This is a genomic window from Streptomyces sp. NPDC104313, assembly GCF_055583985.1.
Map to the genome: position 1 here is coordinate 110,093 of NZ_JBVJMW010000015.1, position 56,586 is coordinate 166,678.

The 56,586-nt window shown below is 70.5% G+C and carries 51 protein-coding genes and 1 tRNA gene (2 of these 52 only partly in view); 31 read left to right on the forward strand and 21 right to left on the reverse strand.

Translation table 11 applies throughout. The features are described 5' to 3' along the window. The 9 genes from ACZ60Q_RS29190 to ACZ60Q_RS29230 all read left to right on the forward strand — a co-directional run. Nucleotides 1–375 carry the final stretch of a tetratricopeptide repeat protein gene (locus ACZ60Q_RS29190; RefSeq protein WP_469640454.1) on the forward strand. 2,037 nt of this gene lie to the left of the window's left edge, so 375 of the gene's 2,412 nt are visible here — the last part of the coding sequence; its start codon lies beyond the left edge, outside the window; the stop codon is at nt 373–375. A 229-nt stretch (nt 376–604) separates the two neighbouring features. Further along, a complete protein-coding gene (locus tag ACZ60Q_RS29195; RefSeq protein ID WP_469640456.1) occupies nt 605–1,867 on the forward strand; it encodes a hypothetical protein in 1,263 nt (420 codons plus the stop codon). A 70-nt stretch (nt 1,868–1,937) separates the two neighbouring features. Further along, nucleotides 1,938–3,203 (forward strand): DUF4145 domain-containing protein, encoded by a 1,266-nt coding sequence (locus ACZ60Q_RS29200; RefSeq protein ID WP_469640457.1) that lies wholly within the window; start codon nt 1,938–1,940, stop codon nt 3,201–3,203. 2 nt (nt 3,204–3,205) lie between these two features. Further along, nucleotides 3,206–4,063 carry a carbohydrate kinase family protein gene (locus tag ACZ60Q_RS29205; protein WP_469640459.1) on the forward strand — a complete coding sequence of 286 codons (858 nt, stop codon included), beginning with the start codon at nt 3,206–3,208 and terminating at the stop codon, nt 4,061–4,063. Next, the gene (locus ACZ60Q_RS29210) at nt 4,060–4,686 is read left to right on the forward strand and encodes a 2'-5' RNA ligase family protein (protein ID WP_469640461.1); all 627 of its coding nucleotides are present in this window, start codon (nt 4,060–4,062) and stop codon (nt 4,684–4,686) included. Before ACZ60Q_RS29205 ends, ACZ60Q_RS29210 begins: the two co-directional genes overlap by 4 nt. Then, nucleotides 4,683–5,471, forward strand: coding sequence for an inositol monophosphatase family protein (locus tag ACZ60Q_RS29215; protein ID WP_469640463.1), 789 nt, complete (start codon nt 4,683–4,685; stop codon nt 5,469–5,471). Before ACZ60Q_RS29210 ends, ACZ60Q_RS29215 begins: the two co-directional genes overlap by 4 nt. A 533-nt stretch (nt 5,472–6,004) precedes the next feature. Further along, nucleotides 6,005–6,508: a hypothetical protein gene (locus ACZ60Q_RS29220; protein WP_469640465.1), complete on the forward strand. Its 504-nt coding sequence runs from the start codon at nt 6,005–6,007 to the stop codon at nt 6,506–6,508. A gap of 130 nt (nt 6,509–6,638) precedes the next feature. Continuing rightward, nucleotides 6,639–7,328 carry an AAA family ATPase gene (locus ACZ60Q_RS29225; RefSeq protein WP_469640467.1) on the forward strand — a complete coding sequence of 230 codons (690 nt, stop codon included), beginning with the start codon at nt 6,639–6,641 and terminating at the stop codon, nt 7,326–7,328. Nucleotides 7,329–7,553: 225 nt separating this feature from the next. Then, nucleotides 7,554–8,669 carry an ADP-ribosylglycohydrolase family protein gene (locus ACZ60Q_RS29230; RefSeq protein ID WP_469640469.1) on the forward strand — a complete coding sequence of 372 codons (1,116 nt, stop codon included), beginning with the start codon at nt 7,554–7,556 and terminating at the stop codon, nt 8,667–8,669. 75 nt (nt 8,670–8,744) lie between these two features. On the opposite strand, the gene ACZ60Q_RS29235 is transcribed toward ACZ60Q_RS29230, so the two are convergent. Then, on the reverse strand, nt 8,745–9,527 hold the full coding sequence (locus tag ACZ60Q_RS29235) for an SDR family oxidoreductase (RefSeq protein WP_469640575.1): 783 nt from the start codon (nt 9,525–9,527) through the stop codon (nt 8,745–8,747). 89 nt (nt 9,528–9,616) lie between these two features. Here ACZ60Q_RS29235 and ACZ60Q_RS29240 point away from each other — a divergent pair, with 89 nt between their 5' ends. After that, on the forward strand, nt 9,617–10,495 hold the full coding sequence (locus tag ACZ60Q_RS29240; protein ID WP_469640471.1) for a hypothetical protein: 879 nt from the start codon (nt 9,617–9,619) through the stop codon (nt 10,493–10,495). 248 nt (nt 10,496–10,743) lie between these two features. On the opposite strand, the gene ACZ60Q_RS29245 is transcribed toward ACZ60Q_RS29240, so the two are convergent. The 3 genes from ACZ60Q_RS29245 to ACZ60Q_RS29255 all read right to left on the reverse strand — a co-directional run bounded on the left by ACZ60Q_RS29245 (nt 10,744) and on the right by ACZ60Q_RS29255 (nt 13,055). Next, complete coding sequence (locus tag ACZ60Q_RS29245) at nt 10,744–10,950, reverse strand: DUF397 domain-containing protein (RefSeq protein ID WP_469640472.1); 207 nt, start codon at nt 10,948–10,950, stop codon at nt 10,744–10,746. A gap of 272 nt (nt 10,951–11,222) precedes the next feature. Then, on the reverse strand, nt 11,223–12,080 hold the full coding sequence (locus tag ACZ60Q_RS29250; RefSeq protein WP_469640474.1) for a helix-turn-helix domain-containing protein: 858 nt from the start codon (nt 12,078–12,080) through the stop codon (nt 11,223–11,225). Between the two features lie 255 nt (nt 12,081–12,335). Then, nucleotides 12,336–13,055 carry a GOLPH3/VPS74 family protein gene (locus tag ACZ60Q_RS29255; RefSeq protein ID WP_003968450.1) on the reverse strand — a complete coding sequence of 240 codons (720 nt, stop codon included), beginning with the start codon at nt 13,053–13,055 and terminating at the stop codon, nt 12,336–12,338. A 144-nt stretch (nt 13,056–13,199) separates the two neighbouring features. Here ACZ60Q_RS29255 and ACZ60Q_RS29260 point away from each other — a divergent pair, with 144 nt between their 5' ends. Continuing rightward, nucleotides 13,200–15,620 (forward strand): serine hydrolase, encoded by a 2,421-nt coding sequence (locus tag ACZ60Q_RS29260; RefSeq protein ID WP_469640476.1) that lies wholly within the window; start codon nt 13,200–13,202, stop codon nt 15,618–15,620. 164 nt (nt 15,621–15,784) lie between these two features. After that, nucleotides 15,785–17,713 (forward strand): MFS transporter, encoded by a 1,929-nt coding sequence (locus ACZ60Q_RS29265; protein ID WP_469640478.1) that lies wholly within the window; start codon nt 15,785–15,787, stop codon nt 17,711–17,713. A gap of 173 nt (nt 17,714–17,886) precedes the next feature. Here ACZ60Q_RS29265 and ACZ60Q_RS29270 read toward each other — a convergent pair whose 3' ends face one another. Continuing rightward, entirely contained in the window at nt 17,887–18,774 is an 888-nt protein-coding gene (locus ACZ60Q_RS29270; RefSeq protein WP_469640480.1) for an ATP-grasp domain-containing protein, read from the reverse strand. A gap of 692 nt (nt 18,775–19,466) precedes the next feature. After that, entirely contained in the window at nt 19,467–20,099 is a 633-nt protein-coding gene (locus ACZ60Q_RS29275) for a hypothetical protein (protein ID WP_469640482.1), read from the reverse strand. A gap of 508 nt (nt 20,100–20,607) precedes the next feature. Between ACZ60Q_RS29275 and ACZ60Q_RS29280 the strand changes: the two genes are divergently transcribed. Further along, on the forward strand, nt 20,608–21,015 hold the full coding sequence (locus ACZ60Q_RS29280; RefSeq protein ID WP_469640484.1) for a hypothetical protein: 408 nt from the start codon (nt 20,608–20,610) through the stop codon (nt 21,013–21,015). After that, a complete protein-coding gene (locus ACZ60Q_RS29285) occupies nt 21,012–21,752 on the forward strand; it encodes a hypothetical protein (RefSeq protein ID WP_469640486.1) in 741 nt (246 codons plus the stop codon). The genes ACZ60Q_RS29280 and ACZ60Q_RS29285 overlap by 4 nt, the downstream gene beginning before the upstream one ends. Before the next feature lie 65 nt (nt 21,753–21,817). Here ACZ60Q_RS29285 and ACZ60Q_RS29290 read toward each other — a convergent pair whose 3' ends face one another. After that, nucleotides 21,818–22,387 carry a peptide deformylase gene (locus tag ACZ60Q_RS29290; RefSeq protein WP_469640488.1) on the reverse strand — a complete coding sequence of 190 codons (570 nt, stop codon included), beginning with the start codon at nt 22,385–22,387 and terminating at the stop codon, nt 21,818–21,820. Then, nucleotides 22,384–23,388, reverse strand: coding sequence for a helix-turn-helix domain-containing protein (locus tag ACZ60Q_RS29295; RefSeq protein ID WP_469640489.1), 1,005 nt, complete (start codon nt 23,386–23,388; stop codon nt 22,384–22,386). The genes ACZ60Q_RS29290 and ACZ60Q_RS29295 overlap by 4 nt, the downstream gene beginning before the upstream one ends. A 124-nt stretch (nt 23,389–23,512) precedes the next feature. Here ACZ60Q_RS29295 and ACZ60Q_RS29300 point away from each other — a divergent pair, with 124 nt between their 5' ends. Genes ACZ60Q_RS29300 through ACZ60Q_RS29320 form a run of 5 tightly spaced genes read left to right on the forward strand, consistent with a single transcriptional unit; the run spans nt 23,513 to nt 28,038 of the window. Continuing rightward, on the forward strand, nt 23,513–24,670 hold the full coding sequence (locus tag ACZ60Q_RS29300; RefSeq protein WP_469640491.1) for a glycosyltransferase: 1,158 nt from the start codon (nt 23,513–23,515) through the stop codon (nt 24,668–24,670). Next, nucleotides 24,667–25,368, forward strand: coding sequence for a hypothetical protein (locus ACZ60Q_RS29305; RefSeq protein WP_469640493.1), 702 nt, complete (start codon nt 24,667–24,669; stop codon nt 25,366–25,368). Before ACZ60Q_RS29300 ends, ACZ60Q_RS29305 begins: the two co-directional genes overlap by 4 nt. Further along, nucleotides 25,365–26,600, forward strand: coding sequence for a glycosyltransferase (locus ACZ60Q_RS29310; protein WP_469640495.1), 1,236 nt, complete (start codon nt 25,365–25,367; stop codon nt 26,598–26,600). Before ACZ60Q_RS29305 ends, ACZ60Q_RS29310 begins: the two co-directional genes overlap by 4 nt. Continuing rightward, nucleotides 26,594–27,469 carry a glycosyltransferase family 2 protein gene (locus tag ACZ60Q_RS29315; protein WP_469640496.1) on the forward strand — a complete coding sequence of 292 codons (876 nt, stop codon included), beginning with the start codon at nt 26,594–26,596 and terminating at the stop codon, nt 27,467–27,469. Before ACZ60Q_RS29310 ends, ACZ60Q_RS29315 begins: the two co-directional genes overlap by 7 nt. Before the next feature lie 38 nt (nt 27,470–27,507). Further along, a complete protein-coding gene (locus ACZ60Q_RS29320; protein WP_469640498.1) occupies nt 27,508–28,038 on the forward strand; it encodes a P-loop nucleotide/nucleoside kinase family protein in 531 nt (176 codons plus the stop codon). 969 nt (nt 28,039–29,007) lie between these two features. Here the strand turns inward: ACZ60Q_RS29320 and ACZ60Q_RS29325 are convergent. Both ACZ60Q_RS29325 and ACZ60Q_RS29330 read right to left on the reverse strand, forming a co-directional pair. Beyond that, complete coding sequence (locus ACZ60Q_RS29325) at nt 29,008–29,208, reverse strand: hypothetical protein (protein ID WP_469640500.1); 201 nt, start codon at nt 29,206–29,208, stop codon at nt 29,008–29,010. A 114-nt stretch (nt 29,209–29,322) separates the two neighbouring features. Next, nucleotides 29,323–29,395: transfer RNA gene (locus ACZ60Q_RS29330), tRNA-Arg, on the reverse strand. Between the two features lie 619 nt (nt 29,396–30,014). Between ACZ60Q_RS29330 and ACZ60Q_RS29335 the strand changes: the two genes are divergently transcribed. After that, nucleotides 30,015–31,790 carry a class I adenylate-forming enzyme family protein gene (locus ACZ60Q_RS29335; protein ID WP_469640502.1) on the forward strand — a complete coding sequence of 592 codons (1,776 nt, stop codon included), beginning with the start codon at nt 30,015–30,017 and terminating at the stop codon, nt 31,788–31,790. Here the strand turns inward: ACZ60Q_RS29335 and ACZ60Q_RS29340 are convergent. Beyond that, a complete protein-coding gene (locus ACZ60Q_RS29340; protein WP_469640504.1) occupies nt 31,777–33,054 on the reverse strand; it encodes a M6 family metalloprotease domain-containing protein in 1,278 nt (425 codons plus the stop codon). The two genes, ACZ60Q_RS29335 and ACZ60Q_RS29340, sit on opposite strands and share 14 nt — an antisense overlap. Before the next feature lie 309 nt (nt 33,055–33,363). Here ACZ60Q_RS29340 and ACZ60Q_RS29345 point away from each other — a divergent pair, with 309 nt between their 5' ends. Then, nucleotides 33,364–34,035 (forward strand): TetR/AcrR family transcriptional regulator, encoded by a 672-nt coding sequence (locus ACZ60Q_RS29345; protein WP_469640577.1) that lies wholly within the window; start codon nt 33,364–33,366, stop codon nt 34,033–34,035. Between the two features lie 291 nt (nt 34,036–34,326). Continuing rightward, nucleotides 34,327–35,850 carry an MFS transporter gene (locus ACZ60Q_RS29350; RefSeq protein WP_469640506.1) on the forward strand — a complete coding sequence of 508 codons (1,524 nt, stop codon included), beginning with the start codon at nt 34,327–34,329 and terminating at the stop codon, nt 35,848–35,850. Nucleotides 35,851–35,919: 69 nt separating this feature from the next. Here ACZ60Q_RS29350 and ACZ60Q_RS29355 read toward each other — a convergent pair whose 3' ends face one another. Further along, a complete protein-coding gene (locus ACZ60Q_RS29355; RefSeq protein ID WP_469640508.1) occupies nt 35,920–36,432 on the reverse strand; it encodes a MarR family winged helix-turn-helix transcriptional regulator in 513 nt (170 codons plus the stop codon). A 255-nt stretch (nt 36,433–36,687) separates the two neighbouring features. On the opposite strand from ACZ60Q_RS29355, the gene ACZ60Q_RS29360 reads away from it, so the two are divergent. Both ACZ60Q_RS29360 and ACZ60Q_RS29365 read left to right on the forward strand, forming a co-directional pair. Then, entirely contained in the window at nt 36,688–37,470 is a 783-nt protein-coding gene (locus tag ACZ60Q_RS29360) for a dioxygenase family protein (protein ID WP_469640510.1), read from the forward strand. Nucleotides 37,471–38,100: 630 nt separating this feature from the next. Beyond that, the gene (locus tag ACZ60Q_RS29365; RefSeq protein ID WP_469640511.1) at nt 38,101–39,102 is read left to right on the forward strand and encodes a sigma-70 family RNA polymerase sigma factor; all 1,002 of its coding nucleotides are present in this window, start codon (nt 38,101–38,103) and stop codon (nt 39,100–39,102) included. A 147-nt stretch (nt 39,103–39,249) separates the two neighbouring features. On the opposite strand, the gene ACZ60Q_RS29370 is transcribed toward ACZ60Q_RS29365, so the two are convergent. Further along, on the reverse strand, nt 39,250–40,257 hold the full coding sequence (locus ACZ60Q_RS29370) for a helix-turn-helix transcriptional regulator (protein WP_469640513.1): 1,008 nt from the start codon (nt 40,255–40,257) through the stop codon (nt 39,250–39,252). 265 nt (nt 40,258–40,522) lie between these two features. Here ACZ60Q_RS29370 and ACZ60Q_RS29375 point away from each other — a divergent pair, with 265 nt between their 5' ends. Continuing rightward, nucleotides 40,523–41,956 (forward strand): MFS transporter, encoded by a 1,434-nt coding sequence (locus ACZ60Q_RS29375; RefSeq protein WP_469640579.1) that lies wholly within the window; start codon nt 40,523–40,525, stop codon nt 41,954–41,956. Between the two features lie 191 nt (nt 41,957–42,147). Here the strand turns inward: ACZ60Q_RS29375 and ACZ60Q_RS29380 are convergent, their stop codons facing one another. Together ACZ60Q_RS29380 and ACZ60Q_RS29385 are read right to left on the reverse strand one after the other, a co-directional pair. Then, the gene (locus tag ACZ60Q_RS29380) at nt 42,148–42,903 is read right to left on the reverse strand and encodes a DUF6227 family protein (protein WP_469640515.1); all 756 of its coding nucleotides are present in this window, start codon (nt 42,901–42,903) and stop codon (nt 42,148–42,150) included. Between the two features lie 289 nt (nt 42,904–43,192). Then, nucleotides 43,193–44,293: a P1 family peptidase gene (locus tag ACZ60Q_RS29385; protein WP_469640517.1), complete on the reverse strand. Its 1,101-nt coding sequence runs from the start codon at nt 44,291–44,293 to the stop codon at nt 43,193–43,195. Between the two features lie 197 nt (nt 44,294–44,490). On the opposite strand from ACZ60Q_RS29385, the gene ACZ60Q_RS29390 reads away from it, so the two are divergent. The 6 genes from ACZ60Q_RS29390 (at nt 44,491) to ACZ60Q_RS29415 (ending at nt 50,020) form a co-directional block, all read left to right on the forward strand. Next, nucleotides 44,491–45,600 carry an MFS transporter gene (locus tag ACZ60Q_RS29390; RefSeq protein WP_469640519.1) on the forward strand — a complete coding sequence of 370 codons (1,110 nt, stop codon included), beginning with the start codon at nt 44,491–44,493 and terminating at the stop codon, nt 45,598–45,600. Continuing rightward, a complete protein-coding gene (locus ACZ60Q_RS29395; RefSeq protein ID WP_469640521.1) occupies nt 45,597–47,924 on the forward strand; it encodes a molybdopterin oxidoreductase family protein in 2,328 nt (775 codons plus the stop codon). The genes ACZ60Q_RS29390 and ACZ60Q_RS29395 overlap by 4 nt, the downstream gene beginning before the upstream one ends. 6 nt (nt 47,925–47,930) lie before the next feature. Then, nucleotides 47,931–48,533: a 4Fe-4S dicluster domain-containing protein gene (locus ACZ60Q_RS29400; RefSeq protein WP_003968479.1), complete on the forward strand. Its 603-nt coding sequence runs from the start codon at nt 47,931–47,933 to the stop codon at nt 48,531–48,533. Next, nucleotides 48,530–49,345 carry a Rieske (2Fe-2S) protein gene (locus tag ACZ60Q_RS29405; protein ID WP_469640523.1) on the forward strand — a complete coding sequence of 272 codons (816 nt, stop codon included), beginning with the start codon at nt 48,530–48,532 and terminating at the stop codon, nt 49,343–49,345. Before ACZ60Q_RS29400 ends, ACZ60Q_RS29405 begins: the two co-directional genes overlap by 4 nt. Then, nucleotides 49,342–49,737, forward strand: coding sequence for a hypothetical protein (locus ACZ60Q_RS29410; RefSeq protein WP_469640525.1), 396 nt, complete (start codon nt 49,342–49,344; stop codon nt 49,735–49,737). The genes ACZ60Q_RS29405 and ACZ60Q_RS29410 overlap by 4 nt, the downstream gene beginning before the upstream one ends. A 61-nt stretch (nt 49,738–49,798) precedes the next feature. Next, nucleotides 49,799–50,020: a hypothetical protein gene (locus ACZ60Q_RS29415; RefSeq protein ID WP_469640526.1), complete on the forward strand. Its 222-nt coding sequence runs from the start codon at nt 49,799–49,801 to the stop codon at nt 50,018–50,020. Between the two features lie 241 nt (nt 50,021–50,261). Here ACZ60Q_RS29415 and ACZ60Q_RS29420 read toward each other — a convergent pair whose 3' ends face one another. The 6 genes from ACZ60Q_RS29420 to ACZ60Q_RS29445 all read right to left on the reverse strand — a co-directional run. Further along, the gene (locus ACZ60Q_RS29420) at nt 50,262–50,600 is read right to left on the reverse strand and encodes a helix-turn-helix domain-containing protein (protein ID WP_469640528.1); all 339 of its coding nucleotides are present in this window, start codon (nt 50,598–50,600) and stop codon (nt 50,262–50,264) included. A gap of 1,071 nt (nt 50,601–51,671) precedes the next feature. After that, a complete protein-coding gene (locus ACZ60Q_RS29425; RefSeq protein WP_469640581.1) occupies nt 51,672–52,346 on the reverse strand; it encodes a hypothetical protein in 675 nt (224 codons plus the stop codon). A 254-nt stretch (nt 52,347–52,600) separates the two neighbouring features. Continuing rightward, on the reverse strand, nt 52,601–53,476 hold the full coding sequence (locus ACZ60Q_RS29430; RefSeq protein ID WP_469640530.1) for an S-methyl-5'-thioadenosine phosphorylase: 876 nt from the start codon (nt 53,474–53,476) through the stop codon (nt 52,601–52,603). Between the two features lie 101 nt (nt 53,477–53,577). After that, entirely contained in the window at nt 53,578–53,934 is a 357-nt protein-coding gene (locus ACZ60Q_RS29435) for an FmdB family zinc ribbon protein (protein ID WP_469640532.1), read from the reverse strand. 66 nt (nt 53,935–54,000) lie between these two features. Beyond that, nucleotides 54,001–55,281, reverse strand: coding sequence for an MFS transporter (locus ACZ60Q_RS29440; protein WP_469640534.1), 1,281 nt, complete (start codon nt 55,279–55,281; stop codon nt 54,001–54,003). A 400-nt stretch (nt 55,282–55,681) separates the two neighbouring features. Further along, on the reverse strand, nt 55,682–56,586 hold the 3' portion of the coding sequence (locus ACZ60Q_RS29445; protein WP_469640536.1) for a potassium/proton antiporter. The gene runs 703 nt beyond the window's last position; 905 of the gene's 1,608 nt are visible here — the last part of the coding sequence; its start codon lies off the right edge, out of view — the gene reads right to left on this strand; it ends in the stop codon at nt 55,682–55,684.

The following is a 56,586-nucleotide window of genomic DNA, read 5'->3' on the forward strand; positions in this document are numbered from 1 at the left end:
GCGCTGTGGCCGGAGTACGCCTGGGCGCTGGTGAGGCGGTCCCGGGTCCGCGCCGTCCTGGGCGACCCGGTGGGCGCCCTCGCCGACCTGGACCGGGCCGAGGAGCTGTCCCCCGGCCTGGCCGGGACCGAGGGGGAGCGGGGCGAGGTGTACCGGGCGACGGGCCGACCCGAGGAAGCCGTCGCCTGCTACGGCCGGGCCCTCGTCCTGGACCCCGACTACGCCTGGGCGCACGGCAGCAGGGCCCTCGCGCTGGAGGCGCTCGGCCGGATCCCGGAGGCGCTGGCCGACCTCGACCGGGCGCTGGAGCTGGACCCGGAGTACGGGTGGGCGCGGGCGCAGCGGGAGCGGCTGGGGGCGGTGGGCGGACCGTAGTGCCGGTCGCCCGTCGCCTGCCGCCCGGACAGCCGCCCGTCCGCTCCGGGCTCTTCGTAGTTACCGCGACGAGGGGACGTGGCGATGCCCAAGCGGCCACGGAACCCTTGGCGTGGGTGGAGCGGAACCCGGTAGCCTTTCCCTGCTTCGTACAGCGAACACTGAAGACGGGGGTGTCGGTGCGCGAATACCGTAGGCACGGAGGTCGCACGTACCGGGCAGGGCGCGGATGACCGCCGACGTGGGTTCCGGCGTCGGATTACGGCAGTCGGTCAGCCTCATCGTTCCGGTCCGGCTCCGCGCCGATCCCGAGGTGTGGGTCGAGGGGCCCATTCCCTTCGAGGTCGGCGGCCACCGGACGGATGTGGCCTCGCGCCAGACGTATTTCACGCCTGCTGCGGGGCGCGCGCTGTACGGGTCGCCGCAACGGCCGCGTCGCTGGCACCTGTTCGTCGACGTCGTCCACGGTCCCCTCCATCTGCACGGCCTGGAGATCCTGCGCACCCCGACGGAGCTGCACCCGCACCACGCACAGGCCGTCCTGCACCTCAGCGTCCCATCGGCGGAGTTGCTGCATGTGCTTCGCGCGCTGGGAGGTCGGGCGGGTGCCGGGCCCGAGCCGATGGATGGCCCGCTCGCTCCCGACGTCCTTCTCGCAGGCGTCGCCTCGCCGATGGATCTGGGTGCCGCCACGCACCCGTACACCGTTGCCTTCCTTACCCCTGGCCCCGCTGAAACCGCCGCTCTGCGCTCCGGCGGTGTGCTTCCGGAGACGGCCGACCGCTGGCTCTGGGCGCTGGCCTCCCGGTCCAACGAGGCGGACTTTCCCACCGCCCCGGAGCAACTGCCCGGCCAGGCCGAGCGTGCCGTGCGGATCTCGGCCGACTGGAGCGCTCTCGTCCTGCGCCACGGTGCCGCGTTCCTCGGCCACCGTCCCGACGAGGGCGACGGAGACTTCTACGATTTCGCCGCCCTGCATGTCCGTTCCGTCTACCTGGACGCCCTCCTTCTCGGTATCGCGCAGCGTGACCACATCGACGAGCTGACCGACGGGCTCTCCGGGGTCTTCGACGGCCCCGGGCTTGCCCGCCGCGTCACCGAACTCGAACGGAACATCGCGGGGTTCCGGAGTACCTACTGGCGTCAACACCTGACCGCCCACGGCCCGGCCAACGAATTGCTGCTCGCCTATCACGAGCAGTACCGGCTGCCTGCCCGGTTCGAGGAGATCCTCGCGGAGGCTGCCGACTACTCCCGGCTCGTCCAGACGCAGGACGGACAACAGATCGCCGGTGCCCTCGGTGTGCTGACGATCCTCGGCCTGCCGCTCGGCACCGCACTGAGCATCCTGCAAGTGATCGGTGACGAGGACCCCATCCACCTCCTGCTTGCCCTGGCCGTCGCTTTCGTCGCCACGGCCGCCGCCTTCACCACTCGGTACGGACGCCTCGTCCTCGCCTCGCTGCGCGGGAGCCGCACTTCCGACGATTGAGGACAACCGCATTGCCCAAAGGCCCAGTTGTTAGCATCAGGTACAAACTGCCGAACAGGACACGGTCGACGTGACGGTCAACGAGGGCGAGTCTCTCCGGCTCTACAAGAAGGCCCTGCGCTATGCCGAATCGGACCCAGAGGTGTTCCTCAGTACGGCACGGCGTGCGGCGGAGGCGATCCTTTTGGACCTTGCCATGAGGGACGCCATCGGATCCAAGCCGACGCTCGAGTCCCTGCTCACGGTCCTCACTGCCAAAGGGGTCGTACCGCCCAAGATGGTGCTTGCCATCCGCACGATTCAGAACTACGGCAATTTCGGCAGCCACGCACTCGACGGCTCGGGCGACGATATCTCCGCCGAGGACGTGCAGCCCTGTCTCAACGCTCTGACGCAGCTGGCGGCCTGGTACGGACGGACCAGTTCGTCGTTCGCCGAGAGCGAGGGGCGTGAGGCGCTGGCCGCCGTGCAGAACACGGCCGGGACGAGCCGCCTGGCCGACTCCACCCTGATCGTGGTGAAGGCGCTGATTCTGGGCTGTGGCTTCGACGAGGTACTGGCCCGACGTAACCACCGCCTGGTGTGTGTACAGCTTCCGTGGTCGGACCAGTTGGTCAGGGAGGTCGCGGAGGGGCGACTGGACCTGGCGATCTACAACGAGCAACGGCTCCTGAGCATGATCGAGGAGGATGGGGAGCTGGCGCACCAGGTGGCCTCCGTGGGCCGCCTCGGCCACTCGATGGGGGGCCGGAACTTCTATCTTCTCGCAGCGCGAGGTGGACGATGGGGCGGCGCGACGGCCGAGGAATTCCTTGCCGACCCGGCAGGCGCGGAAATCGCCGTACCCAGGTACAGCGACATGTTCGCCAACGTCCTCACCGCCTTCGATACGGACGAGGCCGGGCTACGGGAGAGGGGAGTACGGATTCTCGACGTGCCGCATCATCTCGGTCTCGAACTCTTTCATCTGAACCGGGACGTCCTGGCTGTCGGCGGACAGAACCTTCGGATGCATGCCCGGGACGAGGACGACTACTTCGAGCTGCTGAACTCCGACATGCTTCCGGCCCAGTCCCAGGCGCGTTTACGGTCGGCGGCTGCCAACGTGCTCATCGCGAACCGCACCTGGCTGTCGTCGATCGGTTTCCGGCCGAATGATCTCTTTCGTGAACTGATGCGCCGTTTCCACGACATGGGTGCCGACGTGGACCGTTTTGAGAGCACCATCGATGAGCTGATCGCACACGCCTCGTTCCCTCTCCAGAGCACCCGGGGCAGCCGGGAGCGGCTGGTGCGCCACGTCCTGTTCGAGAGCTACCGTCTGGGGGACCCGTGACCGTGACCGGCGAGAAACGCGTCCTGGTACTGGGCGGAACCAATTTCGACATCATCGTGCAGGCGGAGAGCTTCCCTCAGGAGCACGAGAAGGTCCGGGGCGAGGCCTGTGCGGCGCGTCCCGGCGGGTCGGCGGCGAACACGGCCCTGGGGCTGGCCCGTCAGGGCTGCGAGGTCAGGCTCGTGTCAGCGGTGGGGGACGATGCGCTGGGGCGCTTGTGCCTGGACGATCTGCGTGACGGAGGTGTGGACACGGCGCTGATGCGCGTGGACACCTCCTTGCGGACAAGTATGGCCATCGTGATCTCGTCCGGCACCGGTAAACGGATGATGACGTTCGCCGGTGCCGACCGCGATCAAGCGTTCCGGGCAGTGACGGAGTCGGACGTGGCGGCCGTGGACCATGTCCACGTCGTCGGAGTGCCCACGCCCGAGCTCGGCCGTGTCGTGGCTCTCGCACGCCGGACCGGCCGTACCGTCTCGGTCGAGTGGAACGGCCGGGACATGAGCGAGCTGGCGGAGGGACCGGGGCTGAACCTGATGAACACCGACGAGGCGGGCCGGCTTCCCCGCGCCCTGCCTGGGGACGCCGCCGGTACCGCCCTGCGCTACGCGGAGCGGCTGTCGGGAGAGGTGATTCTGACGCAAGGCGCCGAGGGCGCCCTCTGGGCCGCACCGTCCGGTGCGCTGGTGCGCGAACCGACGACCGCCGTGGAGCCCGTGGACCGTACCGGGGGTGGTGACGCCTTCAACGCCGGAGTCATCGCCGGCTGGCTGTTCGGCGAGCCGCCGTCCGGGTGCATGCGCAGAGGGCTTGATGCCGCGTTGCACGTGATCACGAAGATAGGAGCTCATCCATGACCAGGTGGCTTGGCGTCGCCCTGCTTCCCCGCGCGGACCACACGCGCGCCGCCATCCTGCTGCAAGAGAGTCTGGGCGGTGACCGCCCGCTGCAACCGCCACTCAGCGAGGACGGCAACCTGCCTCATCTGACCGTTTTCCAGGGGCCTTTCGAGGACGATCTCGACCCCGAGCGGGAACTGGAGAGGATCGGAGCGTCCGTGAGTCTGCCCCGGCAGCTGTCGCTGGCGTCCGTCGGCATCGTGTACCAGCCGACCGGCTGGCTGTTCATGTCCGTCGAACGGCCCGCACTGCTGGAGAAGGTCCAGGAAGTCGTCCTTGACGGCCTCGCCCCCCGCCTCGACCGGCAGGCGTTCGACACCTCGAAGGACACCTCAAGGTTCACGGAGTCCGAACGTGCCAGCTTCGCCCGATACGGCTACCGCTACACCGGCGACGCCTACGCACCTCACATCACGCTCGGGCGCACCGACGAGGCCACCGCACTCGAACTCGTTCGGACCGCACCCGAGCGCACCCGCGTCCCCGACGAGTGGACCTTCGACCGGTTCAGCTTCTACGTGATGGGGGAACACGGCGCCCACGCGGAGAAGTTGGCTGAGCGACCGGTCGCCGCCGTATGAGTCCCCGGCACACGCTGTACGACGCGCCCACCCTGCACCGGTTCGCCCGGGTTGCCGTGGACGCCGGGGTGGAGTGGCTGGCCGGGGAAGGGGCGGGCCGGCTCTGGACGCACAGGCGGTTCAAGCCTTCGGGGGAGGAAGTCACCGATGCCGACATCGAGGTGGAGCGGCGGATGACCCGTATTCTCGTGGATCGCACTCCGGATATCCCCGTCGTCGGGGAGGAATCGGCAGGCGCGGGTTTGGTACCCGATACGTGCTGGCTGCTGGACCCCATCGACGGCACGATGAACTTCACCCGTGGAGCCCCCGGGTACGCGGTCTCGCTCGCCTGCGTGGTGGACGGGACGCCCGTGCTCGGTGTGGTGCACGCACCCGCTCTCGGCCGGCGCTGGACTACGGGAGCCGGGGCAGCGAAGGCTGCGGACGGGCAGGGCGGCCGCAGCCTCTCCGGGGCGGTGGTCGGCCTGACGGGAACGGGCTCCGGCCGTCCACGCTCCGCCCGGCTCATCGGTCGGCTGTACGACGTGGCCCACCGTATCCGGCTGCAAGGTGCGATGAGCCTGGATCTGGTGGGGGTGGCGGAGGGTTGGCTGGACGCCTGTGTCTGCCTCGACCCAGGCCCCTGGGACGTGGCGGCGGGCGTCGCCCTGGTGCGGGAGAGCGGCGGGGCGGTGCTGGGGGCGGGCGGCCGCGCGTTCACCATGCGGTCCCCGATCCTGGCCGCGGGCGCCGATCCGGTCGCCCGTGAGCTCGTTGCGCTCTGGGAGTCGCTCGACAGCTGACGGCCCCCACGGGCTGCGGAACAGGATGAGGTGCGGCGTACCCACCGGCCCAAAAGCGACCTGCGGGACGTCCGTCGACATACCCGTACGTACCCAGGCCGCCCTCTCTACGGCCCGTTCCCGTTCGATTACCGTGCCGGTCGCCCGTCGCCTGCCGCCCGGACAGCCGCCCGTCCGCTCCGGCAGTCCGGCAGTCCGGCAGTCGGTTCCGGGAGAGCGGGACAGCGGACCGCCTGCCGTTCGGCACCCCGTCTCCGCAGGCACCCCTGGCGTCCCGCATGGCCTGAGTGAGGTCACGCGGCCGTGCGGGGTTGTTTAGTGTTGGTCAAAAGTGCCGCACAGTGCGTTGGTTCATCCGGCGGGCGAGCGGTGATTTCTGCCGTCGAGGAGGAGACGCCGGGGTCCCGTGGCCTTCGGGCGGCCATCCCGCGGGTGCCTGCCGTTGGCGGCCCACGTCTGTGACCGAGGAACGGAGCTGGAAAATGGTGGCGCCATCGCCCCGGGACGGCGGTCCCCCCGACCGGCAGGGGTGCATGATCGGCCTGTTCTGGGTAGAGCGGGACAGGGCGTGCCTCGGTGCGCCTCCGGTCGAGGAGAACCCGGGTGTCTTCCTCTCCCCGGACCGGCTCTCGGTCGGCGAAGGGGATCATGCGCAGGCCTGGTCCTGGAGCGAGGTGACGGACCTCCAGGTCCTGGACGTTCCGGTCCGTTCGGCCGCCTCCCGGTGGGCGATCCGAGTGACGAGCGTCGTCGCCGCGGCGCTGAACGTCTGGGACCCTGATGGCCCGTCGATGATGACCGCGGTGGTGTGTGACCGGGACGGCCGGCGTGTCGAGACGACGGTCTTCTCCGGCGTGGCCACCGCGTACACGCAGCGGGAGGTCGACCTCTCGCTCGGCCTGCTCTCCCACTTCGTGCGAGGCAGCGCCTCGCCGGCCCTGCTGACGCGGTGGTGGCAGGAGCATCAGCCGTCGGACGTCCTGCATTCACGTGAGCGGGAAGCCGTGCTCGAGGACTGGATGTCGCCCCTGATGTGAGGCGCACGAACATGCTGAGGCATCCACGCTCCGCGCTCCATGCTCCATGCTTCCGCGCTCCCGAGAGCGGCACCCCCGGTGACGGAGGCCACCTGATGGACAACTCCGTCCGTTGGCCTAGGTTCGGGGCATGCGCGATGTGCGGGTGGTGCTGATCGGCGGGACCTCGAACACCGGGAAGTCGACCGTGGCCGAGGCGGTGGCGGAGCGGCTCGGGTTCGAGCACCGCTCGACGGACGCCCTGGCCCGGCACCCCGGACGGCCTTGGCGGACCCCGGAGCGCGAGGTTCCGCCCCATGTTGCCGAGCATTACGGCACGTTGACCACCGACGAGCTCATCGAATCGGTTCTCGCCCACTACGAACGGCTCTGGCCGCGTATCGAGGAGCTGATCACCGACGGTGCGCGGGCCGGGGCACCGGGCCTGGTCCTGGAGGGCTCGGCCCTCTGGCCCGATCGCGTCGCCCGGCTGACGGTCCCCCGTACGGTCGCCGTGTGGCTCACCGCCGACGACACGGTCGTACGCGACCGGGTGCGGGCGGCGGGGCGCTACGCGGAGGCGACGGACGAGGAACGGCGTCTCATGGACCGCTTCCTGGCCCGTACCGGCCGCTACCAGACGCTGATGGTGGACGCGGTCGAGACGCTCGGCCTGGACCGGGTCGACACCGGCGAGGGGCGTACGGTGGCGGAGCTGGCGGACCTCGTGGTCGCCGCCGCGGCGGACCAGGTACGGCCGGGTCGGTCCTGCGGGGGGCCGGGGCAGCCCCTTCGTCACGAACGAGGAGACACCCGAACCGGGCGGCCCCCGCACGCGTGAGAACGTGCGTCGGATCAGGGCCGAGGGCCCCGGGGCGGGGGAGAGGCCCTGACGCGCTGCCGACTCCCACCCGGCCCAAAAGCGACCTGCGGGACGTCCGTCGACATACCCGTACGTACCCAGGCCGCCCCCTCTACGGCCCGTTCTCGTTCGATTACAGTGCTGGGGCGGTCGCCCGCAGAGGCCCGCACAGGCGGCGACCATGCGGTGGCGGGAGGCGGCGGGGTGAGCACAGGGACCACGGCGGTCTGGGGCAGGGCCGAACAGCAGGACTTCCGCAGCCGGGTCCGCGGGGCCCTGCTCGGCGGAGCCGTCGGGGACGCGCTCGGGGCCGGGGTCAGCGGGCTCGTGCTGGAGGAGATCCGTGCCGCCCACGGTGCCGAGGGGGTCACCGACTACGTCCCCGCGCACGGCAGACGCGGCGCTGTCACCGCCCTCACCCAGCTCACGCTGTTCACCGTCGACGGGCTGATCCGTGCCCAGGTCCGCCGCGACACCGGGGCCTGGCACCCGCCCACCGATGTGCACCGGGCCCATCTGCGCTGGGCCGCCACCCAGCACGACTGGGGGCCCGACGAGCGGCGCGAGGGCAACGGCTGGCTGGCCGCCGAGGAGTGGCTGTACGCCCGCCGCGCCCCCACCCGGGAATGCCTGGGCGGATTCGGCGACACAGTCATGGGCACCCTCGACCGGCCGAAGAACCCCACCGCCCGGGATGCGGGCGCCCTCACCCGGTCCGCGCCGTTCGGGCTCCTCGTGGGCTGGGAGCCGGGGCTGGTGTTCCAGCTGGCCGTCGAGTGCGCGGCCCAGTCCCACGGCCACCCCGCCGCCCAGCTGACCGCCGGAGCCTTCGCCGTACTGGTGCACGGGCTGGCGCGCGGCGAGAGCCTGGACGGGGCCGTGCGACACGTCCTGGCCCTGCTCGCCGAACGCCCCGGCCACGAGCCGGTGACCGAGGCCCTGCGGCAGGCACTCGACTCCGTACGGCAGGGCGTCCCCGGCCCGGCCCTGATCGAGGAGCTGGGCGCGGGCGACGACGCCGAGGAGGTGCTCGGCGTCGCCGTGTACTGCGCGCTGGTCAGCGAGGACGTCCGGCACGGGCTGCGGCTCGCGGTGAACCACAGTGGCCCCTCCCGTGCCACCGGGTCGGTCTGCGGGGCGCTCCTCGGGGCACTGCACGGCGAGACCGCGCTGCCGCCGGCCTGGCTCGCGGAGCTGGAGGGGCGGGCCACACTCCTCGAACTGGCCGACGACTTCGCGATGGAGATGACCCAGGGCCCCGCCCTGCACAGCCCGGCCGCCGTCGCCCCGGGCTGGCTGGCCCGCTACCCGCGCGGCTGAGGGGCGGGGGCCGGGCCTGCGCCCCGGGCGGGAACCACGGCGGCCCGCCCGCGCGAGTGGAGTGGCGCGGGTGCGTCAGTGCATCAGCTCGCCCGCGTTGACCAGCAGAGACTGGCCGGTGATCGCCCGGGCCCGGTCGGAGGCCAGGAAGACGACGGCCTCCGCCACATCCCCGTCCGTGGCCAGCTCCGGCAGCGCCATCCGTTCGGTGAGCCGGGCCAGCACCTCGGACTCCGGTACGCCCTCGGAGTCCGCGGCGAACTGGACGTACGCCTGCACCGGCGGCCCCCACATCCAGCCCGGCAGCACCGTGTTGACCCGGATCCGGTCCGGGCCCAGCTCCCGGGCGAGTGAGTACATCGCCGAGGTGAGCGCCCCCTTGGACGCCGCGTAGGCCGCCTGCCACACCTGGGAGGGGGCCGCCACCGCGGACTGCGTACCGATCACCACCACCGAGCCGCCCCGCTCCTTGAGGGCGGGCAGACAGGCCCGGGTCATCCGTAGCGTGCCCAGGAGGTTCACGTCGATGACCGACCGCCACATGGCGAAGTCCGCGTCCTGGAGTCCGCCGAAGTAGCCGTCCCAGGCGGCGACATGGACCACCGCGTCGATCCTCCCGAACCGCTCCACCGCCAGTGCCGCCAGCGCCTCGCACTGCGCCTCGTCCGTGATGTCGGTCGGCAGGTGGGCCGTGTGCCGGCCCTCGGGGTCGATCTCCGCCGCCGACCTGGCCAGGTTCGCCGCCGTACGCGCCCCGAGCACCGCGCGCCCGCCGTCCCGGACGACGCTCGAGGCGACCCGGTGCCCGAGACCCGGCCCGACGCCCGACACGATGACGGTCTTCCCCGCGAGCAACATCGGCGCCTCCCGGCCCTGGAAATGCATCTGACGGACCGTCAGAGTAGGTGGGGACGGGACCCGATGGAAGAGGAAGGCGGGCAGGGGCGATGACCGATGGCGCCGGCACGGGGAGTGGCGGGACGGGGAGCGGCGGCGGGCCGGGGAGTGAGCGGTACGCGGAGCTGGCGGGAGTGGGGCCGTACGGGGTGCGCCCGGGGCACGCCCTGATCACCATGGTCGAACCGCATCCGGGCCATGAGTACGCGTACAACCGCTGGTACGAGGACGACCACTACTACGCGGGTGCGACGGCGATGCCGTGGATGTTCGCCGGGCGGCGCTGGGTGGCCACCAAGGACCTCCAGGAGCTGCGGTATCCGGAGGAGTCGGCGGTGGCCCGGCCGGTCGGCGCGGGGTGCTACCTGTCGACGTACTGGGTGACCGAGGGGCGCTACGACGACCACATGAGGTGGACCGTCGCCATCAACAAGAGGCTGAACCGGGACGGCCGGGTCTACCAGGACCGGACCCACGTGTTCACGGCCTTCCAGGACCACGAGGCCACCGTCTACCGCGACGGGGCCGCCGGCCCCCGGGACTTCCACGCGCTCGACCACCCGTACGCGGGCCTCGTCCTCCAGGTCGTCGATGCCGAGGAGCCCGAACAACGGGCGGAGCTGCTGGAATGGCTGCGCTCGCGCCATCTCCCGAAGCGGCTGAAGGGGTCGCCCGCCGCCATGGTCACGGTGTTCCGGCCGACACCCCTGCCCGGCGACCGGATGACGTATGTGAAGCAGGTCGAGGGGGTCGGCACCCGGCTGACGCTGCTGTGGTTCCTCCAGGAGGATCCGCGGACGTGCTGGGAGGAGCGCTTCACCGGTCTGGACGGGGCGGTCGCGGAGAGCGGTCTCGGGCGGGTCGAGCTGGTCGCACCGTTCGTGCCGACCGTGCCGGGGACGGACCGGTACGTCGACCGGCTGCGGTGACGCCGCGGAACGGCGCCGGTCATGCCGAGCCCCCTCGGCCAGGACGGCGAACCGGTCGAGAGGGCTCCATCAGGTGGTGCGGTGACGCAGGTGGTGCGGTGGTGCGGTGATGCCTGATCGATGGCGCGTGATCAGTCGTGCGCGATCCAGCGATGCGCGATCAGTGACGCGTGACCAGTGACGCGTGACCAGTGGTGCGCGATCAGTGGTGCGCGATCAGTGGTGCGCGATCAGTGGTGGTGCGGCTGTCAGGAGTTGACCGTGTCCGAGGCGACATCGCGCACGAACGCGTTCCACGCACCGGGGACGAAGGTGAGCGAGGGGCCGTGGGGGGCCTTCGAGTCACGTACGGCGATGGAAAGAGCGACCGGGGACTTGACCTCGACGCACGCGCCGTTGCCCCCGGAGTACGACGACTTCGTCCACATTTCCGTAGCACCCTGAAGAATTGCCATGTTCACTCCGGTTCAGAGAGTTGGGTGAGTCGCACCAACCTGATTCCGATTGGCGTGATCGACGCTACTCGCCAAGCCCCTTCCATGAGATGGTCGTTCACTCGACCGGATGATCTTTCTTCGGCGAGACTTCCGCGGCAAGTGGGCGGCGGTGTACTATCCCGCCGCCGCCCACTCGGCGCTCGCCGGATTCCCTCGCGGACGCCGGGGCGGATGTCCTGATTCCGCTGCTGTCGCCCGGTGCTGCCCGGTGCTGTCTGTCGCGGGGGCCGTCAGCTCGTGTACGACTTCGCGATCTTGCTGATGAACTCCCGGGTCTGCTCCGCGTTCAGCGCCTGCGCCCGCAGGTGCTCGTACATCACGCTGTAGCGCTGCACGTCGTTCGCCTTCTCCAGGTAGAGATCGCTCGTGACGCCCTCGATGTAGACGACGCTGGAGTCCGAGGCGTCCGGGAACTCCAGGATCGCGTACTGGCCGTTGATGCCCGGGTGTGCGCCCATGTCGAACGGCAGGACCTGCACGGTGACGTGCGGCAGATGGGACTGCTCGACGAGGTGTTCCAGCTGCTCGATCATCACCTGCTTGTCGCCGACCACCCGGCGCAGCGCCGACTCGTCGATCACGGCCCACAACCGCAGCGGGTTCTCCGGCGAGCTGATCCGGTCCTGCCGCCGCGACCGTACGTTGACCCGCTTCTCGATGTCCGACGGAGGGGCCTCGGGGAGCGCGCCGCTGATCAGTGCCTCGGCGTACGCCCGGGTCTGGAGCAGGCCAGGGACCATCTGGGGCTCGTACACCCGCAGCGACTCCGCGTCGGTCTCCAGGCCGATGTAGACGCTGTACGGGATGTCGCCGAAGGCGTGCCACCAGCCCTGCTGGCGGGAGTCCTTCGCCATCTGCATCAGCGAGTCGACGATGCGGTGGTCCTCGACCTCGTACACCCCGCAGAGGTCGCGTACATCGCGCTGGCTGATGGACCGGCGGCCGTTCTCCAGGCGGCTGATCTTCGACTGCGAGACCAGCAGTCGCTCCGCCACTTCCTCGGCCGTCATGCCTTTGAGTTCGCGCAGGCGGCGCAATTCCTGGCCCAACCTGCGTCGCCTGACAGTGGGATTGACGTTGGACGGCACGGAAACGGCACCTCCGGCTATGTAGCTGTGCGTATCTACTGCTCAGCAGATTGCCACCCCTTGCCCCGGCCGCGCTGGGAAACGGCCACACGAGGGGCGCGGGGGCGTACGCACCGGTGTGCGGGAGGGCGCGCAAGCGCACGGGGCAGCCGGTAGTGGTGACTACCGGCTGCCCCGTGCGTGGTGCGGCTCCCGGACCGGGTCCTGTGACGACTGACAGCGGTACGGCGTTGTGCTGTTCTCAGGTCCGTACGGTCAGCTCGCGGCGGTGTGCGCCATGCTGCCGCGCCGGGCCTGTGCTTGCGGCTGCAACGGAACGCCCGCTGCCTGCTGCGTACGGCGTGGCTGGACGGCCACTCCGTTCTGGACGTCCATCACGGCGTGCGCCACGAGTCCGCCCATCGGGTCGTGCCTGATCAGGTCCCGGAGCCGGGAGCGCGATGAGCGCCCCTCGTTCCCGGGGTACAGATGCTTGCCGAGTCCGACCGCGTGGGCCAGTGCGGCGAGCGCCGCGGTCCGCGGGTCCGGCGGTACGCCGGTACGGATCGCGCTGTCCAGCCGGTTCCTGATGTCCCGGCTGATCGCCGTCTCCGTCGCTTGGTAGCGAGTCGTCGGCAGCACTCCGCACATCTGGCCCGCCACGGCATGGACCATGCCGCACCGCTCCAGATGGGCGAGATAGATCTGGCGCAGCCCCAGGCGGGGCCCGCCGATCCAATGGACCGCCCGAACCGGGCTGCCACGACGGCGCAGCAGTTCCAGTGCGGAGTCCAGAGTCGGATCTCCTGTCGGCCGTGGCATCACCACGGCGATACGATCCCCGTCAGGGGCTATCCGTCCTGCCAGAGCCAGCTCCACTAGCTGTGCCCCGGCCAGGCCGAGGTCGAGCGACTGCGGCTGCGCTGTGGTACCCGTGGTCGGGTCCAGAGCGAGCAGCAAAAGCTCCTCCGGGATTGTTCTGCGGCTCCTGCCCATCCATGCCTCCCCGCGTGGATGTCTGACAGGGTGACCCCTCTCACATTGGTCTGTCGAGAGCGCCTGCCTGCTTTATGTGGGAACCAGTAGGTATGTCGTTCTCGTCTAGCAGCTCGGCCAGGGGTTCACACAGGACACTGGTAGATGGTTCGGACAGCGCGGGGTGACCCCGCAGCGCATGAGGAGGCATCGGTGGCGGGCGAGTCCCCCGATAAAACGGAGCAGCGGAAGTCGTCGGGGACGGCTGCGGAGGAACGCGACCCGCGCTTCGCCGTGTTCCGTGACCCCGGCGCGGACAGGGACGCGGACGGGAACGTGGATGCGGAAGCGGCCACGAACACGGATGCGGAAGCGGCCACGAACACGGCTGAGGGCGCGGACGCGGCCGCGGACACGGCTGAGGGCGCGGGTTCGGGAGCCACGTCCGACACGGCGACCGCTGTCTTCCGGCCCCGGCTTCCGGAGGACGCCGGCCGGCGTGAGCCGGAGGCGGAATCTTCTTCCGTGTCCTCTTCCACGTCCTCTTCGGCGGGGCCTGAACCGGAGACTGCCTCCGAGCCGGAGGCCGAGCCGAACGTTGAGGCCGAGCCCGAGGCGGACACCGCCTCCGAGCCGAAGAGTGCGCCTGTGGCGGCCTCCACGCGCTCTGAGGAGGCCGCGACGCCTTCGGAGGGCACGGGGGGCGCCGGGGGCGGCACGGGCCCGGACGCGGACGCGGAGACGTCCGACATGGAGACGGCGGGCGTGCCCGGGGCCGATGCAAAGGACGAGCCCTCCGCGACAGCGGAGCCCGAGCCGAAGTCGAAGTCGGAGCCCGAGCCGAAGTCGGAGCCGAAGTCGGAGCCGAAGCCGGAGCCGAAGCCGGAGTCGAAGCCGGAGCCCGAGTCGGACGCCGGCGACGCCTCCGACCCGCGAGGAATCGATCAGCCCACCGCCGTCTTCAAGGCGCTGGGGCCGGTCGGGGCGCCCGATCGGGGCGACCGGGCGACGACCGCGCTGACACTCCCGCCGCGCGAGCACCGGCCCGGGAGCAGGCCCGGGGGCGAGAACGAGCCCGAGAGCGACGCCGAGCGCACGAGCACGTTCGTGCCGCTGCGCTCCGACGACGTACGGTCCGCCCCCGCGCCCCGCAAGCCGGAGCCCGGGCCCGAGGCCGGCTCCGTGGCCACGCCCGAGGCGCCCGTGCGCACTTCGGAGACCGCCTCCCCGGCCTCCCCCGCGCCCACCACCCCGTCCTGGGCGGCGGCCGAGCGGACCCGGCAGCAGCCGCTGCCGCCGAGGCCGCCGCTCGACCTGCTCGCCGAGCTGACGAACACCCCGCCGCCGCGGGAGACCACGGTCCGGACCGCCGTCCGGCGGGTCAAGATCTGGACCCCGCTGGTGCTCCTCCTGCTGATCGTCTTTGCGATCGTGCAGGTGATGCGCCCGCTGCCGGAGCCCTCGCTCGAGCTCACGGCGAAGCCGGCGTACACCTTCGAGGGCGGAGAGGCGAAGCTGTCCTGGCCGGGCCAGGGACAGTCGGCCGTGATGGTCGACGGCGTCGGGTCACTCGGTTCCGAGGGCGCGCAGAAGCCGGCCCCGATCGCCAGCGTCGCGAAGGTCATGACCGCCTACGTGATCCTTCAGGAGCACCCCCTCAAGGGTGACGAGGAGGGCGAGACGATCACCGTCGACCAGAAGGCCGAGGACGAGTCCAAGCGGCCCGACGAGTCGACGGCCCCGCTGACCAAGGGGCAGAAGCTCACCCAGCGGCAGATGCTCCAGCTGCTGATGATCCCCTCGGGGAACAACGCGGCGCGGCTGCTCGCCCGCTGGGACGCGGGTTCCGAGGACGCCTTCATCGACAGGATGAACGACGCGGCCAAGGACCTCGGCATGACCGGGTCGACGTACACGGACCCGAGCGGGCTGAAGAAGACCACGGTCTCCACCGCCACCGACCAGCTGAAGCTGGCGCAGGCGGTGATGCGCAACGAGGTCTTCAGGGGGATCGTGGACATGCCCGAGATCGAGATCGAGGGCATAGACACCAAGATCTACAACAACAACAACCTCCTGTTGCAGCCGGGCGTGAGCGGCATCAAGACCGGCTCCTCCACCCCGGCGGGCGGCAACCTGCTCTGGTCCGCGAACACCAAGGTCGACGGCAAGATGCTGTGGATCTACGGAGCGGTCATGGGCCAGCAGGCCGGTACCGGCCGGGTCTACGACAGTCTGGAGCTGTCCCTCCAGAACAGCCTGAAGCTGATCAAGGACGCGCAGAAGGCCGCGACCTCGGCGACGGTGGTGAAGAAGGGCGATGTCGTCGGGTACGTGGACAACGGATTCGGCGGGCAGACCCCGGTGGTCGCCACCAAGAACCTCAAGGCGGTCGGCTGGTCCGGCCTGGAGGTCGAGCTGAAGGTCACGGACAACGGCAAGGGCATCGACCCCGCCGCGAAGGCCGGGAGCGAGGTCGGCATGGTGACCGTGGGCACCGGCACCGGAAAGGTCACGGCGCCGGTGGTGCTGCAGAGTGATCTGACCGAGCCGGCCTTCGGCGACAAGCTGGCCAGGATCGGCTGAGGCACCGAGCGGGGAGGGGTGGGCGACGCGGCCGGCCCCTCCCCGCTCGTTTATGACAGCGATACGTGCCGGGGGTACGTGTTAGCGTCCCCGGACAACTCAGGGACGCTGGGACGCGTCCTTGAAGAGGTACGGGGCCGGCGGAGGACGGGGAGAGAGCCGTAGTGACCACCGCGGAGCCGAAGCCCGGCCGCGAGGCGGACGAGACCACCGGGGCCGGGGGCGACGCCCCGCACGCTCGCGTGCCGTCCCCCCGTGTCCCTGAGTCCCCGCAGTCCCTGGATTCCCCGGATTCCCCCATGGCCGCCGGGCCTCCAGGGTCCGCGGGACCTGCGACCGGACCTGCGACGGAACCCGCCGCCTCCGAGTCGTCGTCGGCCAGGTCCCGTCGGCTGCTGCGGCACCCTGTCACCATCGCGACAGCCGCCGCCGCCGTCGGCCACCTCCTCTGGTTCTTCTTCTTCGCCAACACGGGCGGCGACATCGCCGCCCAGGACGCCTGGGCCGAGTTCGTGGGCCGGCATCCCGGCACGGCGTACAACCTGGCCTGGTACGGGGGCATGCACCCCGTCTCGTACAGCGTGGTCTCGCCCTACCTGATGTCGCTGCTCGGCGTCCGTACGACGATGATGATCGTCGGCACGGTCTCCTCCGCGCTGACCGCGCTGATCCTCGTGCGGGTCCCGGCCGTCCGCAATCCGCTGGCCTGCTCGCTCGCCGGGGTCTTCGCGTTCCTGTGCAACGCGCTGTCGGGCCGGGTGACCTTCGGGCTCGGCATGATGTTCGCCGTCGGCGCGGTGGCCGCGGTGTTCTGCTGGCCCTACCGGTGGCGGTACAAGCGGTGGGCCAAGGCGGCCGTCGCCGCCCCGCTCGCCGCGCTCGCCACCGCGTCCAGCCCCGTCGCGGGACTCTTCCTGGGCGTCGTCGCGGCGGCGCTGTTCCTCCACAAACGACGCCCGGGCGCGTACGCGATCGGGCTCGCCCCGGTCGCCGTGGTGGGGCTGTCCTCCTGGCTGTTCCCGTTCTCCGGTACGCAGCCGATGTCGCTCGGGACACTGGCGCTGCCGTTCGTCTTCGCGGTCCTCGTGTACGTCCTCGTACCGCGCGACTGGAGCACGGTCCGCACCGCGGCCGCCGTCTACGGGCTCGGCACGCTGCTCACGTACTTCATCGACTCGCAGATCGGGTCGAACATCACGCGCATGGCGATGCTGTTCGCCGGCGTCGTGCTGCTCGCGGCCCTTCCCTTCGCGGTGCCGCGCAGCCGCCGCTGGTACGTCCTGGTGATCGCGTTCGTCGGGCTCAACTTCTGGATCGGCTTCAAGAGCGTCGACGACATCGTCCGCACCGCCCCCGCCGCGTCCTGGAACCGCGAACTGGCCCCGCTCATCAACCAGCTCCAGAAGGTGGAGGCCGAACGCGGCCGGGTCGAGGTCGTGCCCGCGAGCAGCCACCGCGAGGCCTCCGCGCTCGCCCCGTACGTCAACCTGGCGCGCGGCTGGAACCGCCAGGCGGACATGAAGCGCAACCCGCTCTTCTACGACGACACGCTGGACCCGGTGAACTACCGGGAGTGGCTGGACCGCTGGGCCGTGCACTACGTGGTGCTGCCCAAGGGCCGGCCGGACAACGGGGCGGTCCAGGAGGCGGAGCTGGTCGAGCAGGGACAGCCCTACCTGCGCCGGATCTGGGGCGACGAGAACTGGAAGCTGTTCCGGGTGCTGGACCCGGTGCCGCTCGCCGACCCGCCCGCGACGGTGGAGCGGGCGGGCGCGGACGGGCTGACGATCACCGTGAAGTCGGCGGGCCGGGTGCTGATCCGGGTCCCGTACACGCGCTGGCTTGCCCTCGTCGACGAGGACGGCACGTCCGTGGAACGCCCCCAGGAGACCGAGGAGTCCAAGGAGCGTTCGGAGGCGGACGAGGCCACGCCGAAGACCTTCGTCAACAGCGACGGCTGCCTGAACAAGGTCGAGGAGGGCCCGTACGGCGACGAGTGGACCGAGCTGCTCGCCCCGCGACCGGGCGTGTACCGGCTGACGGCCCCGTACCAGTTCCAGCCCGGCACACCCTGCCCCGAAGAGCTGAGCTGAGCCCTTCCGGTGGGCCCGTCCGGTCCCCCGTATGACGGGCCGGCGTGTACGGGATCTCCCTCTGTGGGCAGGACCCTGGCAAGGTGTCCCGCCCCGCTGCCCCGCTGCCCCGCTGAGCCGCTGAGCCGCTGACGTGATGGTGCGCGCCCGCGCGGGCCGACCGGCCTTCCCGGCTACCGCACGAAGTCGCAGTCGTGCGGCGACAGGTCCGTGGCGGGCCCGGCGGCGCGGAGGACCGTGTCGAGGGACCGGTCCGGGTCGGCCGAGTAGCACCCGCTCGCCCAGGCGGCGTTGGCTTCGATCACGGCCCACCGGCCCTCGTCGTCCCGGCCGACGTCGACGACGATCGCGGACGGCAGGGTTCTCCCGGCGGTCGCGAGGACTTCCCGCCCGAAGACGAGCGCGTCGCCGTCCGGCGGCCCGAGCCGGAGCCGGCCGGCCTCGGCGTACTGCCCGGCCGCGTGGACGGCCCCGTCGAGCAGATGGAGCCGGTACTCGACGGTGAACGTCATCACGTCGCTCACCAGCACCACGGTCGCCGGGTCCACGGCATCCGGTCCGGGCAGCCGGGACCCGTCCGCGTACACGAGCGCCGAAACGCTCTTGTCGTTGGGCGACTTGACGAAAGCGGGGCGTCGCAGCCGGTACGCCTCGTCGATCGGCATCGCCCGGATCTCCCGCCGGGTGAGCGCCCGAGGGAGCCGCGCGAGCCAGTCCGCGGGGGCCTCCAGGAGGGCGATCCCCAGTGAGGGGGCCACGACGTCGGCGAAGGAGGGCCCGGCGTGAAGATGCACGGCGTGCCTTTCACCCCCGGTGCTTTCGGCGCCTTCGGTGCTCCCGGTGCTCCCGGTCTCACCGGTGCTTGCGATGGATGCGGTCGGTCCCGCTCCCCCCGGCCACCCCGCCCACCCCGCCCATCCCGGGCTTCCCAGCTCTTCCGGTACGGCGGAGGCCGTCGCCTCCACGATGCGCAGCCCGCGCCGCAGTGCGGCGGCACGCAGCGTCCTGGCGGAGGCGGTGAGCCGGGGCGGGAGGACGAGGATGCGCGGCGGGCGGGTCATGGCCGCAGATCCTCCCGTACGGGGGCGCCGCGCCGCACCGGCTTTTTCGGCACGGCGGAGGACACGTTGTGCGGACCCGGGGTCACCTGGTTCGATCGCCGCATGATCATCGATCCGTCACTCGTACGCGGCCTGATCGCCGCCCAGCTCCATCGACCAGCAGCCGGGCCACGTTCGCCCGGAGAGCGAAATCCTGGTGTGCGCCACGCGTCCCGACGCCGTAGCCCACCACGAACCGTCCGCTCATGAAGTAAGCCGGGCAGCGCCCGCAGGCCGTCCGGTAACTCCGATCCGTCCATGGTGGTCAGCGGCTGCGCCGTCTCCCTGATCACGTCCGACCGGGCCGGTGGGCACCAACTCCCCATCCGCTCAAGCAATCGGCCCCGGACGAGTGGTCCGAGGCCGAGCAGAACTCCTGCCCGGGGGAGAAACCCCAGGTCGGAGCGGTAACGCGTTGTGCCCCCGGCAGGATTCGAACCTGCGACACCCGCTTTAGGAGATTTCTCGGGGCAGGGCTGTGACCTGCGGAAACGATGCCCGCATGGGGTCTGGCCTGGGAAGACTCGTCTCAGTAGTTCTCGCGCTTTCGCGAGGGTGCCCGTCCTGATGTGTGCTGAATCCGTTCTGGCTGCACTGTTCAACAGGCAGTCAGTGGAATCGCTACAACGGGCTGCTGCCGCTGAGATGCTAGGTCAGCTGCCATCGGCAGGGTCGTGCCAATACCAAGGCAGGTGAGGGGGAGCCCAGGCGTCGTCGTCATGCCGGTCAAGAACTGGTGGTTCTATGTGTGGTGGAGGCGCTGCATCGTCCACCACTGCCTCCAGCGTCAGCTGGACGTAGCGTAAGTATGCCCGTACATCACGGATCTGGCGCTTGCGATCTCTGTGGCCCACTCCTCGCCATGCGACGTCAAAGCCTAGCTTGACCAGGGCGCGGTAGCGATCACGGACCTCGGCTCCCTGAATCGCGAGCAGATCGGTCTGCATGCCGTGCCGCAGCGCTGCCAGGGCTGTGGAGCACTGGTCGCGCGCGGAGACGCTCAGGGTTGGGCATTCCAGCGCTATGTCTGGTAATGACGGTAAGTACGCGTAGAGGCCCGCAAGTCTCTCCAAGAGCCTTTGTGCGGCCTCGGCTGATCGCTGCCGTTCCCACTGCTGCCGTGTCAACGTGATGACTGCGGCGTGCTGCGAAGCGGCCAACTCGGTCTGTGCCGTAATCGATCTCGACATCTGCCATCGTGCGACACACGCTGAAATGATGCCGTCGGCCAAGGTGCCAAGGAGAGCGCTTCCGGTTTGGCCTGCTAGTTCTGCCCAGTTGTTCATAGGCGCATCTTTGTACGCTGCCTGATGGAGTGACAGGGTGTCTGGCTCTGGGCTAGCCATGGCAGGTCGAAGCCCCGCACTTGCGTTCCCTGGACATAGGTAGTCGGAGTGGCTGCCAGTGCGTCTGAAAGATCTTGACGACTCCCTGTGTAGTTCGAGTGCTGACCAAGAGGTGCGGGCGTGGCCCAAGGTGGAGGAGCCGGGATGCCATGCTGTTCATCCGGGAATCGATTGCGAAAAGCTGTACTGGACCCTCACTGCTCAGAGTGATCACGGCCTGTCTCGGTCGTACCAGGTGATGCTCTCGGGGCGTTCGGTGGTCTTGCTTATGCCGCATCGAGTTCGGCGTGTTTCCGCCACACGGCGCCGTATGCTCAGCCAACTGCGAGGAGGTGGACTGTGGGTACCGGGAAGTCCCAGCGCTCGGCCTTCGTCGGGAGAGACCATCGAGGTGTCACGGATGCGCGTAGCAGCGTGCTCGATACCTTCCTCGGAGGTCTCCTTCTCCATGCTTGACGCAGCAGCCATCGCCGTCACCACCGGTGCCGCCAGCAACGTTCTCGCCTACCTGCTTCAAGGGCGGGCCGACGTCCTGCGCACCCGGATCTCTGCAATCTTCCGGCGCGGGAACGCGCAGGAAGAGTCCCATGCGCTACGTGCGCTTGATGAACATGTCGAGGCTTTGGAACAGCGCCGGGTTGGCCAGGCTGAGGTTACTGCTCAGTGGAGCAGCGTGCTGACCGCTTTCCTTGCCGCCTACCCCGAGGCCCGAGCGGACATCGAGGCGCTGCGCTCTGCGACGCCGTCCGGCACGAAGACGGTGAACATCGGTACTCAGCAAAACCACGGGCGCGGCACGTTCATCGGCGGCGACAACCACGGCACCATCCGCGTCGACAGGCAGGAGGAGCAGTGACGTCCACCGTTCCGGAGCCGGAGCGGCACATCACTGAGCAGCACAACCACGGAGACGGTGCCTTCGTCGGTGGGGACAACCACGGCGAGATCCGCATCGAGGCGGTCGATGCGAAGACCAAAGCGATGCTCAGGAAGATCTGCAAGGATTCCCCCGACCTGGTCGAGCTCCTTGAAGAGGCTCTGGACGACGGGGTGATCTCCCCCGATACCGCGAGGTTGCTCGCGCTGGCGGCGCGTAGCATCAACGAAGATGTCGCTCACACTCTCTCGCGTGCTGCCCAAAGCATCAACGAGGATGTCGCTGCGTTGCTCATGCGCGCAAGCCACAGCATCAACGAGGACGTCGCAGGTCAGGTCTCCCATGCCGCAGATACCTTCGACAAGGCGTCCAAGCAGCTCGACCTCAACGAGCTCAACAGGCTTGTTAGCCGCTTCGAGGGGACCATCAGTTCGCATAGCCATGACGACCTCAGGGGCTTGGTCACGCGTCTTGAGGGCAGTCTAAGTTCCCTGGATCAACTGGTCAGGGACGTGGACAGACTGCAGGACAGGGACAAGCCTCTTGGCCGGATGGAGGAGATAGGGACCGCGCTTAATGGCGTGGCCCAGCGGATCGAGGCCACGGTGACACCACCTCCACCGAAGATACTTCCCGACCACCGGGCACGATTCGTCGCATTCTTCTGGGGCCTCGGAATCGGCGCAGCCTTCATCTTCTACCTGGTGAACCGTTGAACCGCTCAGCCTGAGACCCTGAAGTGAATGCCGGGCCCAGTGCCCAGCCCATGAGGGCAGGCTGATCAGGCTTCCTCGTACGTCCATGCCCGGCCGGTCTGTCGGTACTCGTCCACGGGGATCGGTTCGACGCCGGGCAGCATCCGGGAGGTATAGAGGAGCCCGTCGAGGTGGTCGATCTCGTGGTGGATGAGGCGAGCGAGGCCACGGTCGTACACCGTGCTTGTGGTCTCACCAGCCAGTGCCGTGGTCTCGACGGTGATCTTCAAGGGGCGGGGGACGAGGCCGCGGACGTCGAAGAAGCTCAGGCAGCCCTCGTGCTGCTCGTCCGTCTCGTCGGAGCGGGTAGTGATCTTCGGGTTGAGGAGGATGATGGCGGGGGCGTCGCTGGGCGGCTGGACAATGGCGGCGGCACGGGCGATGCCGATCTGTGGGGCCGCGATGCCCATGCCCTTGGCGAAGGGGTGGACCTGGCCGATGCGGTTCAGGGCGGCGAACAGTTCGTCCACGATGCGCTCGGCCTCGTCGCGCTCGGAAGGCAGATCGAACGGTCGGGCAGGTGTGGTGAGGATGGCGGCGCCCTCCTGGACGACGCCGAGGTCTCGCATCTGCTGGCTGGGCCGAACGTCCGTCAACTGAACTCCCCTTGGTTCGTCTCGTGTTCGGGTCGTGCCCGGAACCGCCACTCCAAACGGTACCGAGCGTGCAGGTCCGGTGTGGTCGTGATCCATGTGAAGGCGCGCTGTTCGCCGTCGTCACTGCGGACGGGTGGGGTTCGGAGCGGGGAGGCTTCGGCAGTCATCGAGGTCTCGGTGCCCCAGACCACGGGGTCGAGGGCGGCGGGGAAGGAGAGCTGGACTTCGAGCTGTTCCGTGGGCAGACGGACGGCCCGCTGGAACCAGTTACCCCACTTGTCGTCGCCGACGGTGTAGGCGTACTCGATCCAGACGGATTCGCCGGGGTAGAGCGGGAAGCGGCCGTGTTCGTTGTCGAACAGCAGCCAGACTTCCTTGAAGGCGTCACGGTCATGCTTGGCCTGCCAGCGCATCGCTTCGCCCCCGCAGGTGGCGGTGAGGCCGAGCTCGTCCCAGGTGAGCGGGTGGACCCGGTAATGGGCGTTGGACTGTTCCGGGGCGCCGGGGTAGCGGTCGACGGAGATACGGATCAGGTAGCGGGTGATCGGTTCGGCGCCGGTGTTCCGAAGGCGTCGGCGCATGGTGAGCCGGTACGAGCGGCCGTCGTAGCGGAGGTGTGCGGCGTCGTGTTCGACGATGAGGGCGGAGCCGGCGGCGTACGGCTGCTCGGGCCTGCGCGGGGTAGGAGGGGCTGCGGGTGGGCGTCGTGCCCGGGTCTCTCTGGCCTTCGCCTGTTCGTAGTCGAGCCAGCGCCGCCAGATGGCCTTCCCGGAGTTCATGACCTTGTCGGCGAGCCGGGCGAACTCCGCGCTGGGCTTGTGGCGGCTGGACTCCACGTGGCTGACGTAGGACGGATCGAAGCCCATGGCCTGCGCTAACGCTCGCTTGGACAGGCCCCGCACTTCCCGCCAGCGGGCCACTTCGGCCGCGAAGTCCTCGGCTGCCTGTTCGGCGGTGATCTCCTTGCCCTGGGTGTCCATCGAACCCTCGCCCCGTGTCATCCTCAGTGAGCATGAATGAACCGTGAGTGATCTCAGTTCATCATCCCGTCATGGTCCGCGTCGACGCTTTCCTTCCCTCAGCGGCCCGGACCGATCCCCGGGCGGATGACGGAGGCGACGCATCATGCGCGTGCTGTACCTGCTGAACATCTCCAACCCGGACCGGTTGTCCTCGGACTCCGGCTGGATCTTCGCCGACCTCCTCGCCCCGGCGCTCGCGGACGCCGGGGCCGAGGTGACCGTCGCCGCGCCTGCCCCGGCCGGGGACGCCCGGTGCGGCTTCCGCCGGACGAAGTTGCCCGGGACGAAGTACCGTGCCCGCTTCTCGGCGGACATCGACGAACTGGTGGCACTCATCCAGGCTGAGAAGCCGGACGTCGTGGTGGCCAACCAGATCGAGGAAGCCCCCGCGATCCGTACGGCCCTGCTGGAAGCGGGCTCCGGCGCGCTACTGGCCGGGTACTGCCACTATCTGCCGTACTCCTTCGACGACGGCAGGCGGCTCCTGGTCGACCCGTCCCTCGATGACGCCGGGCTCGGGCGGCCGGTGCTGCTGGCGTTCGCCGCCGGCCTGGCCGCGTGCGACCGGGTGATCGTGCACTCCTCCACGGCCGCCTCCTGGGTCTCGGCCGCAGCAGACCGGATGACCGTGGACGTGGGCGACAGACTGCGGGTGGTACCCGCTCCACGCGACGAGCGCCTTGTCCGCACACCTGTCACCACCACGAGCGGGAGCGGAGCCGAGGCGATCGGCGTCTACAACCACAGGCTGTACGCGCACTACGGCACAGAACAGTTCGTGGACCTGGCCCGTGATCTCGTGGCCTCCGGGTCGGTACGGCTCCGGGTGATGGACCTCTTCGGGCAGCGCAGCGCGGCCCGAACGGGCCTGAATGACAGCCCGGAGAGAATGCGGGAGAAGCTGGCCGCGCTGCCCCACGTCCAGATCGTCTCGGACCGGGGTGACCGCGTCCGCTACCGGGATCTGCTGGCCGGAGCGCGCTTCGGCATCGCCCCGTTCCGGCCCGGCTGCCCGTGGTCGATGAGCGTGATCGACTGCCAGGGCATGGGCCTGCCAGTGATCTCTCCTCGCCTGGGATGGCTCGCCGAGCACATCGACCCCGAGCTGTGCTTCGCCACCACCTCCGAGGCGGTCGCTCTCGCCGAGCGGCTGGCCACCGACGACGCGTTCCACGCCCGGCACGCCAAGCGCGCCCATGCCTCCACGGCCGACTTCACCCCCGAGCTGGTCGCCGCCCGCTATCTGGAGGCGATCTCATGACCGGCTTCGACGCCGTCTTCCTCTCGTACGACGAACCGATGGCCGACTCGCTCCACTCGCGTCTCCAGCGGACTCTCGGGGGCTCCGTGAAGCGTCTGCACGGCGTGCACGGGATGCGCCGGGCCTACCGGCTGTGCGCCGAGGCCGTCGACCGTGAGCAGTTCTTCCTCGCCGACGGGGATTTCGCCATTGACACCGACTTCGCCCCGACTGCCGTGGAACCACTCGACGAGGGCGTTTCCATGCGCGTGTGGCGTGCGGTCAATCCCGTCAACGGCCTGACCTACGGCTACGGCGGGCTCAAGCTGATCCGGCGCAGCGCTCTGCGGGAGATGGGCGAGGCGGTGGACGTGCTCGCCGCACTGCCCGGACGCGTTGAGTTCGCCGAGCGGTCCGCCGGGGTCACGCGTTTCAACCAGAGCCCCTTCCACTCCTGGAAAGCGGGCTTCAGGGAGTGCGTGATGCTCACCCGCGGCAGCGAGTACGGCATGACCGGCGGCGACGCCCGCTGGCGGGTGGACGCCTGGCAGCGCAGCAGTGATGGTGAGTTCGCCGACTACGCGGCGGCAGGGGCGCGGGAGGGCGTCGTCTTCGCTCGCGAAGCCGCCCACCCGGACCAGTTCGAACGTCTCAACGATCCGTCGTGGCTGCGGGCCAGGTTCACCACAGTTCACGGGGACGAGGTGGTCTCGGGATGACCGGGCCCCTCGTCCTGATCGAGCCGTACGCCGATCGCCTGGGCGGGCACCATCAGCGCACCCTGGTGGCGCTCGCCCGGACCCGGCCCGGCAGCCTGGTCATCACCCTGAACGGCGTTGCCCGAGATTCCGCAACAGCACTGCGGGACACTCGGGCACGGGTGGTGGTCGAACCGGTCGGCCACATGGCCGCCGGGCTGCTGGCCGCGTCACGTCTGGTGGCCTGCGCCGCCGCGATCGGCCAGCGCCTCGTGCGCTCGCGCCGCTGGCCCGACCGTCTTCGTCGACTACCGCACCAGATCACTCTCGTCGCCCGCTGTCTGGCTGAAGCCTCCGCCCTGCGGACCGCCCGGAGCCTTCAGCCCGACGCCGACGCGGTCGTCATCCTCACCGCGAGCGAGGCCCTCCACGGCGCGGCGGCCCTCCTCGGCCGCCAACCGCACCTGCGGTTCGTCCACGAGGCCGTCACCGCAGAGGACACGTTCGTACGGCTTCTCGGTCGGCTCGCCCGCCGCCACGAGCAGCACGTGATCACGCTCTACCCGACCCAGGACGTCGCCGACCAGTTCGCCCACGCCTTCCCCGACCTGCCTGCCTTGGTCCGAGCCTTCTCGGTTGACGACAGCCTCCGGCTGACCGACGCCGAACGCGAAGGAGGCCGGACGGCTTTCGGGATTCCGCCCACCGAAGCAGTGGTGTGTCTGGTCGGCGGCTGGTGGCCGTACAAGGACATCGGCGTCATCGACGGCGCCCTGAACCGGCTGAAGGAGCCCCTGCACCTCGTGGTCGCCGGCCATCCGCTGGACGAATCGGTACTCGCCCGCTGGCGGAATGTGCCGTTGCTCAGCCTGCACACCGTTCCGGGGCCCAGCGCGGAGTGCGTGCTGCGGCTGGTCTACGGCGCCGCCGATGCCGCTCTGGTCGCCCGGCATCCCGGGGTCGGGAAGGAATCTGGCCTGGTGATGGACGCCGCCCGCCTCGGAGTCCCCCTGGTTGTCTCCGACCACGACACTTCCCTTGCTGACCGGCTCCACGACCAGCCCTGGGCCCTGACCTACCCCGCAGGCGATCCGGACGGCCTCGCCCAAGCCCTGCACGCAGTCATCCGCCAACCGCCCGAGCGGCCCGGGACTGAAGCCCCCAGTCTGCTCGGCATGTGGCCGGCCGGGGAACAGGCCGACTTCCTCGCCCGGACATTCACCACACTCACGGCGAAGGAGTCCCGATGCTGAACGCACCGCCCGCCCTGATCGCGGTCATCGGCCCGGTCGAGCCTCCGCTCCTCACCGCCTGGGTCCGCCACTACCGGCGGCTGAGCATCGAACGCTTCCTGATCGCCTTCCACTTTCCCGAGCACGTTCCCGACGCCCAGCGGCACCAGCTCCAAGCGGCCATCCGCGAGCTGGGCATTGTCCCCGCCGGAACCAGCACCGGCCCCTGGCACGAGCACACCAACACCCGGCTCCGCGACGCCCTGCGGCGCCAAGCCGGACACGGCTGGCACCTGCTCGCCGACGCCGACGAGTTCCAGCAGTACCCCGTCCCCCTCTCCGAGGTGATCGCCCAGGCCCAGCGCTCCGGGCACCCTGTCGTGGGCGGACTGATGCTCGACCGCGTCGCTGCCAGTGGACGACCGACCAACTGGCGGCCCGAAGTCGGACTGGACCACACCTATCCCCTCGGCGGGCACCTCACCCACCGCCTTCTGCACGGCGACCCCCGCAAGGTCGTCCTGGCCCGCCATGACATCGCCGTCTCCTCTGGCAATCACCGAGCGCCCGGCCACCGACCGGATCCGGACCGCATCTGCGCCGTTCACCACTTCAAGTGGCGGTCCGGTGTCCTGGACGACCTCCGCCGACGGGTCCAGCACTTCTCGACGGGCACCTGGCAGGAGCAGAGCCCCGCCGTACGCGACGAGGCCGGCCGTCTCCTCTCACATGTCGGCCGGCACGGGGGCGCGATCAACACCAGCGATCCGCGATTCGCCTTCCGGCGGGTGAGCCTGGACCGGATGCCGGACGACTGGGCCGCCGAGGCGCGCGGCATCGTCACCGGATGGCGGCCCTACGTGCCCACCGGCCAGGATCGGGGAGAATGACCGCGCTCGCGCACCCTCTTCGCGGAAGGGATGGCCAGATGCCCCTCGCCGTTCTCCTGGTCGGCCTCACCGGTTCCGGCAAGACCACCGTCGCCCGGTTCCTCGCCGGCCACGGCTTCGTCCGGCTGTCCGTGGACGAGGAGGTGCACCGGCTTCATGGCCGATACGGCGTGGACTACCCGGAGCACACCTACTTCGAGCGCGAGCGGCCCGCTGTCGAGACCATCCGGGAACGGTTCATCAAGGAACTCCAGGCCGGGAACGACGTCGTCCTCGACCACGGCCTGTGGCGCCGCCCCGACCGGGACGCCTGGCGACAGGCCGCCCGGGAAGCGGGCGGCCACCCCCTCGTAGTCCACCTGCATGCTGACCGCGACGAGCTGCTACGGCGTCTGGCCGAACGCAATCAGCGCGAGGATGCCAACGCGCTCACCGTGACTCCCGAAGCCCTCGACGACTTCCTCGCCCGCTTCGATCCCCCGGCCGACGACGAAGAAGTCATCGCCTACACCGGAGACCAAGGCCAGCTTCTGGCATCGCTGGCCGTCGCCCGGCACCGTACGCGCTGACACCGGCCTTCAACGCCCATGGCGCTGTCCACCGTGGGTGCTGCCCGGAAGGCGCACCCCGCTGTGCTCGGGTGCCGCCGTCGGCCCGAGTCCCACTCCGGGGACAACGGACTTGGACGTGATGGCGCTTCGCCTGCGCGCCGCGTCTGCATGCTTGTCCGGTCGGGACGCGATACGCCACACGAGCACGTGCGCCGGTGCGTCCGCAGTGTCGAGCTCTCGATCGGCGGCGGCCTCGCTCAGGATGCTTCGGACATCGTGGCCGGCCGCCTCGGCGCGAGCGAGTGTGGCGGTGAGGGCGGCCGCGGTGCGAGGCGGTCGAGGTCCGCCAGAACCGGGCCTGCGGCCTGCCGATATCCCGCTCGCAGGTGGTGAAGGGCACGCTCGGCTGCGGCGGCCTGCTGTTCGTGGCCTCGTTACGGTGCCAAGCGGAAGCGGCGCGGGCCCATGTGAACAGCGGCGAAGATGAGGGCGTTGGCGAGCCCTTCGCTGCCTCGCCGCCGGCCTCGTCGGCTCCGTAGCCGACGAGGCCAGCAGCCCGGCACGTAGAGGGTCGGGGAGGTAGTGGCGGTTCTCGTCTATGGGCCGGTCGGTACGAGTGTCGGGGAGAATCCCCCGCGACATGGAGTGCGGCCGAGACCGTAGCGGTGTACAGGGTCTGCTGGTGGCGCACCTTGTAGCGCAGGTTGGTCCAGGGTTCGTGATCTCACGCCCTGATCGGCGTCCAAGAGTCCGACGAGGTGCGCGGGGGTGTCCGTCGAGGGTTCGTACGCGTGCTCCAAGGCGGCCCATTCGGTCTCGGCGAGCACCGCCTCGGGTTCGGGCAGGCTGGCCCGCCTCAAGGGTCCTCCCGCCAGGCCGGTCCATTGCCTTGGCAGCCGCGTCTCCGGCGCGCTTCTCGATCTCTTCGGGGACCTCGCGATCATCGAGCACGAACAACCGGCCGCCGACCAGCCACCTGATCGTCTTTCAGCCCGGACGGCTCCCGGCCTCGCGCGCCGCCCGCCGCACGTCCTGGAGGTCGCCCAGCTCCTCCAGGCGCTCGGCACCGAGGATCAGCTGCCCGTAGTACCCCGCGTACTCCGGCTTCAGGCTTGCCCGCAGGAGCCCTTCCAAGCGGTCGACCAGATACTCGTAGCGGCGCCGGGCCAGCTCGTCCTTCGGGGCCATCGGGCACAGCTCCCCACACCTGAAGCACACGCGGATGTGTGCTGAATGTGTGCCGCACGCCGGAGGCCCTGCCGCCCTTATGGACGACAGGGCCTCTGACCTGCTGCTTTAGCGTGCCCCCGGCAGGATTCGAACCTGCGACACCCGCTTTAGGAGAGCGGTGCTCTATCCCCTGAGCTACGAAGGCGGGGATCTGTTGGGAAATGTGTAGGAAACGGCGGCGGAAGCCGCGATCCCGGACACATCGGCCCACTGATCCAGCGGTGCGGCAGCGGACTGGCGCACCGCCGTCAGTGTAGCGGGTGGGGGTGTGCGGGCGAGGCGGTTACCCCGCCCGGCGGCAGGGGGATGGTCGCGTGGCCGTCCGTGGCCGGGTAAGGGCATCTGTGAAGCGCACCGGCCGTGCCGAGGGCGGTTGAACTGATCATCCGGGCGAAGTCGAGGTGGATGGGCAGGGCTCCGGGGTGACTCCCGTCAAGGAGGAGGCGCGGCGGGCGCGGCGGAAGGTCTTCCCCGGATCGGCAGCGACGTTCCTGATGCCCGCAGCCGCCTCTCCGAACTCCAGGGCGTGGCCAACCGCGTCCTCCGCCGTGACCAGGCCGGCTGGGTCGCCGTACTTCATCGCGGTGGGCAGATCTTCAGTCGGCCGACTCCGCGATCGTCGACGTCAGCTGCGTCACCCGGCACGGTCTCCTCCTCGGCCTTGGCGCTGTGCCCCCGTCCGCATAGCGTTTCGGGTACCAGTACCAGTACCAGTACCAGCAGTAGCAGTAGCAGTGTCAGCGTCAGCGCGAGAGAGGCCGTCCGTGCCGCATACCCACCCGTCCCCGCCCTCGGCCCCCGAAGACGCCGTGGCCCCTGCGGAACGCGCCCGGCGCGCCGCGCGCGTCGAGGCCTCCCTCACCGCGCCCGGTGCGCCCTTCGCCGTGGTCATCGGCGAGCAGGGGACGCCGGAGTACGCCGACGGGCCCCGTACGCTCCGGGAGTTCGTGGAGACCACCTGGGCCTACCGGGACACGCCGTTCCTCATCGCCGGCGAACAGCGGTACTCCTACGCCGAGTTCTTCGCCGCCGCATCCGCCCTCGCCGTATGTCTGCGGGAGCGGTACGGGCTGCGCTCCGGCGACCGGGCCGTGATCGCGATGCGGAACCATCCCGAGTGGCAGATCGCCTTCTGGGCGGCCCAGTTGGCCGGGCTCGTCGCCGTACCGCTCAACGCCTGGTGGACCGAGGACGAGTTCGTCCAGGCTCTGGAGGACTGCGAGCCCGGGGTGCTCCTCGTGGACGGGGAGCGGCTGGGGCGGGTCTCCGGCTGGGCCCGGCGGACCGGGACGCGCGTCGTCCTCTTCCACGGCGAGGAACAGGGGGCAAAGGGGCTGCGCGTCGAGCGGTACGAGGAGTTCCCCGCGCCCGACCCGCTGGCCGCGCCGCCCGACGTGGAGCCCCGGCCCGAGGACGACGCCACGATTCTGTACACCTCCGGCACGACCGGCCGGCCCAAGGGTGCGGTGGCCACCCATCTCGCCCAGGCCGCGGCCGCGCTGAACCCCCGCTACCACGCGGCGGCCTCCGCGCTGGCGCGTGGCGTCATCCCGGGGCAGGGGCCCGCCCCCGTCTCCCTGATGACGTTCCCGTTCTTCCACGTCGCCGCGTTCACCGGCTTCTACGGTGCGATGGCGGCCGGCGGCACCCTCGTCCTGATGCACAAGTGGGACGCGGACGAGGCGCTGCGGCTGATCCGGGCGCACCGCGTCACGCACTTCGCCGGGGTCCCCACCACCGGGCTCCAGCTGCTGGAGGCCGCAGAGCGGACCGGGGACGGGCTGGAGAGCCTCACGCTGTTCAGCACCGGCGGAGCCCCCGCCCCGCCCGCCCTGGTCACCCGCCTCACCTCCCGGTACGGCGAACGCGTCGAGCCCCGCAACGGCTACGGCCTCACCGAGACCAGCGGCGGGGTCCTCGCGCACTTCGGGGACGAGTACCGGGCGGAGCCGGGCGGCGCGGGACGGCCGACCCCGGTCACCGAGGTGAGGGTCACCGGGCCGTCGGGGGAGGAACTGCCCGACGGGGAGGCGGGGGAGCTGTGGCTGCGCGGCCAGTCGTTGTTCCGCGGCTACTGGCGGGACGTGGCGGCGACCGAGGAGGCGTTCGGCGACGGCGGCTGGTTCCGTACGGGGGACCTCGCCGTGCGCCGCGAGGGGCGGGTCTCCATCGTGGACCGGCTCAAGGACGTGGTGATCCGGGGCGGCGAGAACGTGTACTGCGTCGAGGTCGAGGGTGTTCTGCACGACCACCCCGACGTGGCCGACGCCGCCGTCCTCGGCATCCCGCACCCGGTGCTGGGGGAGGAGGTGGCGGCCGTCGTCCGGCCGCGCCCCGGGGCCGGGGTCACCGCCGGGGCCCTGCGCGAGCACATCGGCGGGAGGCTGGCCGCCTTCAAGGTGCCCGCCCTGGTGCTGTTCACCGACGAGGAGCTTCCGCGCAACGCCACCGGGAAGCTCCTCAAACACCGGCTCCGGGCCTTCGCGGAGGGCGCCGCTGCGGGGGGCGCTCCGGACGCCGGGCCGCTCACGGGCGGGTGACCCGCACCCGGTAGTTGCCGTCGTCGTCCTCGTCCAGCACGGATATCCGTACGCCGTTGGCCCGGTCGGTGAAGGTCTGGCCGGGGCGGAACGGGGCGTCGGACAGTTCCGCGTGCACATTGGGGCGCCGGGTGCAGCCGCCGCTGTCCTCGGTGGCGTCGGCGACGGACACCGGGCCCTGGCCGGTGTCCACGTCGGAGCTGACCTTGTAGATCAGCACCCCCGGCCGGCAGATCGCCTCGTCGTTGCCCGCCGCCGTACGGACCTCCACGGCGTAGCCGGACTGGGCGCTCAGCGGGACGAAGGCGAGCTTGGTGCCGCCCTCGGTGGCCAGCGGGCCGAGTGTGTGCTCGCTGACGCCGGCCTGTGACGCGCAGCTGATCTGCTCGTTGTCGAGCCAGCCGAGCTTCCACTTGTGCCAGGCCAGGAAGTCGTTGTTGGCGCCCCAGTCCTCGGACATGATGTCCCAGTGCCCGACCGAACCGCCGCCCTCCATCGTGTAGAGGTCGGGCAGCCCGAAGACGTGGCCGTTCTCGTGCGGCAGGACGCGGTAGCCGGTCTCGGTGTACGACCCCGATCCGTCGTCCTGGCGGCTGTAGACGAACGACGTGTTCGAGAGCGGGACACCGTCCGCCGTCGGGGCCTCGTCGTTGCCGGAGAAGGTCACCGAGAGCACGGTGTCCAGCGCGGAGGGGCCGGCGTTCGGGCTGACCAGGACGTTGACCAGGTCGTACGCGGAGAAGTCGACCAAGGGGTCGGCGGCCGCGACGATGTCCTTCACCAACTGGCGGTAGCCCGGCTCGAAGGGTGAGCCGCGCTCTATCCCGTACTCCGTGAAGGGCATCGGCATCCGCAGCCAGTCCGTGACGGGGGCCTCGGGCCGGTAGACGAGCCGGCCGTAGGAGCTGGCCCTGAACCACTCGGAGGTCTGCGGGAAGAACTCCGCGTACCGGTCCGCCGCCGGTTCCGTTCCCTCCGCGTCCGGGAAGTCGATCATCAGGTTGAGCGCCTTGATCTCGCCGGTCGACCGGGCGTAGCCGGGCGGGGTCGGCAGACCCTCCGACATCTGTACGCCCATGGTGGCGGAGATCCGGCACGGGGCGAGCGTGGACTCCTGGCTGGTGGCCGCCGGGCCCGCCGAGGCGCGGCCGGCGGTCGGAAGGGTGGTGCTGGCCGAGGCCATGGCCGCTATGACCAGCGCGGTCGCTCCGGCCAGGGCGACCGGGCGGCGGTGTCTGCGTATCCGGTGGCGGGGCTGCTGCATAGAGGCGCCTTCGGGGTCCGCGGCAGCCGGCCGACCCCTGACTGCGCTCTGGCGATCAGCCTGTGCCGGGTGGTGCGGGGCCGCTCGCTGGGTGCGCCGATCGGAGGGTTTTCTCCCTGAATCGATGTGGCCCAGGTCACGTTCGGGCGGGAAATAAGCGGGGAGCCTCTCCCCGTTTGCATACGTGTCCCCGCTAAACGGGGAAACAGTCCCCGGTTACTGCTGGGGGTTGACCGGCTACACAGAAGGAAGAAGGGGAGGAGCGTCGTCGTGGAGACCGCCGCGAAGAGCGCCGCACCCGCAGCCGCCGTGAAGGGCACCGCACCGGCAGCCGCCGAGAGCACCGCACCGACAGCTCCGTGCCGGTCGCCCCGTCCACGGGCCGACGCGCTGCGCAACCGTGAGCGGATCGTCGCGGCAGCACGCGAGCTGCTCGTGGAGCTCGGACCGGACGTGGCGCTGGACGACGTCGCACGGCGAGCGGGCGTCGGCAACGCCACGCTCTACCGGAACTTCCCCGACCGCGCCGCCCTCACCCACGAGGTCGTCCTCGCGGTCACCTCCCGCATCACCCTCCGGGCCGAAGAGGCCACCGCCGCGGAGCCCGACCCGTTCGCCGCGCTCAGCCGCTTCGTGCACGCGGCCGCCGACGAACGGATCGGCGCCCTGTGCCCGATGCTCTCCGGCGTCTTCGACAAGGACCACCCCGAACTGCTCGCCGAGCGCCGGCGCCTCGAAGAGGCCGTCGAAGGGCTCATGGCGCGCGCCATGTCCGCGGGGCGACTGCGTACCGACATCGCCGTCGGTGACGTACTCGTCGCCCTCTCCCAGCTCACCCGGCCGCTTCCCGGCATCGCCTGCCAGGGCATCGACCGGTTCACCCACCGCCATCTGCAACTGTTCCTGGACGGACTGGAGACCCCGGCCCGCTCCGAACTGCCCGGATCGGCGGCGACCTTGGAGGACCTGCGGCGCCCCTGACGCCCGCACCGACCTGAACCTTCCGGCCCGCTACCGCCCTCACCGGTAACACCTCGCGGGCGCGGCCCCGGCCGCCGGACGCTTGTCCGTCACCGGGAAGCGCCTTCCCGCGCCCGCCCTTCCCGCGTACGTGGACCAGCTGTGTCCACCTGCGCGCCCCTGTGCGTCCCTACGCGCCCCCGCGCGCCCCTACGCGTCCCACGTCATCCCGTCGCGCGTGCACCAGCACGTACTCCGGCGCCCACTTCGCGACGCCTCGGCGTCCTCGCACGTCCTTAGGTGGCTACACCCATGTCAAAAACGGCTGACACCGCCCTTCCCGATCCGAGTCGCTGGAAAGCCCTGGCCTTCATCGCGCTCGCCCAACTGATGGTCGTCCTCGACGCGACCATCGTGAACATCGCGCTGCCCTCGGCCCAGACCGACCTCGGCATATCCGACGGCAACAAGCAGTGGGTCATCACCGCCTATGCCCTCGCCTTCGGCGGGCTTCTCCTCTTCGGCGGCCGGATCTCCGACCTCTGGGGGCGCAAGCGCACCTTCGTCGTCGGTCTGATCGGCTTCGCGCTGGCCTCCGCGCTCGGCGGTGCCGCCCAGAACGAGGCGATGATGTTCGGCTCCCGGGCTCTCCAGGGTGTCTTCGGCGCCCTGCTCGCCCCGGCCGCCCTCTCCCTCCTCGCCGTGATGTTCACCGACGCCAAGGAGCGCGCCAAGGCGTTCGGCATCTACGGGGCCATCGCCGGTGGCGGCGGCGCGGTCGGACTGATCCTCGGCGGCTTCCTCACCGAGTACCTGAACTGGCGCTGGACGTTCTTCGTCAACATCCCGTTCGCCATCGTTGCCGCCGCAGGCGCGTACTTCGTGATCCGCGAGCCCTCCGGCGCCCGTAACCGCGCACCGCTGGACATCCCCGGCGTCGTGCTCTCCACGCTCGGCCTGGTCGCCCTGGTGTACGGCTTCACCCGCGCCGAGTCGGCCGGCTGGTCGGACACGCTGACCGTCTCCATGTTCGTCGCCGCCGTCGTGCTGCTGCTGGCCTTCGTCGTGACCGAGGCGCGCGTGAAGTCGCCGTTGCTGCCGCTGCGCGTCCTCACCGAGCGCAACCGCGGCGGGGTCTACCTCTCACTGGGTCTCGCCGTCATCGCGATGTTCGGGCTGTTCCTCTTCCTGACCTACTACCTCCAGGTCGTGAAGGGCTACTCCCCGGTCAAGACCGGCTTCGCGTTCATGCCCATGATCGTCGGCATGATCACCGGCTCCACCCAGATCGGGACCCGGCTGATGACCCGGGTCCCGCCGCGTCTGCTGATGGGCCCCGGCTTCCTGGTCGCCGCGGCCGGCATGCTGCTCCTGACCCGGCTGGACCTCAACACCAGCTACGCGGCCGTCATCCTGCCCGGCATGCTGCTGCTCGGTCTCGGCATGGGCACGGCGTTCATGCCGGCGATGTCCCTGGCCACGCACGGCATCGAGCCGCGTGACGCGGGGGTGGCCTCCGCGATGGTCAACACCTCGCAGCAGGTCGGCGGCGCCATCGGCACCGCCCTGCTGAACACCATCGCCGCGAGCGCCACCACCGCGTACGTCGCCGATCACGCGGCCCGCGCCACGGACCCGCGGCTCCTGGAACTCCAGGCCATGGTCAGCGGTTTCGCCGCCGCGATCTGGTGGGCTGTCGGCATCCTCGTCGCCGCCGCGGCCATCGCGATCGCCCTCATCAACACCGGCCGCCCGGGAGCGGGGTCGGGTGGGACGGACGGCGCGTCCGACGCGGGCGCCGAGGAGGAGTTCAGGATCCCTGTCGTCGCCCACTGACGACGGCGTCTCCTTCCCCGCCCCGGTACTTCCCCTGCCCCGGTAGCCCTGGTTCCGCTCAGCGATCGCTCAGCGGAGCCAGGGCAGATCCGCGTCCGCGCCCTCCGGCTCCAGGCCGGTGGCGAGCACCCGCATGATCTCCCCGAGACTGCCCACCTGCTCGGGCGTGAGCCGGTCGAACATCGCCTGCCGTACGGCCTCGACGTGGCCCGGCGCCGAGCGGCGGAGCATTGCGTGGCCGTCGTCGGTGAGCACCGCGTTCTGGCCGCGCTTGTCGGAGGGGCAGTCCTCGCGACGCACCCAGCCGTTCTTCTCCAGCCGGGCGACGGCGTGCGAGAGGCGGGAACGGGTGATCTTCGCGTTCCGGGCCAGTTCCGTCATCCGCATCCGGTGGCGGGGGGCCTGCGAGAGCTGGACGAGCAGTCCGTAGTAGGTGTGCGGCATGCCGGCATCGCGCTGCAACTGGCGATCGAGGTGATCCTCCAGCAGCGTGGTGGCATGCAGATAAGCGCGCCAGGCGTGCTGCTCCTCGTCGGTGAGCCAGCGCGGCGCGCTGGTGGATGCCGTGGTCATGTATTCCACTGTACGGCCTTTTCTTGAAAGTTTAACTAGATAGGGCTAAGGTCTCCGGAGGTAGGAACTTGAAGATTCAAGAAGCCTGCCCCGAGAGTTCCCCGCAGGGGATCCGAAGGAGTTTCGCAGGGCCCCTGAACAACGATCCCCCGGATGACCTCGGGGAACTCCTGCTCGGAAGAGTTCGTGACCGGATCCGGTGCACGTGCGCCGCCCTGCGCGGCGCCCGTCGCCCCGGGGCCGTGTCCAGTGGATGGGAGTGCCATGACAGCCACCGCGGAGCGGATGCCCGCCCTCTACCTCTCGCACGGCGCACCGCCGCTGGCCGACGACCCCGTCTGGCCCGGCGAACTCGCCGCCTGGTCCGCGGGGCTGCCCCGCCCCCGCGCGATCCTGATGGTCTCCGCCCACTGGGAGGAGGCCCCGCTCGCGCTGGGCGCCACCGAGACCGTGCCGCTCGTGTACGACTTCTGGGGCTTTCCCGAGCACTATTACGGGGTGCGTTACGGAGCCCCGGGCGCGCCCCGGCTCGCCGACAGCGTCCGCAAGTTGCTGCGCGGCGCCGGTACGCCGGTCCAGGACATTCCGGACCGCGGCCTTGACCACGGTGCGTACGTACCGCTGGTGGAGATGTTCCCGGACGCCGGCATCCCCGTACTCCAGATCTCCCTGCCGACCCTCGACCCGCAGAAGCTGATGAGCATCGGGCGCAAGCTCGCCCCCCTGCGCGACGAAGGCGTGCTCATCGTCGGCAGCGGCTTCTTCACCCACAACCTGGCCGCTCTGCGGCACCGGGGCGGCGGCGTTCCCGGTTGGTCGGCGGAGTTCGACGACTGGGGCGACCGCGCGCTGCGGGCCCAGGACGTCGACGCACTGATCGACTTCGAGCACACGTCCCCGGCCGGGAAGCTGGCCCACCCGCGCACCGAGCACTTCGCGCCGCTGTTCGTGACGCTGGGCGCGGCCGAGGGCGAGCTGGACCGGGGGCGCAGCGTCATCGACGGCTTCTGGATGGGGCTGGCGAAGCGCTCGGTGCAGTTCGGCTGAGGGTTCCGGGCGCGGCGGGAGAGCTCCGGGGCCGCCGGCGAGTGGTCTCGGGGCGCTCCGCGACCACTCCTGAACGATCCGGCCGTTCCGAAGCGGACCGGTGGCCCCCCCCGCCCCGCGTCGGCACCCTGTTCCCGCCCCGCGTCGGCACTCTGTGCCGGTCCCGGACCGTGGTCCCAGGTCCTCCGGGCCCCGGTCACCGGCCTGATCGGTCGGCGGTCGTACGTCCCGGAGCCCGGGCCCTTCGGTCCGGGGTGTCCCCGAACACCCTGAGCAACCCGAACGCCGCCCCGGCCGTCTTCCTGTGCGGGAGCACGGCCCTCCGGGCGCCGGGCGGCCGGGGCGAGGCGGGGAAGCGGACGCGCATGTGAGTGCGGTCTCATGCACGGGCCGATTCCGGGTATCCGGCCGGAGAGCCGCAAAGGGGCCGCATCGTCCCGCTACCGGCTCTGACCTGCGCGTCCGGCGGAGTCCGGAAGCGGTATCCAGCGGTCGGCGCCGGACAGGGTACTGCATGATCACGAAAGTGAATGTGCGGCATGGGAATTCTGTCCGGATTCCAGTCGTTGTTTCCATCGGATGCAGGGCACCTCGAAAGGGTGTCGCGACCTACTCAGCAAGGGAGCACGCATGGCAACCCGTGCCGTCGCCCGTCGTACGTCCACCGCCTCCGGTGGGTCCGGCCGGGCAGGCAGTGTTCGCGCCGTGGGCGGGGAAATCGCCGATCGCGACCTGGTCGGCATGTACCTGGACGAGATCGCCCGCACACCGCTGCTCGACGCCGCCAAGGAAGTCGACCTCTCCCAGACCATCGAGGCGGGCGTCTTCGCCCAGCGGATCCTCGACGGTGAGGTGGAGAGCACCGCCGGTGACGCGAAGCGTGAGGAGCTGGAGGCGCTGGTCGCCGAGGGCGAGCGCGCCAAGGACATATTCATCCGTTCCAACCTCCGGCTCGTCGTCGCCGTGGCCCGCCGCTACCCGCGCGCGGGGCTCCCCCTGCTCGACCTGATCCAGGAGGGCAACGCGGGCCTGGTGCGCGCGGTCGAGAAGTTCGACTACGCCAAGGGCTTCAAGTTCTCCACATACGCCACCTGGTGGATCCGGCAGGCCATCACCCGGTCCATCGCCGACCAGTCCCGCACGATCCGGCTCCCCGTCCACCTGGTGGAGGAGCTCGGCCGGATCCGCCGGGTCCAGCGCGAGTTCAACCGCGAGCACGGGCGCGACCCGGAGCACACGGAGATCGCGGCCGAGCTCGACTCCAACGCCGAGCGCGTCGGCAACGTGCTGGACTGGGCCCGCGACCCGGTCAGCCTCAACATGGCCGTGGACGACAACGGCGACACCCAGTTCGGCGACCTGCTGGAGGACACCTCCGCCATCTCGCCCGAGCAGTCCGTGATGACCCTGCTCCGCAGCGAGGAGCTGGAGGACCTGATCGGCAAGCTCGACAACAGGACCGCCTCGATCATCAAGATGCGGTACGGCATCGAGGACGGCCGGGAGCGGACGCTGACCGAAGTGGGCAAGCAGCACGGCCTCACACGGGAGCGGATCCGCCAGATAGAGAAGCACGCACTGCTCGAATTGAAGCGAATGGCTCACGACACGGGCTTTGACGCTGCGGCGTGAGCCAATAACCCGTAATCTCCCCATCAAGCCGGTTCGCACCGGCTGACCGACCGGGTCATTCCGGTCACCCGACCGGTTTTTACCGGTCCCTGAGCTGAGCCCCGGCGCCCACCCCCCCCCGGCGTCGGGGCTCACCCCTGTTCCGGATCAGCCGGTGGCCGGCTCCGGGCGCCCGGCCGCGCGGGTCAGCCGGGCGCCGAGGCTCTCCAGGTACGCCACCAGCCGCGGCGGCCCCAGCGCGGAGAACTCGCAGTCCACCAACGCCAGCCGCAGCGCCACCCACTCCAGCGAATCGGCGCACGAGGTCCGCAGCCGGCAACCGCCCTCCCCGTCCGGCTCCGGCGTCCCGAGGTGCGCGGGCAGCCGCGCCGCCACGAACTCCGCCGGCGCCCCGAACCACACGTCGAGGCACAACTCCGGCTGCATCCGCCTCATCGACCGGGCCAGGTACTTCGCCGCGTCCCCAATCCCCGCGTCGCTCCCCGCGCCCTCGACGGGCAGTGGCCTCGGCACGAACCGCGCCCCTGTCGCGTACGGCTCGCCGACCCGGTCCACCCGGAACGTACGCCAGTCCTCCCGGCCGAGGTCGTACGCCACCAGGTACCAGCGCTGCCCGGTGCTCACCAGCCGGTACGGCTCGACCTGCCGCTTCGTCCGGGTGCCGTCGCCGCTGAGGTACGCGAACCTCAGCCGCTCCCGCCCGGTGGCCGCCGAGGCCAGCGTCGTCAGGGTCCGCGGCTCGATGGTGGCGCCGTCGCCCCGGGTCAGTGGCACCGTGGCGTTCTGCAGCGCGGAGACCTGGTGCCGCAGCCGGGAGGGGAGCACCTGTTCCAGCTTCGCCAGCGCCCGTACGGAGGCCTCGTCGACGCCCTCGATCGCGTGCCCCGCCCCGGCCCGTAGCCCCACCGCGATGGCCACCGCCTCCTCGTCGTCCAGCAGGAGGGGCGGCATGGCGGCGCCCGCCACCAGGCGATATCCGCCGACGGAGCCGCGTGAGGCCTCGACCGGGTAGCCCAGGTCACGCAGTCGGTCGATATCGCGGCGGATCGTGCGCGGACTGACGTCGAGCCGCTCGGCCAGCTCGCCGCCCGGCCACTCGCGGGGGGTCTGGAGGAGCGACAACAGTTTCAGCAGTCGTGCCGGGGTGTCGGACATGGCTTCAGGATGCCGGACCATCAGGTCATGATCTGACCTGATGGATCCATAGGTTCCTCCCATGCCTTCTTCCACACCCCCGTCGGCCCCGATGCCCACGGCGCCGCACCTCGCACCTCCCACACAACCCATCACTCCCGTACCACCCGCACCACCGGTACTGGGGAAGTCGTCGGCCGTACCCCCGTCGGTATCAGTGGGGACACCGGACGAGGCCGGACCCACCCCGGCCGACCGGCGGCGCTGGTTCGCGCTCGCCATCGTGATGACCGCCGCCTTCATGGACCTGGTCGACGTCACGATCGTCAACGTCGCGATCCCCAGCATCCAGCGCGAGACCGGGGCTTCGGTCTCCGCGATCCAGTGGATCACCGCCGGTTACGCCCTCGCGTTCGCGGCCGGTCTGATCACGGGCGGCCGGCTCGGCGACATCTACGGGCGCAAACGGCTCTTCCTCATCGGCATCGGCGGATTCACGCTCGCCTCCGCCCTGTGCGGCTTCGCGGGCAGCCCCGAGATCCTGGTCGTGGCGCGTATCCTCCAGGGCGCCACGGCCGCGCTGATGGTGCCGCAGGTGTTGTCGATCGTGCACACCACCTTCCCCGCGCACGAGCGCGGCAAGGTCTTCGGGCTCTTCGGTGCCATCGTCGGGCTCGGCGCGGTATCCGGTCCGCTGCTGGGCGCGCTGCTCACCGAGTGGGATCTCTTCGGGCTCGGCTGGCGGCCGATCTTCCTGATCAACCTGCCCGTCGGCATCGCCGGGCTGCTTCTCGGCGCGAAGTTCATCACCGAGTCGAAGGCCCCCAGGGCCGTCCGCCTCGACCTGCCCGGCGTCGCCCTGATCACGCTGGCGATGCTGATGCTCATCTACCCGCTCACCCGGGGACACGAGCTGGGCTGGCCGCTCTGGGGCCATCTGGCAATGGTGGGAAGCCTGTTCGTCTTCGGGGCACTGGTCCTCCACCAGCGGCGGAAGGCGCTGACGGACGGCTCGCCGCTGATCGAGCTGTCCCTGTTCCGGATCAAGAGCTTCGCCGCCGGCATCGCCGTGCAACTGACGTTCGGCGTCGGCCTCGGCATCTTCTTCCTGGTCTGGACCCTGTACATGCAGATGGGTCTCGGCTGGAGCGCGCTGCGCGCCGGCACGACGGGCATCCCCTTCTCCGTCGCCGTCTCGGTGGCCGCCGGGATCTCCGTGCAGAGGCTCGTGCCCCGCTTCGGCCGCAAGGTCCTCCAGAGCGGTGCGCTCCTCATGATCGCCGGACTGCTGATCTACCTCTGGGAGAGCGAGCACTACGGCATGGGCATCACGTCCTGGCAGATGGCCGTCCCGCTGGTGGTCATGGGTGCGGGGATGGGGCTGATCGTGGCTCCGCTGACCGACGCCGTGCTCTCCGAAGTGCCCAAGGAGCACGCCGGTTCGGCGTCCGGGCTGATCAACACCGTGCAGCAGATGGGGATGGCGCTCGGCCTCGGTCTGGTCTCCGTCGTCTTCTTCGGGGCGATCGGCGATCGACTGGCCCTCGAAGAGGTCGGCCCGGCGTTCGTCGACGCGTTCCAGCAGTCGCTGTGGTGGGTTGCCGGGGCGCTCTCGGTGATCTTCCTGGTGATGTTCGCACTGCCCGCCCGGCAGCGCGCCCACGTCAAGGGCGAGGCCCACGTCGAGGGCGGCGCGAACGTGGAGGGCGGTGCGAACTGATCCGCGTGGGCGGCGCGACCGGTACCGCTCGGGCGGCGCGACCGGCCCCCCGCCCCGTGACCGGCCCCCCGCTGTGACCGGCCTCGGCGGGGACCCCGGCTCGGCGGGGACCCCGGCTCGGCGGGGACCCCGGCTCGGCGGGGACCCCGGCTCGGCGGGGACCCTGGATCGGCCGGTCACAGCGGTCCGGGTCAGCAGATCCGGGTGCGGCTCTCCATCGCCGCACGGGCGGTGTGCTCGTTCTCGTACACCTCGCACATGTGGCGGCCGTCGGGCGTCGCCGTGTGCTCGACCTCCCACAGGCTCGTCTCGTTGCCGTCCAGCAGGAGGAACGCGTGCTCGTAGAGCGTGAATCCGGCCGGGCGGCCGTCGACACGGCACTGACGCCCGAAGATCTGGGTGATGTGGTGGGCGAACGCCGACCGGAGCAGCTGTGTCTTCTGCTCGCCCGGCCGGTCGGCGTTCTCCGCGCGGCGCAGCACCCGGCGGGCGTGGTCCGCGGAGTTGTCGGGGGCGTACGTCCGGGGGAGCGGCGCCGGCGGGGCGGACATCAGGACCGTCAGCATCTCCGGATCGCCCTGGCCCTCCCGCACCCCCTCGTCGCCGAAGGCCGGGGGGTCGGAGAGGCTTCCAGCGAGCCGGGACGCGGCGATGCGAGCGTCTCCCTCGTCGTCGTACAACTCGTGCCGACGCGGTGTCCGCATGTCCCGGCCCCCGCTGTGCACCAGCTCCCACAGGGTGAGGGCGGAGCCGTCCGAGAGGAGATACGTGTGACGGTAGGTCTCGCGGTGCAGCACGGAACTGTGGTGCGAGGAGTGCAGCGAACTGCTGTGGGCTAGCGCGGTGCCGAGGCGGCCGACCGTGCTGTCGGGAAGGTCGAAGGAGTTGAGGGCGCGTCGCAGGAGTCGGTCGAGGTGGTGCTCGGTTGTCTCGTACGGATCGCTCAAGGTGGTGTCTCCAGGCCGTCGCCGCGTGTTACTTGATGCGTGCTTAACGTAGTCCCTGGGTCCGACATCGTGACCGGGGTTGGTAAAAACGTAGGGCGCACGCCGAAAGTTCCCCGCGTGTTCCCGGTGCATTTCGGGCGGTTGGGGTGAACTCCCTTACGCAGAAGACGAGTCGGCCGCCCACGCGCCCCCTGCTCGCGCCGCGCGCCCCCCGGGATGCCGCCGTTCGGATCGGGCGCCGGCACCCGTACGCCTCCGTGGCGCCGGGCATCCGTACGGCTCCGTAGCGCTAGCCGCCATACAGCTCGGTGTACGAGAGGAGCCTGCCGCCCGGCACCTCGGTGCTCCGGGCCGCGCGCACGGCCTTCACGACGGCTCGCGCCAGGACGTCGGCGCCCGCTGCCAGGATCTCGTTGACGGCGGCCGGGTCCCCGGGTGGCACCCGTACCCGCCCAGTGGCCAGCGTGAACACGGTGTCCCCGTCGGTCAGCAGATGGACCGGGCGCACCGCGCGTGCCAGCCCGTCGTGTGCGGTGCCCGCCAGCTTCTGGGCCTGCGCCCGGGTCAGGTCCGCGTCCGTGGCGACGACCGCGATCGTCGTGTTGAACGGCGGGGCCCCGCCTCCGGCCTCCGCCGCCTCCCGCTCCCGCGCGAGCCGCCGCTCCGCCGCCGCGTGGACCTCGGCCGAAGGGCAGGCCGGCGGGTCCCCGGCCCCGTACTCCCCGAACAGTGCCCCGGTCCGGGGGTCGACCACCGAGCCCGCCGCGTTCACCGCGGCGAGGGCGGCCACCGTGACCCCGGATGCGAGGCGGGTGCTCGCCGTGCCGATGCCGCCCTTGAGCTGCCCGGCCATCGCGCCGGTGCCCGCGCCCACGCCGCCCTCGGTCACCGGCTCCCCGGACCCCGTGGCAGCCGCGGCCTCCACCGCGGCACGGCCGGTCGACGCGTCGGGCCGGGCCCGCCAGTCGCCGCCCCGGCCGAGGTCGAAGAGGGCGGCGGCCGGAACGACCGGCACCACCTGGGTGGGTCCGGCGCCGACCTGGACGCCCCGGCCCCGCTCCTCCAGCCAGGCCATCACACCGGACGCGGCGTCGAGCCCGTACGCGCTGCCGCCCGTGAGGACGACGGCGTCGACGCGCTGCACCAGATCGCGCGGGTCCAGTGCGTCCGTCTCCCGGGTGCCCGGCCCGCCACCCCGGACGTCCACGGCGGCCACGGCCCCGCCCTCGGGCGCCAGGACGACGGTCGTTCCGCTCAACGCGCCCGCACCGGCGACCTCGGCGTGGCCGACGCGGATCCCGGCCACATCGGTCAGTGCGTCCAGCAGGGGCGGGTGCCCGGAGCCCCCGGCCTCGGGGTCCATGGGGTCCATGGGGTTCGCGGAGATCATCGGGCAGCTCCTCCGTCGGGATCGAGGCCCGCAGGGAGTGCGAGCCGACGCGTGGTGAACGTACCGGTCGGCGGGGCGCGGTGAGCCCGAAGCGCCCGGCCCGGGCAAGGCGACCCTTGCGACTGTCCGGGTGCCCCTCTCACCCCGTCACTCCATAAAACGGGTTCAATCAACTCAAACAGCCCTACGGTGGCCGGGTGACCGAGCCCTCAGAAGCCACCGCAGCAGCCGAGCCCCACATCCCCGGCGGCCCCGCGGCCACGTCTCCCGCCGCTATCGGTCCCCGGTCCGTCACCACCCGGGCCACCCTCGCGGGCATGGCTGTCTCCGCCCTGCTGATCCTCGCGATCGTGCTCGGCAGCCGCATGCTCCGCACCTTCGACTCGGCCCTCCTCCCCTATGCCGTGGCCACGGTCTTCCTCGCTTTCGGCGTCGCCTACCGGTACACCGTCTGGATCTCCGCCCCCGGCGCCCGACGCCTCTTCGAACAGGGCCGGCGCAGCCTCTTCTCCCTGGACAACTTCCGCGGAGCCCCCACGGCCCTGCCGAAGATGATCGCCACCTACCTGGGCCTCCAGAAGTTCCTCGGTGCTCGCTCCCACGCCCGCTGGGCCGCCCACCAGCTGATCTTCTGGGGCTGCGTCCTGGCCGCCCTGATCACCTTCCCGCTCACCTGGGGCTGGTTCACCTTCACCTCCGGCAGCGGCTCGGGACCCGGCTACGAGATGAGGATCTGGGGCTTCAAGATCCTCGGATTCGACTCGCTCAGCGTGCTCGGCTGGCTGATGTTCCACGGCCTGGACATCGCCGCCGTCCTTGTCATCCCCGGTGCCTCGTACTTCCTGTGGCGCCGTATGAAGGACCGAGGCGCCGCCACCGGCCAGCGCTTCGCCTACGACCTGGTGCCGCTGATCGCGCTCATCGTCATCTCCGTGACGGGGCTGCTGCTCACCTTCTCCTCGGTCTTCCTGCACGGCGGCGGCTACCAGTTCCTCGCGATCCTGCACATGGTGTCGGTCGTCTTCACGCTCATCTACATCCCGTTCGGCAAGTTCTTCCACATCGTCCAGCGACCGGCCGCGGTCGGCATGCAGCTGTTCAAGTACACCGGCCGCAAGGACGACGAGGTGTTCGCCTGCCGTCGCTGCGAGGAGCCCATCGACACCGGCCCCTACGTCGAGAACCTGCGCGGCACCATGCGCGACCTCCGGCTCGGCTTCGACTCCTGGGCCGAATACTGCCCGCGCTGCAAGCGGGTGCTGCGCGGCAGCGCCTATCTCTCCCATGTGAAGAAGGGCTTCAAGTGACCGCGGATCCGCGAGCTGCTGCCGACCGCCGAACGTTCATCCCCCTGGACCCCTCCCTCGCCCCTCCCGGCACCCGCGCCTTCCGGGACGCGGGCGGCATCCCGGCCGACCAGTGGCACGCCGACCAGAACGGCGAGACGCTCGTGCCGACCCACTGCTGCTTCTGCGGCGTCCAGTGCGGGATGTATCTGCGGGTGGACCGCGGCGGCAAGGTCTTCGGCGTCGAACCCCGCAACCACGACATCAACCGGATGCGGCTCTGCCCCAAGGGCATCAACGCCTACCAGCAGGTCAACCACCCCGACAGGCTGACCGCCCCGCTGATGCGCCGCTCCCGCGACGAGGAGTTCCGCGAGGTCTCCTGGGAGGAGGCGCTCGACTTCACCGTCTCCGAGATCAAACGCATCCAGCAGACCCACGGCAACGACGCCTTCGGGCTTCTCGGTGGGGCCAGCCTGTTCTCCGAGAAGACCTATCTGGTGGGCAAGTTCGCCCGGGTCGCGCTCAAGACCCGGCACGTCGACTACAACGGCCGGCTCTGCATGGTCAGCGCCGCGGGCGCCAACAAACTGGCCTTCGGCATCGACCGGGCCGGCAACCCCTTCTCCGACATCCTGCTCACCGACTGCCTGCTCATCGCGGGCTCCAACGTCGGCGAGTGCTTCCCCGTGATGACCCAGTACGTCTGGGGAGCCCGGGACCGCGGGGCCGGCCTCATCGTCGTCGACCCGCGCGAGACCGCCATCGCCCGGACCGCCGACATCCACGTCGCCCTCAAGCCCGGCACCGACTCCGCCTTCTTCACCTCCGTCCTGCATGTCGTCATCGAGGAAGGGCTCACCGACGAGAGCTACCTCGCCGCCCACGCCACCGGCTGGGAGGAGGTCAAGGCCAAGGCGGCCGAATACCCGCCCTCCCGAGCCGCCGCGATCTGCGGCATCCCCGCCGAGCAGATCGTCCAGGTCGCCCGGACCTTCGCCCGCGCGCCCAAGGCCATGGCCTGGCACGCCCGGGGCATCGAGCACCACTCGCAGGGCGTCGAGAACTGCCTCGCCGTGATCAACCTCTGCACCGCCACCGGCCACATCGGCAAACCCGGCGCCGGCTACGGCACCATCACCGGCCAGGGCAACGGGCAGGGCGGTCGTGAGCACGGCCAGAAATCCGACCTCCTCCCCGGCGGACGCTCCATCACGAACGAAGAGCACCGCCGCCAGATCTGCGAGATCTGGGGCATCGAGGAGTCCGAACTCCCGCCCGCCGGGACCTCCATGATGGAAATGGTCTGGCAGATGAGGCGCCGCGAGATCCGCGGCCTGATCGGCATCTGCAACAACCCCTTCGTCTCCCTGCCCAACTACCGGGTGGTCAAGGAGGGGTACGACACCACCGAGTTCCACGCGCAGTTCGACTTCTTCCTCTCCGAGACCGCCGCCAACGCCCATGTCGTCTTCCCCGTCACCACCTGGGCCGAGGACGAAGGGGTGATGGCCAACGCGGAAGCCCGCGTGGTCAAGCACAACAAGGCCCAGGACCCACCGCCCGGCGTCCGCACCGACACCTGGGCGATGTGCGAACTGGCCCGACGACTCGGCGCCGGCGACAAATTCGACTTCCCCGACTCCCGGTCGGTCTTCGACGAGCTGCGCATCGCCTCCGCCGGCACCGTCAACGACTACTACGGCATCACCTACGAACGCCTGGAGGAGACCGGCGGCATCGCCTGGCCCTGCCCCACCACCGACCACCCCGGCACCCCCCGGCTCTTCGAGGACGGGAAGACCTACCACCCCGACGGCAAGATCCACCTCCAGGCCGTCGAATGGCACCCGCCGATGGACCCGTACGACGACGAGCACCCCATGTCCCTCACCACCGGCCGCACCGTCGCCCACTTCCTCTCCGGCAACCAGACCCGCAGGCTCGGCGCCCTCGTCGAACAGACCCCGCGCCCCTGGGCCGAGATCCACCCCTCGCACGGCTTCCGCAACGGCGAGCCCGTCCGCGTCGTCACCCGGCGCGGCAGCGAGGTCTTCCCCGCCCTGGTCACCGAGGCGATCCGCCCCGACACCGTGTTCATCCCCTACCACTGGCCCGTCCCCACCTCGGCCAACGCCCTCACCATCGACGCCCTCGACCCCCGCTCCAAGATCCCCGAGTACAAGGTGTGCGCCTGCCGCGTCGAGCACGCCGAACGGATCGACGAGGTCCCCGCCCCGCCGGTCGCTCCCGGCCACGTCGCCTACCCGGAGACCCAGGTCTCCCGTACCGACCCACGGCCCCCCACGGCCCCCCAGGGCCGTGGCACCTCGGAGAGGAGCTGAGGCCCCGTGATGGGCAGAACGATCTTCATCGACCCGGGGCGCTGCATCGGCTGCCAGGCCTGTGTCTCCGCCTGCCGCGAATGCGACTCGCACCGCGGCACATCGATGATCCACCTCGACTACACCGACGAGGGCCACTCGGTCGCCTCCCTCCCCACCGTCTGCATGCACTGCGAGGACCCGGTCGCCCCGTGCGCCGAGGTCTGTCCCGCCGACGCGATCCTGGTGACCGCCGACGGTGTGGTGCAGCAGGCGGACACCACCCGCTGCATCGGCTGCTCCAACTGCGTCAACGCCTGCCCCTTCGGCGTACCGAAGATCGACCTCCAGGCGAAGCTGCAGATGAAGTGCAACCTCTGCTACGACCGCACCGCCTACGGCCTCGCCCCCATGTGCGCCACCGTCTGCCCGACCGGAGCTCTCTTCTACGGAACCGTCGAGGAACTCCAGGCGGAGCGCCCCGGTGTCCAGGTCGCCGACACCTTCGTCTTCGGCGAGACCGAGGTCCGCACCGGCGTGGCGATGGTCGTCCCCGCCGAACGGGTCCAGTGGCCGGTCCCCGGCGGTCTCCCCGTCGTCGAGATCAATGGGAAGGACGTCCGCCGATGAGCGTCACCGATCAGCAGCCGGGCGGCGAGCACTCCACCGGGGGAGACCCGCGCGAGGCGCTCCAGGACCGGATCGCAGCCGATTCCCTCACCACCCGGCGCGACTACCTCCGGATCGTCACCACCGTCTCCGGCGGTCTCGCACTCGGCGGCATCGGGGTGGCCGCGGGCATGCTCCACCGCCACGGCGACGGAGAGGAGGGCAAGGCCCCCGAGGCGAAGCGCGTCGCCGGGCGACTCCTGCCCGGCGAGTCGATCGCCTTCCGCTACCCGGGCGAGGAGGACCGGGCCGTAGCCGTCCGCCTCGACGACGGCACCCTCGTCGGCTACTCCGCCGTCTGCACCCACCTTGCCTGCGCCGTGCTCTGGCGCAGGGACCGGGGCACGGAGGGCGAGCTGTACTGCCCGTGCCACGAGGGAGTCTTCGACGCCCGGTCCGGCGAGGTGACGGCGGGACCGCCGCCGCGCGGACTGCCCAAGGTCGTGGTCATCGAGCAGGACGACGGCAGCGTCTGGGCGGTGGGGACCACCCGCTCCGGCGAGAGCATCGAGTCCGGGCTCTGCCGCCAGCTCGGCGGCGACCGCCCCGACCTCGCCTCCCGTATCGGCTGCCCCGGCATCGGCGGCGGAGCCGAATCCCCGCCCCGGGCCGCCGGTGCGCGAGCCCGCAGCCGGAGCACCGGCGAGCGGCCCGCGCCCCGGGCCGACGGCGCGACGGAATCCGGCCGCCAGGTCGCCGGCCCCGCTGGCGGACCCGGGCGGGGAGCCGACGCGAGGCCCACCGCCGCCGAGCAGCCGGGCAGGCGCGCATGAGCGACACCCCGCACCCCGAGCAGCCGCTGCCGCCCCCCGGCAGCCACTACCCCACGTACCACCCCGGCAGCACCGACCCCGAACTGAACCGGCCCGTCCACGAGCGGTACCCGCAGATCCGCCCCACCAGCGGATACGGGGACCCCCGCGTCCGGCACACCGGCCCCGGGCCCGGTGCGGGCACCGACCAGGACCCCGAGCGCTCCTCGAAACTGACCGCCCGGCTCACCCTGGCCATGACTGTCGTCATCGGCCAGCTCTGGGGACTGACCGTCCTGATCGACGAGTGGATGGAGGGCAACACCGGTACGGCCTGGTGGGCGGCCGGCTTCCTCTGCGTGTCGTTCCTCGTCGTGCTCGGTCTGTGGCTCATCGACCCGAAGGACCGCTGACGCCCAGCGCCCGGCTCCACGGCGGCTCACACCTCGTGGTGAGCCGCCGTACCCTGGAGACATGAGCGCCGCCCCCGCCCCCAGTCCGCGCGATGCGAAGCAGCAGCCACATGAACAGCCGCACAGGGAACCGAAGCACAAGCCGGTTCTGGACTTCGACGATCCGCTGGACCGGCACTCCGCGGATGATACGGACCAGGGGTGGGGCGAACGGCCTCCTGCCGGTGGCAGCGCCGCCGACCTCGCGCGCTTCCTGGACGAGAAGCCACCCCACCACCTCTGAGCGATGGCCCGGAGGACTGGACCGTGTTTCGGGTCCCGCCTGCCCGCCTGATCCGATGCCACCTCCGGCCCCGAGTGATCCAACCCTCAGGTACCTGATGCACGGTCACTACGCCCATCCACCCCGTGCCGACATAGACGCACGGGTCAGGGCCCGGTCTCCCGGAGCACACCGTGCGCGGCCCTTGACCACCGGCCGGAATGCGTGAGGCCCCGCCGGTATCCGATGGTCGCGCAGCGGTTCAGGCCGCTGGTGGTGTGTTGGGCGGCTTGGTGCCTCGGTGGTGTTCGGCGTTGATGCGCTGGGCTTCTTCGAGCTGGTCCTCGAGGATGACGATGCGGCAGGCAGCCTCGATGGGGGTGCCCTGGTCGACGAGTTCCCGGGCGCGGGCGGCGATGCGCAGTTGGTAGCGGGAGTAGCGGCGGTGGCCGCCTTCGGATCGCAGGGGCGTGATGAGGCGGGCTTCGCCGATGGCGCGGAGGAAGCCCTGGGTGGTGTTGAGTATTTCGGCGGCCCGGCCCATGGTGTAGGCGGGGTAGTCGTCGTCATCGAGACGTCCGAACGAGTCGTCTGCTGTCATCGCACCTCTCTGTGGAACACGCTGGAGGGGCCCGGGTGCTCTGTGGCACCCGGGCCCCGAAGGAACTGCTACACCATCTGCCGACCCTGATCCTGCGTCGGCCCTCTGTTTCCGCTGACCCGAGCTGAGCTGCTTCGGGGGTGCGGGGATCGCGGTTGCTTGACCGGAGACCACCTCACTATCGATGTCCTGCGGTACCCGGACTCACGTGTTCGGTCCGGGCGATCCTGATGGTGCGATGCTCCTCCGTTCTTTCCCTCTGGATGAATTGCGTACCGCTGGTGGCCTTCAACAGCGCCACTCCGGCAGCCAGCCCCGTTGCCCGTCCTGCGTCTGCTCTGGCTTGGAACCCCACTGCCGGACTTCCCGGTACGCGCGCCCGCAGCCGACGCCTTTACCGAGGAACTGCCTCCACACTGCTGGTACTGCTCGTGGCCGCCCCTGATCACCGCGGGCCACCTGGTCCGGTCGTCAGTCCCGTCGCCGTCCTGCAACTGCTCTGGCTTCGAAACTCCACCACCGCACCTTCCCGCGAACTGCGCTTGCGGGTGCTTCTGCCCGGCAGTTCATCTCTGCCGGGCCCTTCTCGATCTCGGCTACGAGAGAAACCATAATCACGCCCACACCCAATGTCTACTCTGGCCAACAAAGATTTTCAGGTGTTCAGCGGCGAGGTAGTCATGCATGAATCGGGCACGAACAGGGTCGAGGGACCCCGGCCGGGCAGAAGGTGCCGCACAGGACTGAGCGGGCATCGACGATTCCGAGACGGGTGACCTGGTGGACGCGATGAGCGTCAATGCCGCGGCCGACCGCTCCGCGAACGCGGTCGCCCTGGGGGCGCCGGGCATACCCACCCCCGACCTGAACGGCGGCACGGGAGGATTCGGCCGGCCCATGGTCAACCGTCTCGCCCACGCCACCGACGTCACCCCTCAGCCACCTTCTTCTCGCTCACAACTGAGCCTTCTTTCGCATGGGTGGTGAGGGGAGCGAACTGCTCCGCCACCTGAGCCGGGCGAAGGCGTCACCGTCCAACCCGCTCATTCCCATCGGTGATGTGAGGAGATGTCAGTTCGCATCGGACACCGCCACGGCCAGCCGTCCCGAAGCACCCGCGCCCAGCAGCGCTGTGGCCGTCGACCGCTCCACGGACAACACCACCAGGGCCCCGGCCTCCGCCCCCGCTCCTCCGATGCCATAAGCCCTTCCCGTACTGTCCGTCCCTCCCGTACTGTCCGACCCGGCGCTGGAAACCTCTGCCGCGTGACCGCCGGGTCCTGCGGCCGCCTGTGGCACCTTCGCCACGCGCACCCCTCGCGCCACCACGCGCGCTTCGTCGTCGGCGTCACCGACCGCGATCACATCGACCCGGTCCCCAGGGCGCAGCAGTCGTACCGTCTCCGGGTCCGCGATCCTGACCGGCGCGGAGACCAGCCGCACGGACGACCGGCCGGCCCCCGGCGGAGCATCCGGTGGGCAGGTCGCTCCGCCGGTGCTGGTCAGACCGGTGGTGGCCAGCGCGGCACCAGCCAGCGCGAGCCCGGCAGCCGCTGCCCGCCGCTGTCGGCGCAGCATCCGGCGCAGCCGATCCGCGCCACCGCCCCGCACACGCAGGGGCCCGAACGGCCTCACCCCGCAGGGCGCGGGCACCGGCGCCGGAGGCGGAGACGGGTACCGGGACGGGGACCGAGATGGCGAAAGGGACCGAGACGGGAAAGGGGGCACGGATGTGGACGTGCACATGGACGTGGGTGTGGAGACGGATGCGGGCGTGGGCGTGGGCGTGGGTGTGGACATGGCACCACCTGGATTCGGGCGGACGAGGGCAAGGGAAGGGGCAAGGGAAAAGGGAGTCCGGACCGGTGATCCGGCCGAACTCCCCTCACTTTCCACCACGCGCGCAGATCCCGCTGAGGCCTGTGGACAGTCCTCGCGCTGGGGATAACTCCGTCACCCGAACCGGCTACGCCCGCCCTGCCGAGCAGCGGCGATGCCCGCTACGGCAGGGCGATCCCCGTGTCCATCCCGTCCAGCGCGTGGGCGCACGTGCAGTTGCGGTTCTCGCTCCTGGGCAGCCCGGCCACCGCGTCGAACAACACCGAGCGCAGCCGGTCCACGTTGGCCGCGAACACCTGGAGCACCTCCTCGTGCGAGACGCCCTCGCCCGCCTCGGCCCCCGCGTCCAGGTCGGTCACCAGGGTCATCGTCGTGTAGCAGAGGCCCAGCTCACGGGCGAGGACCGCTTCGGGGTGTCCGGTCATGCCCACGACGGACCAGCCCATCGCCGCGTGCCAGCGTGATTCCGCACGGGTCGAGAAGCGGGGGCCCTCGACGACCACCAGGGTGCCGCCGTCCACCGGTTCCCAGTCGCGTCCGCGAGCCGCGGTGAGTGCAGCCTTGCGCCCCTCGGGGCAGTACGGGTCGGCGAAGCCCAGGTGGACGACGTTCGGCACCGTTCCGTCGGCCCGGGTCTCACCGTCGTAATAGGTCTGCACGCGGGCCTTGGTGCGGTCCACCAGCTGGTCGGGGACGAGCAGGGTGCCCGGCCCGTACTCCGGCCGTAGCCCGCCCACCGCGCACGGGCCGAGCACCTGCCGGACCCCGACGGAGCGCAGAGCCCACAGGTTGGCCCGGTAGTTGATGCGGTGCGGCGGCAGGTGGTGGCCGCGTCCGTGGCGGGGCAGGAATGCCACCCGCCGTCCGCCGAGCTCGCCGAGGAAGACCGAGTCGCTCGGCTTGCCGTAAGGGGTGTCCACGGAGACCTCGGTGACGTCCTCCAGAAAGGAGTAGAAGCCCGAGCCGCCGATGACACCGATCTCCGCGGAACTCCCGGTATCCGTACCGGAGCTCGTTTCCGTAAGTGCGTTCGCCATGCGGTCACCGTATCCGGAGGAGCGGTTCCCGGGACGAACGCCCGGACCCCGCCGAGTGGCCTCGGCGGGGTCCGGTGAAAGCAGGTGGGGCGTACGTGGGCTCAGGCGGCCGACGTACCGCTCGACGAGGCCGGCGCGGGGGCCGACGACGAGGAGGAGCCGGACGAAGACGACGAGGACGAGGACGTTGCGCTCGCCTTCGTGTCCGAACCCGACGACGAGGACGACGCGGAGTCGGACGACTTCGAGGCGGCCGACGCCGACGTGCTGCTCGACGAGGAGCCACGGCTGTCGTTCCGGTAGAAACCGGAACCCTTGAAGACGATGCCGACCGCGGAGAACACCTTCTTGAGGCGTCCGTCGCAGCTCGGGCACACGGTCAGGGCATCATCGGTGAACTTCTGCACCGCCTCTAGGCCCTCGCCGCACTCGGTGCACTGGTACTGATAGGTCGGCACTTGCTCCTCCTGGCACTCTCACTCAATGAGTGCTAACGACGGTCCATACTGACGTATTCCGTTGAATCAGTCCACCGCGACCGGCTCGCGGTGACCGATCCCACGTGCCACGGTGCGCCCCGAGGGCTTCGGAGTCAGCCGTGAACGCAGGGCCAGCAGGGTTATCAGGGCCAGCACCGTTCCGGCCAGAGGCACCAGGAAACCGGTGCTCGCGCCCTGGGCGTCGGCGAGTTGCCCGGCCGCGGTCACGGCCGCCGCCTGTCCGAGCGCCACGGCGCCCGTCAGCCAGGTGAAGGCCTCGGTACGGGCGGTGGCGGGCACCAGCGCTTCGACCAGGGTGTAGCCGCTGATCAGCGCCGGAGCGATGCAGAGGCCGACCAGCAGGCCGAGCCCGGCCAGCAGCGGCACCGACTGTACGGCCCACAGGCCGGACGCGGTCAGGGTCAGTGCCACGTACCCGACGATCAGCCGGCGGCGCGGGCTGCTCTTCCAGGCGATGGCTCCGCAGGCGATGCCTGCCAGCATGTTGCCCGCCGCGAAGATCCCGTAGAGGACACCGTTCACCCCGGGGTTGCCGATCTCCTCGGAGAACGCGGTCAGCGAGACCTGCATCCCGCCGAAGACCGCGCCGATGCCCAGGAAGGCCACGGCCAGGACGCGGACGCCCGGGATGGAGAGCGCCGAGGTGTGCGGTTCGGCCGTGGTGGCCGCGCTGCGAGGGGCGGGCTGGGTGGCGCGCTGCGCGGCGAAGAACAGGCCTCCGACCAGGGTCAGAGCCGCTTCCGTGATCAGTCCGGCCGCCGGGTGCACGCCGGTGCAGAGCGCGGTGGCGATCACCGGGCCGAGGACGAACGTGAACTCGTCCGTCACCGACTCGAACGCGGTCGCGGTGGGCATCAGCGGCGAGGCGGGCCGGTCGGGGGTCGCTCCCAGCATCGCCGCCCAGCGCGCCCGCACCATGGGGCCGATCTGCGGGATCGAGGCGCCGGTCGGCACAGCGGCGACGAACAGCGCCCACAGGGGTGCGTCCGCCAGCGCCAGTACGGTCAGGGCGCCCACGGAGACGGCGTGGAGAAGGACTCCGGGCAGCAGGACGGCCCGCTGGCCGAAGCGGTCGGCGAGCTTGCCGCTCTGCGGGGCGAACAGCGCCATGGAGACGCCGGAGACCGCCGCGACGGCGCCCGCGCTGCCGTACGAGCCGGTCGTGTGCTGCACGAGGAGGACGATGCCGATGGTGAGCATCGCGAAGGGCTGCCGTGCGGCGAAGCCCGGGAGGAGGAAGGTCCACGCACCGGGGGTGCGCAGGAGTTGCCCGTATCCGGGGCGGTCGGAGACCGTGGTCGCCACGGTCCTTGCCTTTCTGCCGCCTGGTGGCCCTGCTTCCCGGCGCCCTTGTGGGGCGGGCCGGACGGAAGCGGCCGAGAGCTGTCCTCTTCGCGCTGAACTGCGGTAGATGCCGGGCGACTCGCTGCATTCGACGAAGAAACGCCGGGCGAAGAGACACCACGACCGCCATACGGTCGCGCCAGCTCTGCTTCAGACAGAGTTGGTCGATCAGGTTTACCTTCATGGTACAGGCAGGAAGCCCCGCAGCCCTGTGATCGCGTACAGAGCTTCCGTGTCAGCCTGTGATCTGCGCCGCGTCCGCTGCCGGACGCCTGAGTTGTCCCCTCAGGGAGTCAGGGAGTCAGGGAGTCAGGGAGTCAGGGGGACTGGCCCCAAGGAGCCCCAGGGGAGCCCCAGCGGGCTACGGGGAGTCTCGGGAACTGGTCCTCGCGCCGCGGTCGCTTCCGTTCGCCCTTCCGTTTCCACTGCCGTTGGTACGGGTGGCGGCGCCGCCGAGTTTCTTGGCCAGCTTCATCGCCTGGGGGATGGCGGAACCGCCATGGGGTCCCGCCACGCCGGATGTGTCGGAAGCGGGGGATCTGCCTGCGCCCAGCCAGCCGGCCAGTTTGCCGCCCTCGCCGACCGCCCGCAGCCGTTCCTCCGCCCTGTCGCGCACCGGATCGGTCGCCACTACCAGCAGTTCGTCCCCGCGCCGGAGCACCGTCGCCGGGGACGGCACGAAGCTCGTGCCCTCGCGGACCACCAGCGTGACTCCGGCACCCGCCGGGAGCCGCAGCTCGCCGACCTCGACGCCGTGCATCTTGGACTTCGTGGGGATGGCGACCGACAGCAGGTGTCCGCGCAGCCGCTCCAGCGGGGCCGACTCGATGCCCAGGTCCGCGGCCTCGGCAGGATCGTCGGCGATGTTCAGCTTGTTCGCGACCCAGGGCAGCGTCGGGCCCTGGACCAGGGTGTAGACGATGACCAGAACGAAGACGATGTTGAAGATTCTCGTACTGCCCTCCACCCCGGACACCATCGGAATCGTCGCCAGGACGATGGGCACCGCCCCGCGCAGCCCGGCCCAGGACATCAGGATCTTCTCGCGGGCCGGCAGCCGGAACGGCGCGAGGCTCAGGAAGACCGACAGTGGCCGCGCCACCATGGTCAGCACCAGGCCCACGACGATGGCGGGCCAGAAGTCGTCGACCAGGTCGTGCGGGGTGACCAGCAGGCCGAGCAGCACGAACATGCCGATCTGGGCCAGCCAGCCGAGCCCGTCGGCGAAGCCCCGGGTGGCGGGCCAGTGCGGCAGCTTGGAGTTGC

Excerpts from the sequence above, each read along its gene's own strand:
- ACZ60Q_RS29195 (WP_469640456.1), top strand. The coding sequence starts at position 605 with ATGACCGCCGACGTGGGTTCCGGCGTCGGATTACGGCAGTCGGTCAGC.
- ACZ60Q_RS29210 (WP_469640461.1), top strand. The coding sequence starts at position 4,060 with ATGACCAGGTGGCTTGGCGTCGCCCTGCTTCCCCGCGCGGACCACACG.
- ACZ60Q_RS29215 (WP_469640463.1), top strand. The coding sequence starts at position 4,683 with ATGAGTCCCCGGCACACGCTGTACGACGCGCCCACCCTGCACCGGTTC.
- ACZ60Q_RS29220 (WP_469640465.1), top strand. The coding sequence starts at position 6,005 with ATGATCGGCCTGTTCTGGGTAGAGCGGGACAGGGCGTGCCTCGGTGCG.
- ACZ60Q_RS29225 (WP_469640467.1), top strand. The coding sequence starts at position 6,639 with ATGCGCGATGTGCGGGTGGTGCTGATCGGCGGGACCTCGAACACCGGG.
- ACZ60Q_RS29235 (WP_469640575.1), bottom strand. The coding sequence starts at position 9,527 with ATGTTGCTCGCGGGGAAGACCGTCATCGTGTCGGGCGTCGGGCCGGGT.
- ACZ60Q_RS29240 (WP_469640471.1), top strand. The coding sequence starts at position 9,617 with ATGACCGATGGCGCCGGCACGGGGAGTGGCGGGACGGGGAGCGGCGGC.
- ACZ60Q_RS29245 (WP_469640472.1), bottom strand. The coding sequence starts at position 10,950 with ATGGCAATTCTTCAGGGTGCTACGGAAATGTGGACGAAGTCGTCGTAC.
- ACZ60Q_RS29255 (WP_003968450.1), bottom strand. The coding sequence starts at position 13,055 with ATGGGCAGGAGCCGCAGAACAATCCCGGAGGAGCTTTTGCTGCTCGCT.
- ACZ60Q_RS29260 (WP_469640476.1), top strand. The coding sequence starts at position 13,200 with ATGGTTCGGACAGCGCGGGGTGACCCCGCAGCGCATGAGGAGGCATCG.
- ACZ60Q_RS29270 (WP_469640480.1), bottom strand. The coding sequence starts at position 18,774 with ATGACCCGCCCGCCGCGCATCCTCGTCCTCCCGCCCCGGCTCACCGCC.
- ACZ60Q_RS29275 (WP_469640482.1), bottom strand. The coding sequence starts at position 20,099 with ATGAACAACTGGGCAGAACTAGCAGGCCAAACCGGAAGCGCTCTCCTT.
- ACZ60Q_RS29280 (WP_469640484.1), top strand. The coding sequence starts at position 20,608 with ATGCTTGACGCAGCAGCCATCGCCGTCACCACCGGTGCCGCCAGCAAC.
- ACZ60Q_RS29295 (WP_469640489.1), bottom strand. The coding sequence starts at position 23,388 with ATGACACGGGGCGAGGGTTCGATGGACACCCAGGGCAAGGAGATCACC.
- ACZ60Q_RS29300 (WP_469640491.1), top strand. The coding sequence starts at position 23,513 with ATGCGCGTGCTGTACCTGCTGAACATCTCCAACCCGGACCGGTTGTCC.
- ACZ60Q_RS29305 (WP_469640493.1), top strand. The coding sequence starts at position 24,667 with ATGACCGGCTTCGACGCCGTCTTCCTCTCGTACGACGAACCGATGGCC.
- ACZ60Q_RS29310 (WP_469640495.1), top strand. The coding sequence starts at position 25,365 with ATGACCGGGCCCCTCGTCCTGATCGAGCCGTACGCCGATCGCCTGGGC.
- ACZ60Q_RS29315 (WP_469640496.1), top strand. The coding sequence starts at position 26,594 with ATGCTGAACGCACCGCCCGCCCTGATCGCGGTCATCGGCCCGGTCGAG.
- ACZ60Q_RS29320 (WP_469640498.1), top strand. The coding sequence starts at position 27,508 with ATGCCCCTCGCCGTTCTCCTGGTCGGCCTCACCGGTTCCGGCAAGACC.
- ACZ60Q_RS29325 (WP_469640500.1), bottom strand. The coding sequence starts at position 29,208 with ATGGCCCCGAAGGACGAGCTGGCCCGGCGCCGCTACGAGTATCTGGTC.
- ACZ60Q_RS29340 (WP_469640504.1), bottom strand. The coding sequence starts at position 33,054 with ATGCAGCAGCCCCGCCACCGGATACGCAGACACCGCCGCCCGGTCGCC.
- ACZ60Q_RS29350 (WP_469640506.1), top strand. The coding sequence starts at position 34,327 with ATGTCAAAAACGGCTGACACCGCCCTTCCCGATCCGAGTCGCTGGAAA.
- ACZ60Q_RS29360 (WP_469640510.1), top strand. The coding sequence starts at position 36,688 with ATGACAGCCACCGCGGAGCGGATGCCCGCCCTCTACCTCTCGCACGGC.
- ACZ60Q_RS29365 (WP_469640511.1), top strand. The coding sequence starts at position 38,101 with ATGGCAACCCGTGCCGTCGCCCGTCGTACGTCCACCGCCTCCGGTGGG.
- ACZ60Q_RS29370 (WP_469640513.1), bottom strand. The coding sequence starts at position 40,257 with ATGTCCGACACCCCGGCACGACTGCTGAAACTGTTGTCGCTCCTCCAG.
- ACZ60Q_RS29375 (WP_469640579.1), top strand. The coding sequence starts at position 40,523 with ATGACCGCCGCCTTCATGGACCTGGTCGACGTCACGATCGTCAACGTC.
- ACZ60Q_RS29385 (WP_469640517.1), bottom strand. The coding sequence starts at position 44,293 with ATGATCTCCGCGAACCCCATGGACCCCATGGACCCCGAGGCCGGGGGC.
- ACZ60Q_RS29405 (WP_469640523.1), top strand. The coding sequence starts at position 48,530 with ATGAGCGTCACCGATCAGCAGCCGGGCGGCGAGCACTCCACCGGGGGA.
- ACZ60Q_RS29410 (WP_469640525.1), top strand. The coding sequence starts at position 49,342 with ATGAGCGACACCCCGCACCCCGAGCAGCCGCTGCCGCCCCCCGGCAGC.
- ACZ60Q_RS29415 (WP_469640526.1), top strand. The coding sequence starts at position 49,799 with ATGAGCGCCGCCCCCGCCCCCAGTCCGCGCGATGCGAAGCAGCAGCCA.
- ACZ60Q_RS29420 (WP_469640528.1), bottom strand. The coding sequence starts at position 50,600 with ATGACAGCAGACGACTCGTTCGGACGTCTCGATGACGACGACTACCCC.
- ACZ60Q_RS29425 (WP_469640581.1), bottom strand. The coding sequence starts at position 52,346 with ATGTGCACGTCCACATCCGTGCCCCCTTTCCCGTCTCGGTCCCTTTCG.
- ACZ60Q_RS29430 (WP_469640530.1), bottom strand. The coding sequence starts at position 53,476 with ATGGCGAACGCACTTACGGAAACGAGCTCCGGTACGGATACCGGGAGT.